Source organism: Arachnia propionica, assembly GCF_037055325.1.
Classification (GTDB): Bacteria; Actinomycetota; Actinomycetes; order Propionibacteriales; family Propionibacteriaceae; genus Arachnia.
In genome coordinates, this window is sequence record NZ_CP146373.1 from 57,672 (window position 1) to 115,342 (window position 57,671).

At 63.9% G+C, this 57,671-nt stretch carries 50 protein-coding genes (2 of these 50 cut by a window edge); 39 read left to right on the plus strand and 11 right to left on the minus strand.

Going from position 1 to position 57,671, the window contains the following annotated elements; genetic code table 11:
• The 7 genes from V7R84_RS00255 to V7R84_RS00285 all read left to right on the plus strand — a co-directional run.
• A protein-coding gene (locus V7R84_RS00255) for a site-specific tyrosine recombinase XerD (protein WP_338570824.1) crosses the window boundary here: on the plus strand, positions 1-519 show its 3' portion. It extends 393 nt beyond the left edge of the window; only the last 519 of its 912 coding nucleotides appear in the window; its start codon lies beyond the left edge, outside the window; the stop codon is at positions 517-519.
• Between the two features lie 130 nt (positions 520-649).
• Positions 650-1,558 (plus strand): ParA family protein, encoded by a 909-nt coding sequence (locus tag V7R84_RS00260; RefSeq protein WP_412728095.1) that lies wholly within the window; start codon positions 650-652, stop codon positions 1,556-1,558.
• A complete protein-coding gene (locus V7R84_RS00265) occupies positions 1,555-1,926 on the plus strand; it encodes a hypothetical protein (RefSeq protein ID WP_338570827.1) in 372 nt (123 codons plus the stop codon). Before V7R84_RS00260 ends, V7R84_RS00265 begins: the two co-directional genes overlap by 4 nt.
• Entirely contained in the window at positions 1,923-2,747 is an 825-nt protein-coding gene (locus V7R84_RS00270; protein WP_338570828.1) for a segregation and condensation protein A, read from the plus strand. The genes V7R84_RS00265 and V7R84_RS00270 overlap by 4 nt, the downstream gene beginning before the upstream one ends.
• The gene (gene scpB, locus V7R84_RS00275; protein ID WP_338570830.1) at positions 2,744-3,307 is read left to right on the plus strand and encodes an SMC-Scp complex subunit ScpB; all 564 of its coding nucleotides are present in this window, start codon (positions 2,744-2,746) and stop codon (positions 3,305-3,307) included. Before V7R84_RS00270 ends, scpB begins: the two co-directional genes overlap by 4 nt.
• Positions 3,300-4,034 carry a pseudouridine synthase gene (locus tag V7R84_RS00280; RefSeq protein ID WP_338570833.1) on the plus strand — a complete coding sequence of 245 codons (735 nt, stop codon included), beginning with the start codon at positions 3,300-3,302 and terminating at the stop codon, positions 4,032-4,034. The genes scpB and V7R84_RS00280 overlap by 8 nt, the downstream gene beginning before the upstream one ends.
• A gap of 36 nt (positions 4,035-4,070) precedes the next feature.
• On the plus strand, positions 4,071-5,111 hold the full coding sequence (locus tag V7R84_RS00285; RefSeq protein WP_338570835.1) for an FKBP-type peptidyl-prolyl cis-trans isomerase: 1,041 nt from the start codon (positions 4,071-4,073) through the stop codon (positions 5,109-5,111).
• Here the strand turns inward: V7R84_RS00285 and gluQRS are convergent.
• Entirely contained in the window at positions 5,096-6,016 is a 921-nt protein-coding gene (gene gluQRS / locus V7R84_RS00290) for a tRNA glutamyl-Q(34) synthetase GluQRS (RefSeq protein ID WP_338570838.1), read from the minus strand. The two genes, V7R84_RS00285 and gluQRS, sit on opposite strands and share 16 nt — an antisense overlap.
• 65 nt (positions 6,017-6,081) lie before the next feature.
• Between gluQRS and V7R84_RS00295 the strand changes: the two genes are divergently transcribed.
• The 9 genes from V7R84_RS00295 to V7R84_RS00335 are packed head-to-tail and all read left to right on the plus strand — an operon-like array spanning position 6,082 to position 14,260.
• Entirely contained in the window at positions 6,082-7,008 is a 927-nt protein-coding gene (locus tag V7R84_RS00295) for a helix-turn-helix transcriptional regulator (protein WP_338570840.1), read from the plus strand.
• Positions 7,008-7,937, plus strand: a complete 930-nt coding sequence (locus tag V7R84_RS00300) for a WYL domain-containing protein (protein ID WP_338570842.1) — start codon at positions 7,008-7,010, stop codon at positions 7,935-7,937. Before V7R84_RS00295 ends, V7R84_RS00300 begins: the two co-directional genes overlap by 1 nt.
• Before the next feature lie 37 nt (positions 7,938-7,974).
• A complete protein-coding gene (locus V7R84_RS00305) occupies positions 7,975-8,160 on the plus strand; it encodes a hypothetical protein (RefSeq protein ID WP_338570844.1) in 186 nt (61 codons plus the stop codon).
• A gap of 60 nt (positions 8,161-8,220) precedes the next feature.
• Positions 8,221-8,526, plus strand: a complete 306-nt coding sequence (locus tag V7R84_RS15375) for a twin-arginine translocase TatA/TatE family subunit (protein WP_412728069.1) — start codon at positions 8,221-8,223, stop codon at positions 8,524-8,526.
• A 6-nt stretch (positions 8,527-8,532) separates the two neighbouring features.
• Positions 8,533-9,408, plus strand: coding sequence for a twin-arginine translocase subunit TatC (gene tatC / locus V7R84_RS00315; protein ID WP_338570847.1), 876 nt, complete (start codon positions 8,533-8,535; stop codon positions 9,406-9,408).
• Positions 9,405-10,319, plus strand: a complete 915-nt coding sequence (locus V7R84_RS00320) for a diacylglycerol/lipid kinase family protein (protein WP_338570848.1) — start codon at positions 9,405-9,407, stop codon at positions 10,317-10,319. Before tatC ends, V7R84_RS00320 begins: the two co-directional genes overlap by 4 nt.
• Before the next feature lie 22 nt (positions 10,320-10,341).
• The gene (locus V7R84_RS00325) at positions 10,342-13,086 is read left to right on the plus strand and encodes a DEAD/DEAH box helicase (RefSeq protein ID WP_338570850.1); all 2,745 of its coding nucleotides are present in this window, start codon (positions 10,342-10,344) and stop codon (positions 13,084-13,086) included.
• Positions 13,086-13,853: an imidazole glycerol phosphate synthase subunit HisF gene (hisF, locus tag V7R84_RS00330; RefSeq protein ID WP_338570851.1), complete on the plus strand. Its 768-nt coding sequence runs from the start codon at positions 13,086-13,088 to the stop codon at positions 13,851-13,853. Before V7R84_RS00325 ends, hisF begins: the two co-directional genes overlap by 1 nt.
• A gap of 5 nt (positions 13,854-13,858) precedes the next feature.
• Entirely contained in the window at positions 13,859-14,260 is a 402-nt protein-coding gene (locus V7R84_RS00335; RefSeq protein WP_338570854.1) for an HIT family protein, read from the plus strand.
• A 46-nt stretch (positions 14,261-14,306) separates the two neighbouring features.
• Here V7R84_RS00335 and lexA read toward each other — a convergent pair whose 3' ends face one another.
• Complete coding sequence (lexA, locus tag V7R84_RS00340; protein WP_338570856.1) at positions 14,307-15,107, minus strand: transcriptional repressor LexA; 801 nt, start codon at positions 15,105-15,107, stop codon at positions 14,307-14,309.
• Positions 15,108-15,833: 726 nt separating this feature from the next.
• Here lexA and nrdR point away from each other — a divergent pair.
• The 6 genes from nrdR (at position 15,834) to V7R84_RS00370 (ending at position 23,949) form a co-directional block, all read left to right on the plus strand.
• Positions 15,834-16,370 carry a transcriptional regulator NrdR gene (gene nrdR, locus V7R84_RS00345; RefSeq protein ID WP_338570859.1) on the plus strand — a complete coding sequence of 179 codons (537 nt, stop codon included), beginning with the start codon at positions 15,834-15,836 and terminating at the stop codon, positions 16,368-16,370.
• A 37-nt stretch (positions 16,371-16,407) separates the two neighbouring features.
• Entirely contained in the window at positions 16,408-19,257 is a 2,850-nt protein-coding gene (locus tag V7R84_RS00350; protein ID WP_338570862.1) for a vitamin B12-dependent ribonucleotide reductase, read from the plus strand.
• A 1,276-nt stretch (positions 19,258-20,533) separates the two neighbouring features.
• Positions 20,534-20,845 (plus strand): hypothetical protein, encoded by a 312-nt coding sequence (locus V7R84_RS00355; RefSeq protein ID WP_338570863.1) that lies wholly within the window; start codon positions 20,534-20,536, stop codon positions 20,843-20,845.
• Positions 20,842-21,252 (plus strand): hypothetical protein, encoded by a 411-nt coding sequence (locus V7R84_RS00360; RefSeq protein WP_338570864.1) that lies wholly within the window; start codon positions 20,842-20,844, stop codon positions 21,250-21,252. The genes V7R84_RS00355 and V7R84_RS00360 overlap by 4 nt, the downstream gene beginning before the upstream one ends.
• Entirely contained in the window at positions 21,200-22,534 is a 1,335-nt protein-coding gene (locus V7R84_RS00365; RefSeq protein ID WP_338570865.1) for a nucleotide disphospho-sugar-binding domain-containing protein, read from the plus strand. Before V7R84_RS00360 ends, V7R84_RS00365 begins: the two co-directional genes overlap by 53 nt.
• A gap of 59 nt (positions 22,535-22,593) precedes the next feature.
• On the plus strand, positions 22,594-23,949 hold the full coding sequence (locus tag V7R84_RS00370) for a threonine/serine exporter family protein (RefSeq protein ID WP_338570867.1): 1,356 nt from the start codon (positions 22,594-22,596) through the stop codon (positions 23,947-23,949).
• 294 nt (positions 23,950-24,243) lie between these two features.
• Here V7R84_RS00370 and V7R84_RS00375 read toward each other — a convergent pair whose 3' ends face one another.
• Positions 24,244-25,038, minus strand: coding sequence for a class I SAM-dependent methyltransferase (locus tag V7R84_RS00375; protein WP_338570868.1), 795 nt, complete (start codon positions 25,036-25,038; stop codon positions 24,244-24,246).
• 20 nt (positions 25,039-25,058) lie between these two features.
• Between V7R84_RS00375 and V7R84_RS00380 the strand changes: the two genes are divergently transcribed.
• A complete protein-coding gene (locus V7R84_RS00380; RefSeq protein ID WP_338570871.1) occupies positions 25,059-25,292 on the plus strand; it encodes a hypothetical protein in 234 nt (77 codons plus the stop codon).
• A 487-nt stretch (positions 25,293-25,779) separates the two neighbouring features.
• Here V7R84_RS00380 and V7R84_RS00385 read toward each other — a convergent pair whose 3' ends face one another.
• Positions 25,780-26,295 (minus strand): shikimate kinase, encoded by a 516-nt coding sequence (locus V7R84_RS00385; protein WP_338570872.1) that lies wholly within the window; start codon positions 26,293-26,295, stop codon positions 25,780-25,782.
• Positions 26,296-26,517: 222 nt separating this feature from the next.
• Positions 26,518-27,282 carry a type I 3-dehydroquinate dehydratase gene (aroD, locus tag V7R84_RS00390; RefSeq protein ID WP_338570874.1) on the minus strand — a complete coding sequence of 255 codons (765 nt, stop codon included), beginning with the start codon at positions 27,280-27,282 and terminating at the stop codon, positions 26,518-26,520.
• Positions 27,283-27,583: 301 nt separating this feature from the next.
• Here aroD and nrfH point away from each other — a divergent pair, with 301 nt between their 5' ends.
• The 8 genes from nrfH (at position 27,584) to ilvD (ending at position 36,273) form a co-directional block, all read left to right on the plus strand.
• Entirely contained in the window at positions 27,584-28,081 is a 498-nt protein-coding gene (gene nrfH, locus V7R84_RS00395) for a cytochrome c nitrite reductase small subunit (protein WP_338570877.1), read from the plus strand.
• A gap of 6 nt (positions 28,082-28,087) precedes the next feature.
• Positions 28,088-29,611, plus strand: a complete 1,524-nt coding sequence (locus tag V7R84_RS00400; protein WP_338570879.1) for an ammonia-forming cytochrome c nitrite reductase subunit c552 — start codon at positions 28,088-28,090, stop codon at positions 29,609-29,611.
• A gap of 32 nt (positions 29,612-29,643) precedes the next feature.
• Positions 29,644-30,486 carry a tetratricopeptide repeat protein gene (locus V7R84_RS00405; protein WP_338570881.1) on the plus strand — a complete coding sequence of 281 codons (843 nt, stop codon included), beginning with the start codon at positions 29,644-29,646 and terminating at the stop codon, positions 30,484-30,486.
• Positions 30,487-30,492: 6 nt separating this feature from the next.
• Positions 30,493-31,188 (plus strand): cytochrome c biogenesis CcdA family protein, encoded by a 696-nt coding sequence (locus tag V7R84_RS00410; protein ID WP_338570884.1) that lies wholly within the window; start codon positions 30,493-30,495, stop codon positions 31,186-31,188.
• Positions 31,189-31,197: 9 nt separating this feature from the next.
• On the plus strand, positions 31,198-32,655 hold the full coding sequence (locus V7R84_RS00415; protein WP_338570887.1) for a cytochrome c biogenesis protein ResB: 1,458 nt from the start codon (positions 31,198-31,200) through the stop codon (positions 32,653-32,655).
• Positions 32,652-33,557: a c-type cytochrome biogenesis protein CcsB gene (gene ccsB, locus V7R84_RS00420; RefSeq protein ID WP_338570889.1), complete on the plus strand. Its 906-nt coding sequence runs from the start codon at positions 32,652-32,654 to the stop codon at positions 33,555-33,557. Before V7R84_RS00415 ends, ccsB begins: the two co-directional genes overlap by 4 nt.
• Positions 33,544-34,227, plus strand: coding sequence for a TlpA disulfide reductase family protein (locus V7R84_RS00425; protein WP_338570892.1), 684 nt, complete (start codon positions 33,544-33,546; stop codon positions 34,225-34,227). The genes ccsB and V7R84_RS00425 overlap by 14 nt, the downstream gene beginning before the upstream one ends.
• Before the next feature lie 201 nt (positions 34,228-34,428).
• Positions 34,429-36,273 (plus strand): dihydroxy-acid dehydratase, encoded by a 1,845-nt coding sequence (gene ilvD, locus V7R84_RS00430; protein ID WP_338570895.1) that lies wholly within the window; start codon positions 34,429-34,431, stop codon positions 36,271-36,273.
• On the opposite strand, the gene V7R84_RS00435 is transcribed toward ilvD, so the two are convergent.
• Positions 36,216-36,731 (minus strand): DedA family protein, encoded by a 516-nt coding sequence (locus tag V7R84_RS00435; protein WP_338570896.1) that lies wholly within the window; start codon positions 36,729-36,731, stop codon positions 36,216-36,218. The two genes, ilvD and V7R84_RS00435, sit on opposite strands and share 58 nt — an antisense overlap.
• 186 nt (positions 36,732-36,917) lie before the next feature.
• Between V7R84_RS00435 and V7R84_RS00440 the strand changes: the two genes are divergently transcribed.
• From V7R84_RS00440 to V7R84_RS00460, 5 genes are read left to right on the plus strand one after another with little or no spacing between them, the layout of a single operon-like run.
• On the plus strand, positions 36,918-37,778 hold the full coding sequence (locus V7R84_RS00440) for a T3SS (YopN, CesT) and YbjN peptide-binding chaperone 1 (protein WP_338570898.1): 861 nt from the start codon (positions 36,918-36,920) through the stop codon (positions 37,776-37,778).
• A 27-nt stretch (positions 37,779-37,805) separates the two neighbouring features.
• Positions 37,806-38,204: a pyridoxamine 5'-phosphate oxidase family protein gene (locus V7R84_RS00445; RefSeq protein WP_338570899.1), complete on the plus strand. Its 399-nt coding sequence runs from the start codon at positions 37,806-37,808 to the stop codon at positions 38,202-38,204.
• A gap of 11 nt (positions 38,205-38,215) precedes the next feature.
• A complete protein-coding gene (locus V7R84_RS00450) occupies positions 38,216-39,088 on the plus strand; it encodes a universal stress protein (protein ID WP_338570900.1) in 873 nt (290 codons plus the stop codon).
• Entirely contained in the window at positions 39,085-42,882 is a 3,798-nt protein-coding gene (hrpA, locus tag V7R84_RS00455; RefSeq protein WP_338570902.1) for an ATP-dependent RNA helicase HrpA, read from the plus strand. Before V7R84_RS00450 ends, hrpA begins: the two co-directional genes overlap by 4 nt.
• A 10-nt stretch (positions 42,883-42,892) precedes the next feature.
• Positions 42,893-43,732 (plus strand): acyl-CoA thioesterase, encoded by an 840-nt coding sequence (locus V7R84_RS00460; RefSeq protein WP_338570905.1) that lies wholly within the window; start codon positions 42,893-42,895, stop codon positions 43,730-43,732.
• Between the two features lie 19 nt (positions 43,733-43,751).
• On the opposite strand, the gene V7R84_RS00465 is transcribed toward V7R84_RS00460, so the two are convergent.
• A complete protein-coding gene (locus V7R84_RS00465) occupies positions 43,752-44,681 on the minus strand; it encodes an RNA polymerase sigma factor RpoD/SigA (RefSeq protein ID WP_338570906.1) in 930 nt (309 codons plus the stop codon).
• Between the two features lie 236 nt (positions 44,682-44,917).
• On the opposite strand from V7R84_RS00465, the gene V7R84_RS00470 reads away from it, so the two are divergent.
• Positions 44,918-46,393: an RNA polymerase sigma factor gene (locus tag V7R84_RS00470; protein WP_338573751.1), complete on the plus strand. Its 1,476-nt coding sequence runs from the start codon at positions 44,918-44,920 to the stop codon at positions 46,391-46,393.
• 42 nt (positions 46,394-46,435) lie between these two features.
• Positions 46,436-47,368, plus strand: coding sequence for a hypothetical protein (locus V7R84_RS00475; RefSeq protein ID WP_338570907.1), 933 nt, complete (start codon positions 46,436-46,438; stop codon positions 47,366-47,368).
• Between the two features lie 4 nt (positions 47,369-47,372).
• On the opposite strand, the gene V7R84_RS00480 is transcribed toward V7R84_RS00475, so the two are convergent.
• From V7R84_RS00480 to V7R84_RS00495, 4 genes are read right to left on the minus strand one after another with little or no spacing between them, the layout of a single operon-like run.
• Complete coding sequence (locus V7R84_RS00480) at positions 47,373-48,572, minus strand: amino acid aminotransferase (protein ID WP_338570908.1); 1,200 nt, start codon at positions 48,570-48,572, stop codon at positions 47,373-47,375.
• Between the two features lie 33 nt (positions 48,573-48,605).
• Positions 48,606-50,360 (minus strand): exodeoxyribonuclease V subunit alpha, encoded by a 1,755-nt coding sequence (gene recD / locus V7R84_RS00485; protein WP_338570910.1) that lies wholly within the window; start codon positions 50,358-50,360, stop codon positions 48,606-48,608.
• Positions 50,357-53,518, minus strand: coding sequence for a UvrD-helicase domain-containing protein (locus tag V7R84_RS00490; RefSeq protein ID WP_338570912.1), 3,162 nt, complete (start codon positions 53,516-53,518; stop codon positions 50,357-50,359). The genes recD and V7R84_RS00490 overlap by 4 nt, the downstream gene beginning before the upstream one ends.
• On the minus strand, positions 53,515-56,406 hold the full coding sequence (locus tag V7R84_RS00495) for an exodeoxyribonuclease V subunit gamma (protein ID WP_338570913.1): 2,892 nt from the start codon (positions 56,404-56,406) through the stop codon (positions 53,515-53,517). The genes V7R84_RS00490 and V7R84_RS00495 overlap by 4 nt, the downstream gene beginning before the upstream one ends.
• 115 nt (positions 56,407-56,521) lie before the next feature.
• Between V7R84_RS00495 and V7R84_RS00500 the strand changes: the two genes are divergently transcribed.
• Positions 56,522-57,671, plus strand: partial view of an ATP-dependent DNA helicase UvrD2 gene (locus V7R84_RS00500; RefSeq protein ID WP_338570915.1) — the 5' portion only. 905 nt of this gene lie beyond the right edge of the window; only the first 1,150 of its 2,055 coding nucleotides appear in the window; it begins with the start codon at positions 56,522-56,524; its stop codon lies beyond the right edge, outside the window.

A 57,671-nucleotide genomic window follows, 5' to 3' on the forward strand; every position in this document is an offset into this window, starting at 1 on the left:
GGGTTGCGGGATGCCGCCCTGGTGGAGCTGCTCTACGGTACGGGTGCCCGGATTTCGGAGATCACGAGTCTCGACGTCGACGACGTCACCACGGTCATGGCTGACGAGGGAGCCGGGCTGAGGCTCAGAGGAAAGGGTGGAAAGGAACGGGTGGTTCCCCTCGGTAGTTTCGCCCGGGATGTCCTCGAGGCCTATCTGGTGCGATCTCGCCCCGGGCTCGCAGTTAAGGGCGACGGTGGCGGAGCGCTGCTGCTGAACACCCTTGGAAGGCGGCTGTCGCGCAACTCGGCATTCGCCATCGTCTCCAGGTGTGCCAAGCTCGCCGGGATTGAGATGGAAGTCTCACCCCACTCGCTGCGGCACAGCTATGCCACCCATCTTCTTGAAGGCGGCGCCGACGTGAGGGTGGTGCAGGAACTGCTCGGGCATGCGTCGGTGGCCACCACTCAGATCTACACCCTCGTCACCGTGGATCGTCTCCGTGAGGTCTACCTGGAGGCGCACCCGCGGGCGAGGTGAGAGAAAGGCCGGAGCCTGCTGTCGTGTGGGACCGGCACGGATGGTTGGTTCGTTAGTTTCGTGTGCCGACGCGACCTCTGAACACGAGCGCGACAGAAACGACCTCGTTAGGATGGACTTGTCGACATTTATAGGAGGCGAAGTGGCCGACAAACTGTTCAAGGTCCCCGACGCGCCCGCTGAGTCAACCCTTCCCGAGGAGCTCGGACCAACGGGGCGGCCCATGCCTGATCTTCCCGTGCCCATGCCCCCCGCACCTGGTAGGGACATGCACGCCACCATCATCTCGATGTGCAACCAGAAGGGTGGGGTCGGGAAAACCACCACCACCATCAACCTGGGGGCCGCACTGGTGGAACTCGGCCACGAGGTGCTGTTGGTTGACTTCGACCCGCAGGGGTCGCTGTCCGTGGGGCTCGGCGTCAATCCTCACACTTTGGAACGCAGCGTCTACAACCTTCTGCTTTCCCGCGAGTACACGCCGGATGAGGTGATCCAGCCCACCTCCGTCGAGGGAATGGACATCCTTCCCAGCAACATCGACTTGTCCGCCGCCGAGGTGCAGCTCGTCAGTGAGGTGGCGCGTGAGCAGACCCTCAGCCGGCTACTGGAACCGCTGCGCAGCAAGTATGACTTCATCCTTGTCGACTGCGCCCCCAGCCTGGGGCTGCTAACCATCAATGCCCTGACCGCCAGCGACTACGTCATCATGCCACTGGAGTGCGAGTTCTTTGCCCTGCGAGGCATAGCCTTGCTGACCGACACCATTTCCAAGGTCTCCGACAGGCTCAACCCGAACCTGAAAATCCTCGGCATCCTTGGAACCATGTACGACGGGCGGACCCTCCACTCCCGTGAAGTGCTGGAACGAGTCGTCCAGGCCTTTGGCAACGATGTCTTCCACACTGTTATTCGACGCACCGTGAAGTTCCCTGAGACCACCGTTGCAGGTGAACCCATCACCACCTACGCATCAGCGTCCAAGGGGGCCGACGCCTACCGGATGCTCGCCCGAGAGGTGTTGCGGAAGTGCCGGTGAACAAGAGAGCGAGCCTGCCCGGGGCGAGCGAGCTGTTCCGCCCCACCAAGGCCCCAGGACCGGTGACTCCGGCGACCCCAGCGCCACGCCAAGAACCAGAACGGCCTGAGAAACCTGCACAACAAGGGCAGCAGAAGTCATCTCGTCCCGTAGCCACGGGCCGGGTCAAACACGATCAGAAGATCACGGTCTACTTCTCCTCCGAGGAACTGTTCGCACTGGAGGACGCGACGCTGGAACTGAAACGTCGGCACGGCATCAACCTTGATCGGGGGCGTCTCGTTCGCACCGCTGTCGCCTTGGCGCTGCTTGATCTGGCCGAGAATGGAGCCGCCTCAGCGGTGGTCACGGAGCTCAACCGGACGTGAGCCGACGAGCTCGCACCCGAGCCGAGGAGAAACCACAGAGCACCCCGGGGTTTGAGGTGCACCTGGAGAACTTCGAGGGACCGTTTGACCTGCTGCTCCAGCTCATTTCCCGCCGCGAACTGGACGTCACCCAAGTGGCGCTGAGCCAGGTCACCGACGAGTTCATCGCCCATGTCCGCGCCGCCGGTGAAGTGTTGGGTCTGGAACAGACCAGCTCTTTCCTGGTGGTGGCCGCCACCCTCCTGGACTTGAAAGCCGCTCGACTGCTGCCAGGTGGTGAGGTGACCGACCCTGAGGATCTGGCAGCCTTGGAGGCCCGGGACCTGCTGTTCGCCCGGCTGCTCCAGTACCGGGCGTTCAAGCAGCTGGCTGCCTGGGTGGAGGAAGCCATGACCACGGCTGGCCGTCAACAGTGGCGTCCTGGCGGGTTGGAGGAGCGATTCCGCGGTGTTCTGGTCCAAGTCGAGTTGCCGATCGGCCCCGAGGAACTGGTGCAGCTGGCTGCCCGGGCATTGGCGCCGAAACCGGCACCGGTCGTGCAGCTCGCCCACCTGCACGGCAGCCGCGTCAGTGTCGTGGAGCAGACCGGGATCGTTGCAGAACTGCTGGCCGGGAAGGGACAGCTCACGTTCCGCTCCCTGGTCGCGGGGTGTGACCGGTTGACCACGGTGGTGCGATTTCTCGCGGTCCTCGAGCTGTTCCGCGCCGGACGGGTCAGTTTTGAACAAGCCGGTCCGCTCACGGAGCTCAGTATCCGCTGGTCAGGGGGAGAGACCACGGGAATCGTCGTGGACGAGTACGAGACCGAGGAGGAGATGTGAGCATCGCCCGCGCCGTCGAGGCACTTCTGCTCATGGCCACTGAACCCGTTCGGGCAACTGACCTTGCAACCCAGCTGGGAGTACCGGAACGCGAGGTGCTCGAAGAGCTGGAACAGTTGGAAGGGTTCTATCGGGACACTGAACGAGGTTTCGAGTTGTGCCGTGTCGCAGGAGGATGGCGTCTGGCCACCTCCCCGGATCTCGCTGAGGTGCTGGAGGCCGCGGTGGTTGCGGAAACCCGGGCCCGGCTCAGCCAGGCGGCCCTGGAAACCCTGGCGGTCATCGCCTACCTCCAGCCTGTGACCCGCGGTCGGGTTTCTGGAGTACGGGGTGTGAGTGTCGACGGCGTCGTCCGAACCCTGCTGGCCCACGGCCTGATCACCGAGGCAGGGGAGGAACCGAATGGGGCCATGACCTTCACCACCACTCCGTTGTTCCTGCAGAAACTGGGGCTCGACTCGCTGGACGAGCTACCGGACTTGGCGCCACTGCTGCCCGACGCCGTAGCCTTGGAAGCCGAACTTCGCGCAGCATCGGGAATCGAGGAGCAACATGACTGAGCCGGAAGGCATCCGCTTGCAGAAGGTGCTGGCGGCAGCCGGGGTGGCGTCGCGCCGGGCCAGCGAGATCCTGATCTCCGAGGGGCGCGTGGAGGTCAACGGCAAGGTGGTCTCCGAACAAGGGCGCCGAGTAGACCCGGACCGTGACACCATCCGGGTCGATGGGGCTCGCATCCCCCCGCCACGCAGACACCGCTATTTGGTGCTGAACAAGCCTCGCGGGGTGGTTTCCACCATGGATGACCCGGAGGGCAGGCGCACCTTGGTGGACTACCTACCTCGCAAATCAGAAAGGCTCTTCCACATCGGACGCCTCGACACCGACACCGAGGGCCTGATCCTGTTGACCAACGACGGTGAGTTTGCCCATCGCCTCTCCCACCCCAGTTTCGAGGTTCCGAAGACCTACGTGGCGGAGGTTGCTGGTGTCGTGGACCAGAGGACCATCCAACGCCTGGAGAAGGGCCGGCGGCTCGATGACGGTCCCGTCAAGCCTGACCGGGTCAAGCTGCTCTCGCGTGGTGAGTCGCGTTCTTTGTTGGCGATTACTCTTCACGAGGGTCGCAACCGTGTTGTCAGACGCATGATGGATTCTGTGGGGCATCCGGTGGATCGGTTGGCGCGCACCGGCATCGGGCCTGTCAGGCTTGGTCAGCTTGCGCTCGGGACTACCCGAGAGCTGACTCGTGAGGAGCTAGGTAGGCTACTTGACCTGGTCGGTATGTGATGGGGGCAGTGAACCCTCTGGGGTAACATCTGCTGGGTGCGTTTGAGTGAAGTGATGACCCGAGCGCGGATGGTCCTCGCGACCGCCGCGCTGTCCGCGCTGGCCCTGACAGCCTGCTCCGGCGATCCGACCACCAATCCCTCTGGGGGGAACACGGATGATGCGGCGACGACACCCGCCGCATCCCCGAACGATTCATCCTCGTCCCCGGACCCTCTTCCTACGGAAAGCCTCATTCCTTCTGAGAACCTCGATGCCATTACTGTCTCGGATGCTGATGTGCCCGAGGTCACGGTTCCAGCGCCGTGGGCCATCAGCAGTACCCAGACGAAGGTGTTGCGTGACAGTAGCAGCCCTCAGGTCGTGGGCGAGAAAGCCAGGGTCACCGTCAATTACGTCGGTGTCAATGGGCGCACCGGGGCTGTGTTCGACAGTTCCTTTCAGAGAGGGCAGGAGGCTGCCTTCTCGTTGGAGAAAGTAGTCACAGGGTTCAAGAACGGTCTCGCCGGGCAGAAGGTCGGCTCCAGGGTGTTGATCGGCATGACCGGGGCCGACGGCTACGCCCAGGGAAATCCCCAGGCAGGCATCCAGGCGGGTGATTCCCTGGTGTTTGTCGTCGACATCATCGCCTCCTCCTACGACGAGGCGCTGGGTGAGGCTGTGACCCCGGCTGAGGGGCTGCCTACGATGACCATGACCGACGGCAAACCTGAACTGACGTTTCCAGAGGCTGGGGTCAATGCCGACCAGCTGGTGGTGCAGCCACTCATCAAGGGTGCCGGCGCGGAAATCGCGGCCGACTCCACCATCAGTGTCAAGTTCCGGGTTTGGGGAGCGAAATCCGGGAAATTGATCCTGGACGGTTGGTCGGAGGCCCAGAGCAGCAAGCTCTCGGCCCTCATCAGCGGCTGGAAGACGGGCCTGCTGGGGCAGACCGCGGGATCGCGGGTGATGCTCGTCGTGCCCGCCGCGGACTCGTATCCCAACGGTGAGCCCAGCAAAGGGCTGGAGGCCGGTGAGGGTGTCGTCTACGTGATCGACATTCTGGATGTTCAAGCCCCTCAGAAAGAAAGTTGACGAAATCCGCGCCCTGTCCACGTGACGGGGGCGTGGAACTCATCGGGAAGGGGCCTCGGCATCACAGCCAGGGCCCCTTCCGGTGTCTCGTGCCGTCCGATTCCGAGCGAGGCCGTCAGATCGGCAACAACCTCGGAGAGCCGCCACCCCCGGGCGAGCAGATCATTCAAGGTGACCGCACCGTCGCGTTTCGCAAGGCGTTTCCCGTCGGAATTGGTGACCAGCCCGATGTGTGCGTAGCTCGGTGGTTGGCCACCCAGCAGGGTTGTGAGCCAGGCCTGGCGAGGTGCCGAACCGAGAAGATCGGCGCCCCGGGTGATTCGGGTCACCCCTTGATACAGGTCGTCGATCACGGTCGCGAAGTTGTACGCGGGCACTCCGTCGCCTCGGACCAGCACGAAATCGTCGACGACGCCGGTCACGGTGCCCGCGAAGAGATCGGTCACGGTGAACCGGGCACTCTCAGCGCGGATTCGAATCGCGGCCGGGCGCTGCTCCCTGCGCTGGTTCCTTTCCGCCGTGGAAAGCCGTGCGCAGGTTCCCGGATACGGGCGATGACCGTCACCGTGCGGGGCGGATGCGGCCTGCACGATCTCCTTGCGCGTACAGAAACACTCGTAGGTGCGGTCCCGCAAACGGCCAAGGGCGTCGCGGTAGGCGTCCAATCGCTCGGACTGGGTCACTACCTCGCCGTCCCAGATCATCCCCAGCCTCCGGAGGTCGGCCAGCTGTCGGGAGGCGGCTCCACCAGCCGCCCTCACCCGGGCTGCATCGAGGTCCTCAACGCGCAGCAGCCACCGCCCTTCTGCTCGCCGAGTGAGCAGCCAACCGGCAAGTGCTGTACGCAGATTCCCCAGATGCAGATCGGACGTCGGGGAGGGTGCGTAACGGTCAACGATTGGCATACCTCCATTGTTGCGGGGCGAACTCCCCGGTACCCTCTAACCCACCAGGTCACCAGGGAGATGAGATGTCGGCAAGCAAATCGGAGCGGTTGCTGAACCTGCTGATCATGCTGCTCAGCACGCGAGACTGGGTGGGTCGGGAGCGAATCCGGCAGGTCATCGAGGGGTATCGCGGATTGGACGACCGGAACTTCGACCGCACCTTCGAACGGGACAAGGCCGAGCTGCGAAACATTGGGGTCCCGGTGGAAACAGGAAACCACGGTCCCGATGGGGGCGACCCCGGTTACCGGGTGGATCGTTCCGCATTCGAACTGCCACCGGTTTCCTTCACCGCGGACGAATTGGCAGCCCTGGGGGCTGCCGCTCGCGTGTGGCAGGACAGCGTTGCGGCCGACGACACCCGCGTGGCACTCGCAACATTGCGGGCGGCAGGTGCCGATCCGGACGCCGCCCGGCTGCTGACCCTGCAGCCGCAGCTCACCTCGGTCGACGGGCTCGACGTGTGGTGGGGGGCGCTGCGGGACCGCCGCGAGGTGCGTTTTGGGTACCGCGGCGAGCCCCGAAGACTTCAGCCGTGGCGGATCGTGCAGCGCCGTGGACACTGGTACGTGATCGGGTTCGACCTCGACCGTGCGGAAAGACGCCACTTCAAACTTTCGCGACTCACGGCACCGCCGAGGGCGGTGGGGGAAAGCGCGTCCTACGAACCGCCGGAGGATGTGATCGCCGAGTTCACGCCGTCGGAGCCGGACCCGATTGCGCGGGTGGCTCTGCGTCACGGACACGGGCACGACCTGGCTCGCAACGGCCGGCCGGCCACGCCGTTGGCTGGTGACCCGGAAGGATTCGAGGTCTACGAACTGCCGCTGACGCCGGTGCTCGTTGGTGAGATCTGCGCTCTGGGTGCGGATGCCATCGCCCTGGCGCCAGACGAGCTGGTGGATGACGTGGTGGCCCGGCTCAGAGCAGTTGCAGGGAGGTCTGCCTGATGAGATCGACAGATCAGGTGCGGCGTCTCATCCAGTTGGTGCCGTACCTCACCCAGCACCCGGGAGTGACGGTGACCGAAGTCGCCCATGACTTTCAGACAACTCCGGCGGTGATTCTGCGGGACCTGGAGGTGATCCAGTTTTGTGGGATGCCCGGAGGATTGACTGATGATCTCTTCGACGTCGACATCGAGGGGGTCCGGGCCGATGGGGAGATCTACCTGTACAACTCCGATGTACTTGCCCGTCCCATGACCCTGACTGCCGGCCAGGCGGCAAGCCTCATGGTTGCCTTGGGTGCCCTCGTTGAGCTCGGATCCGATGCGGCTGCCAGCGCCAGGGCAAAACTCAGCGAGGCCTGCGGACAGGCAGAAACCGGGATTGAAGTCACCCTGACCGCTGGGGATGAGGAGACCCGCCGCGTCCTGACCCGGGCTTGTGAGGATCGTCGCGTGGTGCGGATCGAGCACGAGGGAACCGGGGGACGGGCTGTCGTGGAGGTGGAACCCGCCCGCCTGAGGGTGGTGGACGGCACCACCTATCTCGACGCGTGGTCCCGGCTTCGGGACGCCTGGCGCAGTTTTCGTATGGACCGGATCCGTGCTGTCGTGATGTGTGATGAGACAGCTCCGCCGCGCGAAGGTCTGGAGGAGGCCACGGGTTCCTGGTTCGCGGACTCCGAACGCAGAGTGGAGCTCTCCCTCCGTCCCGGCGCCGCCTGGGTTGCTGAGTACTACCCGACCCATTCGGTTGAGGCAGACGTGACCGGCCTGAAGGTGGTGCTTCCCGTCGGCAGCCGTGATTGGCTGGTCTCGTTGCTGCTGCGGCTCGGGGAGGACGTCGTGATCGTCAGCGACGGTGAGGCCGTTACAGAGGCCGCGGCGCGAGCCCGAGAGGCCTTGTGTGCCTATGAATCTTCGACAACCTGACTGAACCTGGACGTGGTGTCGGGTACGATCTCGTGGTGTGATCTGGGCAATCGTTCTTGGCTGCTTGGCGGCGGTCGGAGTGGTGGTCCTGGTGGTGATGGCCATCGGGACACGAAACAAAATCGACGACGTTCTGGTGGAGATGCGCATGCTGGAGGAACGTCGCGATGAGCTGAAGGAGCTCACAGCAGGCATTCGGCTGCCCCACAGACATCACGAGTAAGCTTCACAGAAACGAACGAATCCGGAATGAGGTAACTGCACTATGCCAAGCATCGGGCCCATGGAACTGTTGATCATCCTGGGCATTGCCCTGCTACTGTTCGGCGGTTCACGCCTGGCAGGGCTCGGCAAGGGAGTCGGGCGCTCCATCCGGGAGTTCAAGGAGGAGGTCAGGTCCGCCGACTCCAAGGAAGAGGACAAGAGCTCCGAACCCGAAGTGGTCGAGGCGGAGATCGTCGATGACAAGGCCGCAGAACTCGAACGCCGCCAGCGCGAGTTGGAGGCCCGCGAGCAGGCCCTCAAGGAGGCCGAGTTGAAAGCCCGGGAGGCGGCGCTCAACGCCCGCGAAGCCGAGACCGGGAACTGATCCACGTTGAGTTCCGACGCCAGCAGCGCTGAGGCGAAACCGCGTCGGTCCAGCTGGTTCCGCCCACCCAAGAAGGAGTCCCCGGACGGCAGCATGTCGCTGGGTGACCATCTCCGTGAGATCCGATACCGCGTCACGGTCTCGGTGCTGGCGCTGGTCCTGGCTGCCGTCGGGTGTGCCTTCTTCTACCAGCCGCTGGTGCTGTTCATCATGGAGCCCTACAGCGTCGCCAGGAAAGACGTGGAGGCAGCAAATCCTGAAGCGAACCTCCAGCTCGCCAACACCGGGGTGACGGGACCTTTCACCCTCGGTGTGGTGATCCTGATTGTCTGCGGTCTGATCATCACCATCCCGGTGTGGCTCTACCAGATCTGGGCCTTCGTGGCACCCGGCCTGCTCGCCAAGGAGAAGAAGTACGTGCTGTACTTCATGGGCGCTGGAATTCCGCTGTTCCTGGCGGGCTGTGCCATGGGCTACTGGGTCTGGCCCAAGGGCATCGCGGTCATGCTGAGTTTCACTCCATCGAATCTCGGGATCATGAACTACCAGGACATGGCTGAGTTCGTGACCCTGGAGCTGAAGATCATTCTTATTTTCGGGGTATCCTTCCTGCTGCCCGTGATCGTGGTCGCCCTCAATCTGTTCAACGTGGTGCGCGGACACCAACTCAAGAAATGGCGCAAGGGCGTGTTCTTCGGGTCCTTCGTCCTGGCCGCGGTTGCCACACCATCCACCGATCCGTTCACCATGCTCTGCATGGCGATCCCCATGACCCTGTTGTTCTACCTCTCCGAACTGATCTGCCGTGGCCTCGACAAGCGCAAGGGGGTCGTCGCCGCAAAGGAGAAAGAATTCAACATAGACGTGGATGACGGCAAGTGAACCAGCTGGCGAAACCGTCCCTGCTGACCCTGGTTGTCAATGAACGCTCAGGCGGGGGGCGCGCGGGCCGTATTCTTCCGAAAGTGGCACGCAGGCTTCGTGAGCAGGTCCCCACCGCAGAACTGCACATCGTTTCCTCCAGCTCGTGGACTGAGGCCGAGAAACTGACCCGCACCGCGGCTTTGGAGGCCCGCCCCGGTGATGCTCTGCTGGTGATGGGTGGAGACGGCATGGCCCATCTCGGGCTCAACGCAGCGGCGGGCACCGAGGCGACTCTCGGGCTGATCCCAGCGGGAACCGGAAATGACTTCGCGCGCGGCATCGGTGTGCCCCGCACCATTGACGAGGCCGTCGAGGTGATCGTCGCGGGCCGGACCCGCACAGTCGACCTGGCACACATATCCAACAGCACCTTTCCCCAACGCTATGTCGGAGCGGTGGTCTCCACCGGCTACGACGCCCGGGTGAACCGCTCCACCAACCACATCAGGCTCCGGCTGGGGGCTCTCAGTTACGGCTACATAGCCATGCGGGAGCTGGCCTCCTTCTCCCCGCTGCACTACGACATGATCATCGACGGGGTGCGACGTCGTCAGGAAGCGATGTTGGTCGCGGTGTCCAACACGGGAGTCTTCGGTGGCGGCATGCACATCGCTCCCGATGCCGATCCTGCTGATGGCCTGCTCGACGTCACAGTGGTCGGTCCGGTTTCGCGAACCACCCTGCTCAGGTTGTTGCCGTCCATGTATTCCGGGGCCTTCGTCAAACATCCGTGTGTGGAACAGTTCCGGGTACGCAGCATCGAGCTCGCCGGTGAGGGACTGTTCGTGATGGGCGATGGTGAGGAGCTGGGGGAGGTCCCAGTGCGTGTCGAGTGCGTACCGGAAGCGCTCAAGGTCTTTATCGCCTGAGAAGCCCTGCTACGTTGGGGCGGTGACCGATCAGGTACAGCGTTTCGCCGCGCTCTACTCTTTTCCGCTCGATGACTACCAGATTGCTGGCTGCGAGGCCTTGGCCTCGGGATCGGGCGTGCTGGTTGCTGCGCCCACCGGGGCCGGCAAGACGGTGGTGGGCGAGTTTGCCGTATGGCTGGCCCTAGAAACCGGTACGCGATGTTTCTACACAACCCCGATCAAGGCACTGAGCAACCAGAAGTATCACGATCTCGTGGAACGACACGGCGCAGACAGGGTGGGGCTGTTGACGGGCGATTCCTCGGTCAATGGTGATGCTCCTGTGGTGGTGATGACCACTGAGGTGCTGCGCAACATGATTTACGCTTCCTCGACAGGGCTGAACAACCTGGGGCACGTCGTCATGGATGAGGTGCACTACCTGGCCGACCGGTTCCGCGGCGCTGTATGGGAGGAGGTCATCCTCGGGCTGGCCTCCCGGGTGCAGATCACGGCGCTGTCGGCGACCGTCAGCAATGTGGAGGATTTCGGCGACTGGTTGCGCACCGTGCGGGGAAGTTTCGAGGTGGTGGTCTCCGAGAGGCGCCCCGTCCCCCTCTATCAGCACGTGGTGGTGGGAATGAAACTGGTGGACCTGTTCGAAGGAGTTGCCCCGACTGCCAGGGAACTGCCCAGTGAGCGTGTCGCGAAGGTGAACCGGGAGCTGCTGAAGATCTCCCGCGCCGAGGCCACCCGGGTACGAGACGATTCCCGACGACCCCGCGGGCGTTCCGGCCGGGGAAAGAGACCCCGCGGTTCTGGTTCCTTCGGCGGTGACGTTCATCCGCGTTTCGCGGGGCGTCGCACATCGCGAGCCGAGGTGGCGCGGGTCCTGGAGAGGGTTCGGCTACTGCCCGCGATCTGGTTCATCTTCAGCCGTGCCGGGTGCGATGCCGCCGTTGAGCAGCTGCTCACCGCCGGGGTGAACCTGACCACCCGCGACGAGGCCGCCCTGCTCGGGGAGATCGCTGACCGACACGTCAGCGGATTGTCGGTCACTGACCTGGAGGCGCTCGGATATGAGGATTTTCGGAGCGCTCTCTGCGCGGGTATCGCCGCCCACCATGCTGGGCAGTTGCCCACCTTCAAAGCGATCGTGGAAGAGGGATTCACCAGCGGGGCCTGCAAACTGGTCTTCGCTACAGAAACCCTGGCGCTCGGCATCAACATGCCTGCCCGGACCGTTGTGCTGGAGAAGCTGGTCAAGTACAACGGCGAAGCCGTGGTGGACATCACCCCAGGGGAGTACACCCAGCTCACCGGGCGGGCAGGCAGACGTGGCATCGATGTCGAAGGACACGCTGTCGTGCAATGGCAGCCCGGCATGGATCCACGAGCTGTCGCGGGCCTGGCCTCGAGACGCACCTACCCGCTGCGCTCCTCCTTCGCGCCGAGCTACAACATGGCCGTCAACCTGACCGCTTCGATGGGACGGGAGCGGGCCCGCGAGGTGCTGAACCAGTCGTTCGCGCAGTTCACCATCGACAAGACCGTGGTCAAGGCCAGCCGCACGGACCGTGAGCGGCGTCGTGAGATCGCCGCCAGCCGCGCCGAGGCCGAGTGCCACCTGGGGGATTTCATGGAATACGCGGCCCTGCGGGAGGAGATCTCCCAGCTGGAGGGCACCTCCGCGGCCGCCCGCAGGGCTCGGCGCGCCTATGACATTGCCGAGGCCATCTCGAAACTCATGCCTGGGGACGTGATCTGGGTGCCGAGACAGGGCTGGTGCGTGGTCTTGGCCATCGGTCAGAAGCAGAGCCGCGACGGTGTGCCGTGGGTGCAGGTCATCGCAACCGATCACACTGTGCTGCGGCTGCGACCCCACGACCTGCCCGGTGCGCCTGCCCCCGTGGCCCGGGTGAGGGTGCCCCGGCGTTTCTCCGTGCAGGACCGCAAGGCGCGCCGGGAGCTCCTGGCCATGCTGTCGGCAAAACTGGAATCCGTCGATCCCGAAACCCCCGCATTCGAGCCGACCCCGACCGACGAGGAACAGGCGAAGCGGATCGCGGACCTGAGACGCCGGATGAAGAAACACCCCTGCCATGGCTGCGAGGAACGTGAGCTGCACGCCATAGCAGCTGCACGTGCTATCCGCCTCGAGCGGGAGGCCACACGCCGAGATGCCGAACTGACGGGACGTGCGAACTCCTTGGCCGTGCAGTTTGACCGGGTCTGCGGGGTACTCTCTGACCTCGGCTACCTGCATGGGGATGAACTGAGCGACGCGGGGCGGATGCTGCGCCGTATCTACAACGAACTGGACCTCGTTGCCGCCGAATGCATCCGTCGCGATGTGTTCGTTGACCTGGACGGGCCACAACTGGCAGCTGTGTTGTCGTCGCTGCTCTACGAGTCGCGTCCGGGGCGTGACCAGCGGCACCCACGGATGCCGGACGCCGCCAGCGAGGCGGCGCAGTCCGCGCTGCGGACGGTGTGGCGTGAGGTCGGGGCGTTGGAACGCAACCATCGTCGCGACCGAGGACGTGAACCTGACATCGGTTTTGCCGAGGCGGCATGGCGCTGGGCCAGCGGTCAGGAACTCGCGAAGGTGCTGCGCATCAGCGGTTTGCCCGCCGGTGATTTCGTGCGCTGGGTGCGGCAGGTCATCGACCTGGCCGGCCAGATCGCGACGGCCGTTGGACCCGGGGACTTGCGTCGCACCTGCCGGGAGGCGATCACCGCGATGCGTCGAGGAGTCGTCGAGACCGATCTGGAGGAGGACTAATGGGAGTCGCGCTACGCGTGATCCCCTGCCTGGATGTTCACGACGGGCGGGTGGTCAAGGGAATCAATTTCCGTGACCTCAAGGACGCCGGGGATCCGGTGGAGCTGGCCGCTCGCTACGGTGCGGAGGGAGCCGACGAGTTGACCTTCCTGGACATCTCGGCATCCGCGCAGGGCCGGGAAACCACTCGGGAGATGGTGACCCGGTGCGCGGAGACCGTGTTCATCCCCCTTACCGTGGGGGGCGGGGTGCGGTCGGTGGCCGACGTGGATGCGCTGCTGCGCTGTGGGGCCGACAAAGCAGGCATCAACACCGGGGCGCTTGCTGATCCGGGGGCGATCGATGAGATCGCGGCGCGTTTTGGAAACCAGGTGCTGGTGCTGTCCCTGGATGTCAGGCGGGCCGGTTGGGCACCCTCCGGGTTTGAGGTCACCACCCACGGCGGACGCAGGCCAGCGGGCAGGGATGCCATCGAATGGGTGAAGGAGGCTGTCGACCGTGGGGTCGGAGAAGTGTTGCTCAACTCCATGGATGCTGACGGCACCACCAACGGTTTCGACATTGAGATGATCCGTGCGGTTCGCGAGGTCGTGGACGTTCCACTGATCGCATCCGGCGGGGCGGGAACCGCACTCCACTTTGCCGACGCTGCCCGCGCCGGCGCGGACGCAGTGCTGGCGGCGAGTGTCTTCCACTACGGCAGGCTCACTATTGTTGAGGTCAAGCAGGAGCTGGCCCGAGCCGGCTTCGAGGTACGAGGAGTCTGAAGACCATGAGCGATTGCCTGTTCTGCCGGATCATCGAGGGCGAGATTCCCTCGAAGTTCGTCTACCAGGACGACAACGCCGTCGCGTTCCTGGACATCAACCCGTGGCAGCAGGGACACACCCTGGTGATTCCGCGCCGTCATGTGGCCGATGCCTTGGAGGATCCGACGGCGCTGGCAGAGATCACTCCCGCCATCGGGGCGGTCGGCAACCTGTTGAAGGAGAAGCTGGGTGCCAGCGCCTGCAACATTCTCAGCAACGCCGGCGCCGACTCTGGGCAGGAGATCTTCCACCTTCATGTCCACGTCCTTCCCCGCTACGCTGACAACCCGGGCATCTCCAACATGCGCGGACCGATCAGCGACGACCTGGACCATGTGCACTCCCGCCTCACCGTGGATCGGTAACGGATCTGTGCGGCGCTCTGGCCATTAGCCCGGTAACCAACCGGTTTCACACCCGCCGCATGACCGCCACCACCTTGCCCATGATGCGGGCACCGGTGCCATCGATGGGGGAGTAGGCGGCGTTGTGGGGCATCAGCCACGCTTTACCACCCCTGCGGCTCAGGGTCTTCACAGTGGCTTCGTCGTCGAGCAGCGCGGCGACGATGTCGCCGTTGTCGGCACTGGCCTGCTGCCGCACCACCACCCAGTCCCCGTCGCAGATGGCGGCGTCGATCATGGAATCCCCGCGCACCTCCAGCATGAAAAATGTGCCATTTCCGACCAGCTGCTTAGGCAGGGAGAAGACGTCTTCCACCTGCTCCTGGGCGAGTATGGGCCCGCCCGCCGCGATCCTGCCCAACAAGGGCGTCTCGACGGCCTCAGGATGTGAGGAATGGGTCTGCTCGGGGTCGGGCAGATCCGGTGCTGGTGATTCAGGGGCGAGGGTCTCCGGCAGGGTCACGACCATGGCCCGTGGTCGGTTCGGGTCACGACGGATGAACCCGGCCTTCTCCAGCACCTTCAGCTGGTAGGCCACTGAGGACGTCGAGGCGAGACCGGCACGTTGGGCCAGCTCACGCATGCTCGGGGGATACCCATTGGCCTCCACCGCGTCCCGGATGAGTTTCAGTAGCAGCTGTTGGCGGGGAGTGAGGTCGCTGGTCTCAGCAGAGGAGGAGAGCTCGGAAATGCGTGCCACGTCGGCGGCTGCCTGTGCCTTGCTGGGACGCCCAGAACGCGAAGTCTTGCGTGTGGGAAGCCGGATGATCGTGGCCTCCGCGGTTTCCTCGTGGGTCTCGTCTGCCATGACGTCATCTTACCCCAGAATGCGAACATCTGTTCGAGGATTGTCGATAGGGCGAAAATGTCAGTGCCGGGGTGTTGACTTTTCGTGGAATGCGACAGGAATCGAAAATGTGTTTGAAACAGCATGCGGGCTCATGTACTGTTTCGAACATAAGTTCGACACATTGCGGATGGTGGCTGTTGTGGCAACAGGAGGAAACATGAGCATCGAAGTCGTCGAGGTGACCGCTGTCTCTGGCTCCCGCGGGAGGGGTTGCTTGGTCGGTCCTGCCGGTCGTCCCGTGCAGCCTGTACCTCGTGTCCGTGCATCCCAGGGCTTGACCGTGTGCGGTTCCGCCAGGGGGGTCTCCTGTGTTGTTGTTCGTCCTGGCTTCCGTTTCGCGCAAGGCCTCAAATCGGCGGCTTTCGCTGCGCTGGTAGTGCTCTCCTTTATCGTCGCAGCGCCGGGAATCGCATCTCTCAACCAGCCTGAACCAGCCTCGAGGCCTACCGCAGGGGATCCTGCCTGGGCGCATGTCGCGGGTCGTTGAGAGGTCTCTGGTGAGTTTTGCGACACGCGTGGCGTGACATTTGACGATGCGGAGACGTCGGCATAGAGTCCACATCTAGTAGTTGCGACCCTGCTTTATCTCAACACGTTGTATTTGTTGGGTGTTGAAGGGGGATCTGGGGGAGCAGCGTTGCAAGCCGCACCCCGGGGGACGGGGCTACGTGAAAGGACTCTGCCGTGTTCTGTCCGTTCTGCCGCCACGCAGACACCAAGGTGTCTGACTCGCGTGCGACGGACGACGGCCTGGCCATCCGCCGCCGCCGGGTGTGCTGCTCCTGCCAGCGGAAGTTCACTACCGTGGAGCAGATCCAGCTCTACGTCCTGAAACGCTCTGGGGTGGTGGAGGCGTTCAGTCGGGAGAAGGTGATCCGGGGAGTCGCCAAAGCCTGCCAGAACCGCCCGGTCACCGCGGCTCAGCTGGCTGCTCTCGGGCAACGCGTGGAGGAAGACCTGCGCTCTATCGGGCAGGCCGAGCTGACCAGTGAGGACATTGGCATCGCGATCCTCAGGCCCCTGGCGGAGCTCGACCCCGTGGCCTACCTGAGGTTCGCCTCGGTCTACAAGAATTTCGACTCCGTTGATGATTTCCTTGACGAGGTCGACTCCATGAAACGCCGCCAGCCGACCGGGGACGCGCTGCTACCCGAACCCATCAGGGGGGCTCGGCGCAGACGTCGTCGCGAGAGCGACTCCCAGGAACCCCTCATCGGCTGACCCGATCAATCTCCGCCATTCTCGTAGTGAGGAAGACATGACCACCACTGTGACCAAATCCGTCAAACGCCAGGGACGCCCTGGTGAACAGCCTGTCCTCGGGGTGGGCCTCACCGTCGAGCGGATGTTCTCCACCGAGGGCGTGCATCCCTACGACGAGGTCTCCTGGCAGTTGCGCGATGTGGTCCAGACCAACTGGAAAACCGGTGAAGTGGTCTTTGAGCAGCGCGGTGTGGAGTTCCCTGACTTCTGGAGCGTGAATGCCTCCACCATCGTGACGAACAAGTACTTCCGGGGGGCGCTTGGTACTCCGCGGCGCGAATCCAGTCTCAAGACCCTCATAGATCGCGTCGTCGGGCAGTACGTCAAGGCCGGGAGGGACAACGGCTACTTCGCCACCGACCAGGACGCCAAGATCTTCGGGGAGGAGCTGACCTGGCTGCTGCTGCATCAGTACTTCTCCTTCAACTCGCCGGTGTGGTTCAACGTCGGCACCCCTTCACCGCAGCAGGTTTCCGCCTGTTTCATCCTCAGTGTCGATGACTCCATGGAGTCCATCCTCACGTGGTACAAGGAGGAGGGATTCATCTTCAAGGGTGGTTCCGGGGCCGGCCTGAACCTCTCCCGCATCCGGTCCTCCAAGGAGCTGCTCAGCTCGGGTGGCACCGCATCCGGGCCCGTGTCCTTCATGCGCGGCGCCGACGCCTCGGCCGGAACCATCAAGTCCGGCGGCGCCACTCGGCGCGCCGCGAAGATGGTCGTCCTGGACGTCGATCACCCGGACATCGAGGAGTTCATCGAGACCAAGGCCCGTGAGGAGAACAAGATCCGGGCGCTGCGCGACGCCGGTTTCGACATGGACCTCGGTGGCAGGGACATCACTTCCGTGCAGTACCAGAACGCCAACAATTCGGTGCGGGTCACCGACGAGTTCATGTCTGCCGTTGAGGCGGGAACCGAGTTTGGGCTGCGTGCTCGCACCACCGGCGAGGTCGTCGAGAGGGTCGACGCCCGGGACCTGTTCCACAAGATTGCCAAGGCGGCCTGGGAATGCGCTGACCCCGGTGTCCAGTACCACGACACCATCAACGCCTGGCACACCAACCCGGAATCCGGGCCCATCACCGCGTCCAATCCGTGCTCCGAATACATGAGTTTGGACAACAGCTCCTGCAATCTGGCTAGTCTCAACCTGCTCAAATTCCTGGGTGAGGACGGTGTCTTCGATGCGGAGACCTTCGTGCGCGCCGTCGAGCTGGTCATCACGGCGATGGACATCTCCATCTGCTTCGCGGATTTCCCGACCGAACCAATCGGTGAGACCACCCGCAACTTCCGGCAACTCGGGATCGGGTACGCCAACCTCGGGGCGCTGCTGATGGCCATGGGCAAGGGCTACGACACTGACGGGGGACGTTCCACCGCGGCCGCTATCACCTCCATCATGACCGCCGCCTCCTACCGTCGCTCCGCGGAGCTGGCCGGGATCGTCGGGCCCTACGACGGCTACGCCCGCAACGCCGAAGCCCACAAGAAGGTGATGCGCAAGCATCGCGCCGCCAACGAATCCGCGTCCGTGATGCCAGCCGACACGGATCTCCACGCGGTGGCCACCCGGGAATGGGAACAGGTGGTCGCGATCGGCGAGGAGAACGGCTACCGCAACGCCCAGGCCTCCGTGCTCGCCCCCACCGGAACCATTGGTTTCATGATGGATTGCGACACCACCGGCGTCGAACCCGACTTCTCCCTGGTGAAGTTCAAGAAACTCGTCGGCGGCGGTTCCATGCAGATCGTCAACCAGACCATCCCGCGGGCGCTCACCAAACTCGGCTACGAGGAAGACCAGATCCGTAAGATCGTCGACTTCATCTCTGAGAACGGGCACGTGATCGGCGCTCCTGGTCTTGCCAGGGAGCACTACGAGGTCTTCGACACCGCCATGGGGCAGCGGGCCATCGCCCCGATGGGACACGTCCGGATGATGGCCGCGGTGCAGCCTTTCCTGTCCGGGGCCATCTCGAAGACCGTGAACCTGCCGGAGTCCGCCACTGTCGAGGACATCGCGGACGTTTACCAGCAGGGATGGAAGCTGGGTCTCAAGGCGCTCGCCGTCTACCGGGACAACTGCAAGGTCGGTCAGCCGCTCTCCGACGGCAAGAAGGCCGAGGACAAGGAGAACGTCAAAGTCGTCGAGAAAGTTGTGGAGAAGGTCGTCTACCGGCCCAAGAGGGAACGCCTGCCGAAGTCGAGGCAGGGGCGCACCACGAGCTTCTCCGTCAGTGGGGCCGAGGGGTACATGACCTCCGGTGCGTATGAGGACGGACGGCTCGGTGAGGTGTTCCTGAAACTTGGCAAGCAGGGCTCCACCCTCGCCGGTGTGATGGACGCCTTCTCCATCGCGGTGTCCATCGGCCTGCAGTATGGGGTGCCGCTCGAGAGTTTCGTGCAGAAGTTCACCAACCTGAAGTTCGAGCCTGCGGGCATGACCGACGACCCGGACATCCGCATTGCGCAGTCGTTCATGGACTACATCTTCCGCCGTCTTGCGCTGGACTACCTTTCCTTCGACGACCGCGCTGATTTGGGGATCTACACTGCCGCCGAGCGCGCCCGCTACGTCGAGACTGGTTCCTACCTCTCTGAGGAGGAAGAAGCCGAGATGCCTGAGGCGGAGAGCTTGCGCAACGACGCCTACGACGACTTCAACGTCGACGGTGCCCGGCAGCCCTCCCTGATTGACGCCCACACCACGGCTGAGCTGATGGAGTCGATGACCGGGCGGGCGGTGGACGCCCCGTTGTGCATGACCTGCGGTACCAAGATGCGCCCCAGTGGATCCTGTTACGTCTGTGAGGGCTGCGGTTCCACCAGCGGCTGCAGCTGACCCGACGGTGAGCGGTGGGTGCGGGCGCTGCCCCTACCCCACGAAGCTCTGATCCTCCCGGAGTGAGGGTAGGCGTGTACGGAATCAGGTTGATCTGCAACACGCCTTTGGTGTGAATACGTAAAACTCCGAGAATGAGTCTCAATTCATGCGTGAAGTGTTACGTGCTTCGCCGTTTGCTCCCGCATCGCGGTCCGGGCGGCCGGCTTCACCAAGGCGGCGCATTCGACTTTCTGCCTCTGATCGCTGGGGCTGCAACGGGCCATGGGTCTCCTGTGCGTGAAGGTATGTATTGCAGTGTCCGGGTGGGTTGGGTGCCTCGAGTCGGTGATTACGTGGTGTACGGCATGAGCAGTCGTGCTGGCCTCCTGCGCCGTGTCAACGAGCCCGTTTGACGCCAAAAGCCCTGCGAAAGTGTTTCGGTGATTCTCGTTGATGACTCGACGCAGTTCCCTCAGTACCTGATCGGTTGCGGTTTCGGCGGTGAGTTCTGCGATCAATGCATGCCAAGCTGTTTCCTTCATGATCTCCTCGGCCAGGAGTGCATCCAGGAACTGTTGGGGCCGGATGAATGAACGAGCGCCTTCTGCACGCGGTTGACGTAGTTTGCTATCCGCTCCGTGGGTAGTTCCGGAATGAGGTCCTGTTCGGGGGGCGAGGTGCCCTTCACGAACCCCGCCAAGTGGATGATTGTCTCAAGTTTGGCGGCGCGGTAGCCGACCTCTAGGAAGCGTCAGGAGACGGCTCGCAGGATCGCTGAGTACACGTCTCTGCGTCGGGCGCACACGTTGCCTGGGTGATTTCTGTGGGAGATGGTCCGGCATGGAAGAGCACATGCCCCGACGACCTACGGTCTATACCGGCGATCCTGAGTGTTCTCCGATACGGATACATTATTGTATTCAATACGTCAGGTATTGAAACTCCGGTTGGAGGAGCGTTGCAAGGACTCGCGAGAATCGACATCACCAGCACGTCCTGCCATCCTTCTATGCGCGCCAGCTCCGGAAGCGTGTAATGAGACCCGGAGGTGCGGACGTGCCGTGCTGGTCGACGACAGCAGCGCGGCACATGATGGATCGCAACGGAATCCATCTCAGCGTGCGGTCGGTTTCGGACCCCGGTGTCCGGCTCGGAAGAGATGCCCTTGCGCGATGCATTGTCAGGAACCTCAATGAATACGTCGCGTCCATAGTGGATGAGCGACTCGACAGGTTTGGATTCTTCGTGACGTTGACCCTCCTGGACGTCGAGAGCGTGTTCGAGGAGATCCAGTATGCCTGCGACCAACTGCACGCCGATGGGGTGGTGCTGCTGGCGAATGCCGCAGGAAAGTGCTTGGGGGACCCATTATCTTGCATCGTTGCTCACAGAACTCGACCGCCGTGTCATCACGGTGTTCGCCCATCCGGGAACACTTTCCCCAGAACCGGTGCAACGCGTGCCGACGTTCTCGCTGGACTATCTGCTGGAGACGTCCATGACGGCAGTGGACCTGATTCTCTTCGGTGCATTGGAGCACTTCCCGAGGATTGCCCATGGTGGGGGATTCGCGCCTTATCCGTCTACCGAGCCCTCCTGGCGATGATCGCCTGGGAACCCGCTCAACGAAAACTGCTGACAGCGCTGTGTCAGGGGTACGGCAAACAGAAGAACATCGAGGCGTTCCGGAGGTTCTACTGGGGCATGGCCCTCATTGTCTCCCCGGCGGATCTGCCCCGCCTGTTCGACGTGGCCGATCCGGGGAGCATCACGTTCGGGACCGACTGGCCGTTCACCCTCCATCCCGTGGTGAAATTCATCGCCCGAGAACTGGGCCACTATCCGATGCCCGGATGGCTACGGGAAGCAACAAACCACGGGAACGCCCTGCGGCTGTTTCCCGAATCTGTGCGTTGGCCGATCAGCAGGGTTGGTACGAGAAAAAGCCAAGGAGAAGAACATGCAGGAACCGGTGAGGGTGACAGTCGTCGTGCCGACCTTCAACGCGGGTGACACCACCAGAGGAGTTGAGATCGCACGGGCGATCCAGCGGGTCGCCGACCAGCGGGGTCGGGAAGTAGAGGTCTCCTTCCTCCACCCGGAGACCCGGCAGAGTTTCGTGAAGCAGATCGCTGAGGCCGGATACGAGACCCGGTCCACAGGTCTTGCCCTGTCGCAAGAGGAGGTCGACACCATCATGCGTGCCGACCATGACGGAACCGAGTTCCTGACTGACCAACGGCGCTCCGGGGACGTGATCGACGCCATCACTGACGATCTGCGCCAATATCGGCCAGACCTCATGGTCTACGGATTCATCCCCCACGCCGGGATTGCGGCGCAGTTGATGGGCATCCCCTCTGTGGTTTACAGTCCGTGCCCTGTATATCGCCCATGGCTGGAACAGTACTTCCTCCTGGACGTGCCGGACGACCTGAGGCTGCGCATCGTGGATCGGCTTCCCAAGCGGCTGCGCACATGGATGGCCAGACGGTTGTCGTCGCTGGCGATGCGTTCCGGTTTCTTCAGGCAGCCCGTCCTGGCCCGGGCGGCACGGGAACGCGGCTGGGACAATCCTCAGACCGACATGTTCGGGATGCTCGACGCGGACATCCAGCTGGTCAACGACCTGCCCATTTACTACGAGGGTCAAGATGTCGGGCCACGCACCCGGATCGCGGGACCGTTGTTCAGCACGCCGGTCGACGTTCCGGTACCACCGGAGATCGTGCATCGTTTCGCGGGTGAAGGTGCCCCGAAGGTCTTTGTGGCCATGGGCAGCAGCGGCGAGAAGGAATACCTGCTGACAGCCATCGAAGCGGTAGCCGGTGTGAACTGCCGGGCGGTGGTGGTATGCCCGCCGCATGTCGTCTCGCTCGATGAGGCCCGACTTCGCCTCGGTGAGATCGACCACGTCCTGCTGACCGATCGGTTCGTGCCCGCACCCGCAGTCAACTCACTGGCGGATGTTGCGATCATTCACGGCGGGCAGGGCACCGTCCAAACCGCGGTGTACGCCGGTACGCCGGTGCTGGGGATCGGCATGCAGTGGGAGCAGTGCTCCAACCTGGACCGGCTCGTCCAACGCGGATCGGCGATCCGCATCCCGAGGAAAAACTGGCAGGTGAACCGGGTGCGTGAATCACTGGAGCGGCTGATTGCCGATCCGGCCCATGCAGTCGCGGCCCGGGAGCTCCAGGAGGAGTTGGCCAGTACCGACGGCTACCAGATGACGGGGGATCTGATCTGGGACCTGCTATCCGAGACCTCCCGCGGGGATGAGCCGGACATGTGATCCCGTGGGCTGTGAGCTGAACCGCCCGGACGGATGGAAGACGCGTAGAATCACCGCCCGTGAATCAACCAGACCCCGAGTGCTACGGCGATCAGGAGTTCGAGGACTCCCTGGAACCCAGGCATCTGATCCTTCGGACTGACGCCGTGGCCCGGGCAGGGGGAATGATGCTCGGCGCCGGCACCAGTTCGCTCCGGGTTCGGCAGCTCATGCGGCGTTCCGCCAAGGCCCTCGGGCTGGGACACATCGCGTCGTCGATCACGTTCACGTCGCTGGCCATGACGGTGGAACGTCGCGGGGTGTTCCGTACCAAGGTGGTCGAGGTTCCCAAACCGGGGGTTAATGCTCACCGGATCGCGATGCTGCAGAAACTCAGCAATGAGATGCCGGAACGGATTACTGCGACGGAGCTTGACCGCCAGCTGGACCGGATTGACCACGCGGATCCGCTGTATCCGGCATGGTTGAGAGGAATCATGGTCGCTCTGGCTTGCGCCGCCGTCGCGGTGCTCGCCGGCGGTGGCTGGCGCGAGATTGGGACTGTGCTGCCCGCCTCTGCGCTGGCGTATCTGCTGTTCCGGCGGCTCGGGCGCTGGCAGATCAACCACTTGGCGGTGGTGATGGTCTCCGCCTTCACCGCCTCGGCACTGTATTTACTGGGAACCGGGACGCTGGACCGGCTGTTCGGGGAACCAAGTCCGCGCATGGCCGCGGGGTTCATTTGTGCCTCCATCTTTCTGATCCCCGGTTTCCCACTCGTGACCGCGGGCCTGGAACTGACCCGGCTGGACCTCACAGCGGGGTTGCCCCGGGCCGCCTACGCTTCCATGATCCTGCTGGCCATCACCATCGGGGTATGGATCGTGGCTAATCTCGGCGGGGTCACCGCGGAGACCGCACCGCCGCTCAGCGGGGAGCTGTGGCAGGTGTGGGCCATTCGGGTGGTGGCCAGTTTTATCGCGGTCGTGGGGTGGGCCATGATGCTGAACTCGCCCCTACGCACCGCGTTGGCCTCCGGTGTGGTCGCGGTTGCGGGCAATGCCGTCAGGCTGGAGCTCATCGACCTTGGGGTCGCGGAACACGTGGCGACGTTCGTCGGCTGTTTTATCATCGGCCTCGGCTGCGCCTTGCTGGGAAGGCTCTTCGGACTTGAGAAGATCATCATGACCGTGCCGACCCTCCTGGTTTCCATACCCGGTGCTTTCGCCCTGCGGAGCCTGCTCCACCTCGACCAGAATCACACGGACCTGGCCGTCACGCAGGGCATGACGGCACTTCTCGGAGTGATCGCCATGGTTGGTGGCCTCTCAGCAGCCCGGATGCTCACCGACCCGGAATGGACCTTCACCCGTGATGACCCGCCGCACCTGAGAGAGGTGGTTCCCGGGCTGCGACGCCGGAAACGGAGGTCTTGACCCTTGTTGCGAAAAGCCATGCGGGTTTCCGCGCGTCACCATGAACCCGCACATGCCGTGGGGTGTGTGGGAACACATTGCTGACTGGCTCGATGCTGATCAGGTGTGGCTCCCTGTCCCGGTCCGCGGCACCGGGAGGTTCTCGGTCGGCTTCTGACCAATGGGGACCTCCGGGGGCAACCTGGTAACTGATGTCCACCTGGCTGCGCTTGCCGTTGAGCACGGCACGAGCATCTGGTTTTTCGACAGCGATTTTGCCCGTTTCCCCAGTCTCGCCCTGATCAGTCGTGGGCATCACTGACGCCGACCCGTACCTACCACCAGCGAGGCATTGAGTTGTTCTCCCGAGAGTTGCTCCGCCAGAAGCACGTGGACGCGTTCACGGGAAACTGCATCCAGGTCGGCCAGCATCGACCGGAAGGCCGACCCTTCGATCAGCAGGCGGAGAGCCACGGCATCGAGCGGGACCCTGAGCTCAATCGTCGTGACCTCGGCGGACAGGCCCAGCGTGCCTATCCGGGTGTGCATGGTCTCGGGACGGGTCAGGTCTTCACTGAAGCGGGCACGGCCTTCGTGCGGCGGAGGTAGGGCGCCTCCCAACTTCCTCAGAATGCCCGCCAGAATGGTTCCCACGGCGGGGAGGTCCAGTGAATCCGGGGAGGAGAGCCAATGAGCGATCACAAGCTTCCCGCCTGGACGGAGAAGGTTCGTCAGATGATTCGCTCCGGCAGCAGGATCGGGTAGGAAGGGTAAACCGAGGATGCAGAACACCTGGTCGTAGGGGCCACCCTTCCATGTGGTGATGTCGGCGGTGCACGGGACAACCTGAGCAGCAGGTCGCAACTCCGCGAGGCGGTTTCGTAGCTCTCTGATCAGAGGCCCGGACAGGTCAACGGCATCCACGCGTCCCGCGGAGTCGATGAATTCGGCAATTGGCAGTGTCGCGGATCCGATGCCGCAGCAGGCATCCAGCACGTATTCCCCGTTGCCAGGAGGTGAGGCTTTGACGACGGCCAGACCGACCCGGTCCCACAGCAGGGGAGCAAGAGCGGTGAAATCCCGGGCGGCAGCATCAAACATACTGTCCATGCCGACCATCATGCCCCTCAATGACCGTCCCGGCCCTGCTGGTCATGGTGCCCGGTTCGTCGGCGCTGCGCATCCTCCTGTACTTCGACTCCGGGGACGTCAGCTGCGCCGTCGCGCAGGGGATCGTGACGATGCTCGGAGTGGTGGGTCTGTCGGCTGCTCGCATGCTGACCGATCCGGAGTGGATCTTCACCCGAGACGATCCACCTGCGATCCGGGTGCCCGTCCCCAGGATCCGTAGGAGGGGGGACTGACCAGGGTTCCGTCCGTCGGGAGTGGCGCCGGCCAGGAGAAACAGCCCAGCAGGCGCGCCAGGGTAGTGGCGTGGACGATTCCTATGCCGACCGCCTCCCCGTGCTCCAACCGGAGCGACGTTCGACGGCGCACCCGTAGCTGAGCAGTTCGCGACCCACCCGCGTGTCCTCAGAACGGGACCCGTGCAGGTCCTTGCCCGCGATGAAGGTCGTGACCCAGTTGGATCGCGCCCATCACCTTGGCCAGTTTCTGGCTCTCTGGGGTCAACATTCGCTGCGTCCGGGGTTCCAACAGGTGAAGGGTCCGTGGAATCGGTCACGACACCGTGCACGATTAACTCGGCAATGCCGCCCAACAGCGGCTCCGGCCCGGACCCGTGAGGTGATTCAGCCGCAGAGTGTCGCCGCCGACCCCAGAAGGCACCCATGACATCTCCAACCGGACCTCGTAATGGTTGTCCGCGGTGACCGGGATCACCTCACCTGTTCAGTGTCCTGGTTCGAACGAGGCGACGTGGGCGGCGATCGCATCGACCACCGATTCCACCGAGGCGTGGTCGGTGTCCACGGTGAGGCTCGCCAGTCGCGCATATGTTGGGGCGCGTTCGGAGAGCATCGTCCGCAAGCGGATCACGGCGTCCTGCCCTGCCAGAAGTGGACGGCCCTCGTCATGTCCGATCCTCAGGGCAGAGCTTTCGGGTTTCACCCGCAGCCAGATGACGGGATGGCCGTCGAGGGCGTCCGCGATCGCCCGGGTCATCGGGGCTCCTCCCCCGAGACTGAGAACCCCCGGTGCATCCAGGAGCTCGATCGTGATCTCACGCTCCAACGCCCGGAAGTACGGTTCCCCGTTGGTGTTGAAGATCTCTCGGATGGTTCGCCCTTCTCGCTGCTCCAGGACGAGGTCGACATCAAGATGCGGTAGGCCTAGTCGTTCCGCGAGGAGTGGGCCGATCGTCGATTTTCCGGAACCCGACAACCCGATCAGGGCGATTGCGTTCAAGGCAACCGTCCGATCGTGGGGAGATCGCGATCCGATTGGTTTTTCACGGCAGGAGCCTAGTGCATCACCCTTAACCGATTCCGGCGTGCACACAGGTGAGAGATGATTATGTGCTCACGCGTCGCGTGGTCAGGAGTTTGCACCGCCAGCGGGATCTCGGAACGGTTGGGTCAGTACTGTTCGATGTTTCTGAAACGGACGTGGGTCTCAAAGGCGTGCCTTTCAGGTAAGGTGTGCGTCGAGGAGCTCCAAGATCGGTCGCAGCTCTTCCACGGGGATCTGGCCGGGAGCGGAAGGGCGATCCACCATCGCGAACGTGGCGCACGACCCCGTCACCCGAGGGGACAAACGGGTAATCAACCCCAGACCGCCCATGGATATGGTCAACACGGGGGTTGATGGGTGCTGGCTGGTCATGGTCCAAGTGGCTTCCATCAGCTGGAGTACATCACCCATGTTCTGGGGCATGACCGCGGCTTTTGCGACGGCGCATCCCCGTTCCTGTATCTCCACCAGATGCCGGACCAGCTCCTCGACCGGTGGGGTGGCCGTGAAGTCGTGGAAGCTGCCTATCACTGGTACCCCGGCGTTCTTCGCGGCTGCGATGATGGCGTCACCGACTGATCGCTCGAAGCGATGCTCGACGTCGACCGCATCCACCAGGCCGGATGTGATGGCAGCGATGTTGAGGTCGTGGTACTCGTCGGGGGTGATGGGTTTGTTCCCGTTTTCGTGGTGGCTGCGGAAGGTGAAGAGGACGGGCCGGTCTCGGGCGGCGGTGCGTATCCGGGCAGCAGCCTCGAGGACGGCAGAGGGGGAGGGGGCGGCGTCGAGGAAATCCACGCGCCACTCGATGATGTCGGGTTTCACCCCTGCAAGTGTGGTGGTTTGGGCCACGAGTTCCTCGGATGTGCTGGCGGTGACGGGCACGATGACCTTCGTCCTCCCCTCACCCAGGGTGACGCCTCGCAGCTGAACCGGTGACATGGTGACCTCCTCGGGCCTCAGGGTAACTGAGAGGGAGCGTCGGCCTCATGCCTGGGGATCGCACCCCGTGCTGCCCGGCGGGATGGTGAACGGAATGGCGCCACCCGGTCCCGCGCTCATCGCCCCACAGTGACAGTAATAACGATATGGTTTTCTGCTCTTTTTGTATGAGGAATGTCTGCGTCCTCGAGAGGTGTTTTCTAGGTTTCTCAAAGTTTTTGTGTTAGCGTGTCTCTAAACCAGACGGGCCCATCACCGCGTGGCGTGGTGGGAGCGGTACCGGGGACAAGAAGAGGCACTCATGAAGCGTTTCATCCTTGCGAGGTGGCGAGACTTCACCCGTGTCTTCACGGGCTGGACGGGTGTGGCCTTGGCTGCCCTGCTCGGCGCGATCCTGGGCGTCGGGGGCTTCACCGTCTATTACTCCGGGGCCGCCGATTATCTTGGCGACGACCCCTCCAGCTGTGCGAACTGTCACGCCATGAACGAGCAGTACGAGGGCTGGTTGAAGGGGTCTCATCATGACGTGGCAACCTGTAATTCTTGTCACGCCCCCCACGACAACATTGTTTACAAATACATCAACAAGGCTGACAATGGTTTCTGGCACGCGCTGAAGTTCACGTTCCAGAATTACCCAGAGAACATCAAAATTCGCGAACACAACCGCGAGATCGTCGAGGCCGCCTGCATCGACTGCCACGGTGACTACGTCGATCAAGCCAAGAACAGTTCCGAGCACAAGGGTCAGCGGATGTCCTGTCTCCGCTGCCACGATGGCGTCGGGCACAAGAGGTGAGGAGAGATGAGCCCCACGACTGAGAACAACGACAAGCCCACCAGGACCGAGGCCGCCGATCGCACATCCTCGTCTGACGATGTGGGGAAGAAAAAAGCCACCACATGGACGGGTCCGCGTAAGAGGTGGGTTCCCGTCGTGGTCCTGCTTTTCGTGGCGGTGGCCGCCGCCGGGCTCACGTGGCTGCTCACCAATATCTTCCAGCACAAGGAGGAGGCCAAGCATCCGTTCACCAAGGTCGTCGAACTGGATGACTCAACGTATGATCCGGCTGTGTGGGGACAGAATTTCCCCACACAGTACGAGCAGTACAAGAAGACCTCCGAGGACACCGACGGTGATTTCGTCAAGGTCGATCCCACAGCGGACGACCCGCGCGAATACCACACCCTGTCCCGTATCGAGATGGAACCCCGGGCCCAGCTCATGTGGCGTGGCTATGCGTTCTCGGTGGATTACACCGAGCCGCGTGGACACGAATGGGTCTTGGAAGACCAGAAGCACACCCAACGCACCAAGCCGCAGTTCAAGCAGCCCGGTACCTGCCTCAACTGTCACGCCTCGATGCCAGAGGTCTACGACAAGCTCGGCAATGGTGACCGGATGGCTGGTTTCCACACCATGAACTCCATGTCCTATGAGGAGGCCGTTCAGCACGCCTCATCGACCATCGCCTGCATTGACTGCCATGACCCGAAGACCATGGAGCTGCGGATCACCCGCCCAGCCTTCATGGAGGGGATCAAGAAGGTCAAGGCGCTAGAGGGAATCACCGATTACGACGTCAACCGCGACGCCACCAACCAGGAGATGCGAACGTACGTCTGTGCGCAGTGTCACGTCGAGTACCATTTCGCGGGCGAGGGTAAGACCCTGACCTTCCCATGGGACAAGGGCCTGACAGCCTACGACGCCATGGCCCACTACGACGAGATCGGCTGGACCGACTACAAGCACGCGGAGAGCGGTGCTCCCATCCTCAAGGCTCAGCACCCCGATTTCGAGACTTGGTCCCAGGGGATTCACGCCGCCAACGGCGTCACCTGCGCCGACTGCCACATGGCATATCAGCGCAACGGCGCCGGGAAGGTGAGCAACCACCAGATCATGAGCCCGATGGCAAGCGATGAGAGCATCAATGCGTCGTGCCTGACCTGCCACCATTCCACCGAGGCCGAGATGCGTCAGCGCGTCGATAACATCCAGACGACGTGGCAGAATTCGCTCAATGTGAGTTTCACTGCTCTGGAGGCACTCATTAACGACATCAAAGCGGCAGATGCCAATGGCACGGCTACCGAAGAACAGCTGACGCTCGCCCGTGACTACCAGCGCAAGGCGCAGTTTGTCGTCGATTACTCGTTCTCCGAGAACGGACGCGGGTTCCACGCCCCGCAGTACTCGGTGTCCATGCTTAACCAGGCCACCGACTGGGCACGTTCCGGACAGCTCGCCCTGCGCGGGGTCTCGGTGGACAACGGCAAGCCTTCGGCCATCCCGGAAAAGCATTCGCCCGAGAAGAAGAACTGACGACCATATACAGAAGGGATTGATCCGGGGCGATGAAGATCAAGGGTAGGGCTTTCACGAGAGAAGACCTCGAATCCTTCCTCGCCACCGCCCCGGACCAGCTCAAGGACTGGGCGCAACAGCAGCTCGCACAGTTCGACGAGACCAGCGAAGAAAGTCCGGAGGACGAAAACGAGGACGGTGCGGACCTGGCTGATCTTCTGCCGGAGGATGAGGACGATGCCGAGGCGGATACCCCCAAGGTCTCGGCTCTAGAACGCCGGGCGGGGGTCTCGCGCCTCAACTTGGTGCTCGTGACCCTCTTGGCAGCTGCTCTGGTCGTCATCATCCAGATGGCTGGGCGCTCCCAGCCTGAAACGACTACTGCGATGCCGAGCAACCACCCGTCTGTCGACGCTTCCGCCTTGGCAGAAATGGATCAGGCCCAGAAACTCGACAAGGAGCGCGAGGCCGAACTCAAGACCCAGATCGAGGCCGACCCGGGCAATGTCGAGGCCCGATTGAAGCTGGGCACCCTCTACTACAACGCCGCCTTGTACCCGGAGGTGATTCCCCAGCTGCAGTACATCCTCGACCATGACCCCGACAACCTGGACGCGCTCCTCGGTATCGGGGCGGCGGAGTACAAGACCAACCAGTATGACGCTGCCGAGAAACACTGGCTGCGCATCACCGAACTCGCACCACAACGCGTGGAGCCCTGGTACAGCCTCGGTTTCCTGTACATGGCACGCACACCGGCCGACCCAGTGCGGGCCCGGGAGGCCTGGAACAAGGTGATTGAGATCGATCCGGACTCGAGCATGGCACAGGAGGTCACCCAGCATCTCAACGCTTTGGCCACCCCCACTGCGGCACCGAGTACCGAGGGTTGAGAGAGCATGGAGCTGACGATTCCGGTGGCCCTTCTCGCTGGGCTCGTCTCCTTCGCCTCCCCGTGTTTCCTGCCCATCGTGCCGGTCTTTGTCGGGCAACTCGTCGGTTCCGGGCCCGGGCGGGTGAATCGACGCGTAGCACTCGGGAATTCGCTTGCATTCGTCGCCGGGTTCTCCGTTGTTTTCATTGCCCTGTGGGCGTCGCTGGGTTTGCTGGGTCGGTCTTTGGGCCCCTACGCAGTCCATCTCCGGATCCTCGGGGGAGCGGTGCTGGTGTTCATGGGGCTGCACGTCGCCGGGATCCTGCGGCTTCCCGTGTTCGACAGGCTGGTGAGAGGTCGGCTGCTCGGTGAAGGTGGAAACACCTCTGTGTGGCGTGCGGGGCTCATGGGGGTAGTTTTCGGTGCCGGATGGACGCCCTGCATCGGTCCGGTGCTCAGCGGCATCCTCACCTTGGCCACAGTCAGCTCTACCGTGTGGTCGGGAATGCTTCTCATGACCGCATACTGTTTGGGACTCGGACTGCCCATCGTCGCGGTCGCCATCGGGTCGGCCGAGGTCACGCGACGTTTCGGGTGGTTCGTCAGGCACCATGTGGCGGTGTCTTTGGCGACCGGAGGGCTCTTGGTGGTGGTCGGTTTCCTCATGATCACCAATCTGTTCGCATCGCTGGCCGGGCTGATCCCCGCGTTTGGAATCTAGAGGTGACCGATGAGTGATGAAACACCCCGTAGAACGGGAACCACTGACGGACTGGACGAGGCTCTCGACCTCTCACCCGGTCGTTTTCTGCACGCAATCTACGCGTTGTTTCATAACAAAGCTTTCGGGCTCATCCTGATTCTGCTGACCGGTTTGTTGTCGCTCATCGGAGCGCTGCTGCCGCAGAAGCCATCGAGCATCGCGGGTGATCCGGAACGGCAGGCTGCCTGGCTCGACAGGGTGCGCGACAGCGTCGGCGGCTGGACGTCGATCCTTGACGCTCTTGGGTTTTTCTCGATGTTCTCCTCCATCCCCTTCCTCGTCGTGATGGGGCTGCTGGCCCTTTCGATCATCGCCTGTACCACACACCGGATTCCCGTTATCTGGAAAGCAGCCCGTCATCCCCATGTTCGCGTCAAGGCCAGGTTCTTTGATGTAGCAGGGCTTCGCACCCGATTCATCACATCGCAGGAACCCGATGAGGCGTTGGAAATGATCGTCGCCGATGCCCGCCGCCACGGTTTGCGGGTCATCCACGACGACGCGGGGACGGGACGGGGCGTGTACCTGGACCGCAATGCCTGGATGCCGTTCGGCACCGTGCTGGCACACACGGCGTTCGTCGTCATCATGGCAGGGTTTGTTGTTTCATCGTTGACCGGGTTCCGTGATGAAAGGTTCGCCCTGACCATCGGATATCCCCGCGAGGTCGGGCACGGCACCACTCTGGTTGCCGAGGCCACGGGCTTCCGCGATACCTACTACGACAACGGGGGGCCAAAGGATTACGTCGCCGACCTGGTGCTGCGTGACGGCGACAAAACGGTGGCGCAGCAGGAGGTCAGGGTCAATAGCCCGCTCAGCCACGCTGGACTCATGTTCCACCAGGCCTACTTCGGGGTTGCGGCGGTGATGCGTGTGACGGACGCGTCCGGGGCGACGGTCTTCGAGGGTGGGGTTCCGTTGGAATGGACCACGCAGGACAAGATCTTCAACTACGGGCATGTCACCCTGCCGGATCAAACCATGATGTACGTGATCAGCCCAGCCTCTGGGCAGGTAGGGAGGGGAATCGCTCCCGGCCAGGTGAGGGTTGAGCTGCGCCGGGGTGAGAAGACCGCTCCGCTGGCCTCGACCGTGATCGACATGGGGACCGCGACCCCCGTCGGGGACTACTCAGTTACCTTCCAACGTGAGCAGCAGTTCACAGGAATGATCCTGAGAAGTGATCCCGGGACGGGAATTGTGTGGGCTGGGTTCGCCCTGCTGGTCGCCGGCACCTGTATGACGATGTTTTTCCGCCACCAGCGCCTGTGGGTGCGGGTGAGCGGGACCGATGAGGGAACCTTGATACAGATGGCCTCCCCGGATCGGCGTGATTCCGGGTTCACGCGTTTCGTAACGGATATGGTCGAACGCGTCAACACTCAACTGGCCAGCGCCACGAAGAAGGGAGATCAGCGATGATCGAATATTCCCAGGCCCTGCTGCTCATATCAACGACCCTCGTGGTCATTTCCACCATCGCCTACCTCGGAGCTGTCCTCGCGGCGAGGATGACGAGAGCCGCGGCAACCACCTCGGCAGACGGAGTGGTCGTCGGCGAGGGAAGCAGGGAGGTCAAGGTCACGGGAGGCTCCCGGCGCACGCCGCTGCGACGTTTCACGGTGGCGTGGTGGGCGGCCAAGTCCACCCAGCTGGCCCTGCTGCTGATGACTGGCGTGTTGATCACCCGGACGATCGCGACAGGGCATGCGCCTTTCTCGAATCACTACGAGTTCGCAATCGCCTTCACTTGGGGCATGCTTCTGGCGCAGGTTTACTTTGAGTGGCGCTACCGGATCCGGACCATGTCGGTGATCACCCTGCCGGTGATCCTGGCTATGCTCATCTACGCCTCCACCATGTCCTACAAGCCGAATCCTCTGATGCCCGCATTGCAGAACTCGCCGCTGCTCACGTTGCACGTGTTCACTGCATCGCTCGGCTACGGGGCTGCTCTGGTTTCCTTCGCAGCTGCCGTGATGTACCTGCTGGCGCCATACGTGAAGTGGAAGGGCTGGCCGAGCCGGGAATCCCTCGATGAGCTGGGCTACAAGGCCACCGTGGTGACTTTCCCGATGCTCACCCTCATGCTCATTCTTGGATCCATCTGGGGCAATGTCGCGTGGGGGCGGTACTGGGGCTGGGATCCGAAGGAAACGGCGGCCCTGGTCACCTGGTTGATCTACGGGGCCTATCTACATGCCCGGGTCACCAGGAGCTGGCGCGGCAAGAAATCGGCATGGTTGCTGGTGCTGGCCTTCGCAGCTGTGGTGTTCACCTATCTCGGCAACCTGTTCTTCGGAGGTCTGCATGCCTACGCCTGATGATGACGAGGTGACCGAGTTCCTGGAGACCGATGAGCCCGCTCCGGAACCGGACCGCACATCCAAGGAGGAGCCGGCCTGGCGGGCGCGACTGCGGTCTTCGAGTTTCGGCCAGACTGCGGTGGTTCTGGTGACGGCTTTTGCCATTGCGATTGCCGCCTGGTTGGTGGTGAAACCGGGTGACCAGGACTCAACCCGGGCCGAAAGCGAGGCCATGTCCCACGTGGATGTTGAGGGCGTGCAGCAACCCCCCGCCGTGGGGGCCAACGCTCCGGGCTTCACCGCGACGGACATCGACGGGACGCCGGTTTCGCTGGAGGAACTGCGCGGCACACCGGTGTGGCTTGTGTTCATGGCCACCTGGTGCACGGGTTGCCGTACGGAGATCCCGGATATTCAGGGCGTCATGGCATCCCAAGGTGGCGCGGTCAGGATCGTTGTGGTCTATGTCGGCGAGAGTCCGAGCACGGTGAGCGACTACTCGAAACGCGTCGGAAATGACTTCCCCCAGGTCGCAGACCAGGACCAGCAGATCTCCGCGGCCTACGGAATCATGGGGGTGCCGTCGCACTATTTCATCGATGCCAAGGGCGTGGTGCAACAACGCCACGTCGGGGTTTTGAGCCTCGATGCGATGAACCAGGCCATCCACAATGCGATGTCCTCCTAGAGCCAATCATGCATGCCGGGGCGCCAGGGCCTCCGGCGGTGCACTCCGGAGCCGCCGCACTGCTGATGGCGGCGTGCCACTCGGGTCTGCAGGTATGGTCGAGCGAGCCGGGCGCTCGTCACTGTCCATGAAACACGCGGTTCAATGGCCCTTTCCTTGGAACCTCCTAGACTGGGCGGGTTCGACGCATGAAGGAGAGACATGCCCGCGCTTCGTTCCCGCACATCCACTCACGGCCGAAACATGGCCGGCGCCCGCGCGCTCTGGCGCGCCACGGGCATTACTGACTCCGATTTCGGCAAACCCATCATCGCGGTCGCGAACTCCTTTACCCAGTTCGTGCCTGGTCACGTCCACCTGCGCGACACGGGAAAGCTTGTCTCGGAGTCCATCAGGCAGGCAGGTGCCATCGGTCGCGAGTTCAACACCATCGCAGTCGACGACGGCATAGCAATGGGACACGGCGGGATGCTGTACTCACTGCCAAGCCGCGAGCTGATCGCTGACGCAGTGGAGTACATGGTCAATGCCCACTGCGCCGACGCATTGGTGTGCATCTCCAACTGCGACAAGATCACCCCAGGGATGCTGCTGGCAGCCCTTCGACTCAACATTCCCGCCGTGTTCGTCTCTGGTGGCCCCATGGAGGCGGGCAAAGCCATCATCCGCGATGGCCAGGCGGTCGCGTCCCTCGATCTCGTCAACGCGATGACTGCGGCTGTCGACCCGAATGTCAGTGATGAGGAGCTGGGGCGTATCGAGGCCAGTGCCTGTCCGACCTGTGGTTCATGCTCCGGGATGTTCACCGCGAACTCCATGAACTGCCTGCTGGAGGCGATCGGGCTCGCCCAGCCGGGCAACGGCTCCACCCTGGCCACTGCCGCGGCCCGTCGAGATCTGTTCGTCAACGCCGGGCGGCTCGTTGTTGACCTGTGCCGCCGCTGGTATGACGAGGACGACGCCTCCGTCCTGCCCCTGTCAATCGCCACGAAATCGGCGTTCAGCAATGCCATGCGCCTGGACGTTGCGATGGGGGGATCCACCAACACCGTTCTGCATCTGCTGGCCGCAGCCCAGGAGGCCGGGGTGGATTTCGACCAGGATGACATCGATGCCATTTCCCGCGTCACCCCCTGCCTATCCAAGGTTGCGCCCAACTCGGAGCGTTACTTCATGGAGGACGTTCACCGCGCGGGTGGCATCCCCGCCATTCTCGGGGAGTTGCGTCGCGGAGGAAAACTCGACGAGGACGTTCACGCGATTCACTCGCCATCGCTGGAGAGCTGGCTGGCGGACTGGGACATTCGTGGCGGCAGCGCGACTGAGGAGGCCATCGAGCTTTTCCATGCTGCTCCGGGTGGGGTACGTACCACCGTGCCGTTCAGCTCTACCAACCGGTGGGAATCCCTCGATCTGGACTCTGCCAACGGCTGCATCCGCTCCGTGGAGCATCCCTACACCGTCGACGGTGGCTTGGCAGTGTTGAAGGGCAACCTCGCACCGGACGGTGCCATCGTCAAGACCGCAGGGGTGCCCGAGCACCAGTGGGAGTTCACCGGTACTGCCTTCGTCACCGAATCCCAGGAGGAAGCGGTCGAATCCATCCTTGGCAGGAAGGTCACGGAGGGCGATGTCGTGATCGTCCGCTACGAGGGGCCCAAGGGCGGTCCGGGGATGCAGGAGATGCTCTACCCGACCTCCTACCTGAAAGGGCTGGGGCTGGGGCCGAAGTGTGCGCTGATCACCGACGGTCGATTCTCCGGTGGTTCCTCCGGGCTGTCGATCGGACACGTCTCTCCAGAGGCGGCATCCGGGGGACCGATTGCGCTGGTACGCACCGGCGATGAGATCACCATCTCCATTCCCAACCGGTCGATCGTGTTGAACGTGCCCGACGAGGAGCTGGCTGCCCGTCGTGCCGAGCTGGAGGCTGGCAACGGCTACCGTCCCGCAACACGGCAACGGCAGGTCTCGACTGCGCTGAGGATCTACGGCTCCTTGGCACAGTCGGCTGACAAGGGTGCGTCCCGGCGCTTCGACGGTTGACCACCGCGACCGAACAGGAAGAAGCTAGCCACCGCAGCGGCCATCACGATGAGCCCCGCGATCGTCATCGCAGGGCTGTGGTTCCACGCCATGGATAGGAGAACAAGGCTGATCATTCCGCCCGTGCCCCAGATGAATGCCCAGACGGTACAGCCGGCGACCACGGCTGGCAGGTAGCGGCGCATTGGCATCCGGGCCACGCCTGCTGCCAGGTTGACCGTGGTTTGCAGACCAATGACCAGGAAGCTCAAGGTGACTGCGGGTGGGCCCCAACGGTGCAGCCAGGAGCTTCCCGCCCGGTAGGGGCGGGTTTCCAGCACCTTTCGCCAACGGGTATGGCTCGTACCCGCGACGATTCCGCGACCGATCCAGTAGGTACCGTTGGAGCGCACCATGACGATGCAGAACAGGGTCAGGATCGTCAGCCCGTAGGGCAGGTTCCAGTCCTGTGGATGCATCGGGTCCTCTCAGGTTAGGGGAGGACCCAGCTTAGGGCAACCTAAAACACAATGGCCAGAGGTCGTTTTCTTCTCCCGCCCCATTGCAGGAGCTTGTCTGCGATCCGGACCTCGGGAATCACCAGTTCGCCTGTTAACGCGATCTCTGAGTGCGGTTTGCTAGGTTGATTCCCGGAGGTGGGCTGCATGGCTGATATTGAAGATTTTGATCTGGACAGGACCACCAAGCAGGCATGGGACGATTTCACCGAAAGACTTGCTGATGTCCTGTCCGTGATGGATGCCAGCGCTGATCTGACCATTTCTGCAGTCAATGGTGCAGAGACCGATGAATCACCGCCCGCTGTGCGTTTCTCGGCCGTCGAACCGGGAGTGATTGAGGCTGTTCTGGTCGGTGTCGACTCTCCTCGACTCGCAGAACTCGGGTGGACTTCCTCACCCAACGGGGTCACGGTCCGCAGAGATCAAGAGGAGGCCATCGAACTGGCGAATCTCACCACCACCACCATGACCCAGGTGGTCGGCGTGCTGCACCCCATCTTCCTGGAACCCGATCAGCTGGCGGAGCTGCTGACCGCCCGGGAGAGCAACCCGGCTCAACCCAAGCCTGGAGCCTACGGTGTGGTGCTTCCCAGCAGCCAGGCCCAGCTCGACGCCATCGTCGACGCGGAGCTGGAGAAAATGTTCGGGCACCCGGCGCTGCGCAATGCAGCAGGTGAGGTTGCCATCAGAGTCGGTTCCACCATGGTTTTCTGCCGTTCGACCCCGGACTTCAAAGAACTGGTGCTGTTCGCGGCTCTCGTGCACGACGTCAGTGGACGTTCCCGGGCCTGCGAGGTGCTCAACGACCTGAATGTGGAATCCCGCTACTGCCGTTTCGCCCTGCACCGGGACCGGGTCTTCGTGCAGGTCTCGGTACCGGCCCGTCCATTCGTTCCCCAGCACCTGAGAGAGGCCCTCGAATCCATTTCTCAGGTTGCTGACGGCATCGATGACGACCTGGCACACAAACTTGGTGGACGCACCACCTTCCCGACCGCAGGCTGACCAGGTGTGGGCCACTAGAGTTCTCCCATGACCGAGGTCACGTATTTCGAGCGGCTGGACGTCCCCGAGTGTCTGCACCTTCTCAGGACCGGGGGTGTCGGGCGCGTGGCCTGGCAGGATGATGCTGAAGGCCTTACCGTGCTCCCCGTCAACTATCGGGTCATCGGTGACTCGGTGGTTTTCCGCACCAGCGCAGCATCGACGTTGGCACGCCTAGCGAAACCCACGAGGGTGGCGTTTCAGGTGGATGAAATCGACCATGCCACTGCGGTCGGATGGTCGGTGCTGGTCCGTGGAATGAGCGACATCTGTGAGGTGCGCGATGTCGGCAGCTTCCTGCCGCGAGATCCAGCCATCGGCGTGGCGGTGAGGATCGAAGAAGTGACGGGCCGGGTGATGTCCGGCAATCCAGTTCCCCAGAGTTGAGGAGGAAAACAATGGAGGACCGCAAACTTGTTGTTGTGGGTGTCGACGGCAGTGAGGACGGTTTGAGGGCCGTCAAGTACGGCGCCAGCTTCGCCGCGGAGACCAATGGGGAAGTGCTGCTGGTCCACGCCGTGGACGACGCAATGTTGGCAGGAGCCTGGGGAGTGGTCTACGACCCCGAGGTACTGCAGAATGCTGGAGCCAACGCAAACGAGGCCGCAGCCACAAAGGCCCGTGAAATCGGCCTCCCGGGCGATCGCATTCGCACCGAGGTGGTGCTCGGCTCGCCGGGTGGGGTGCTCGGACGACTCAGCGAGGTGGCGGACCTCATCGTCGTGGGTCGGCGCTCCGTTTCGGGGCTGGAACGCATGTTTGTCGGTTCCACCAGCGTCTCTGTGGTTGCCAGTTCACGGTGTCCGGTGCTGGTGATCTCCGCCGCGGCCCATCCGCAGGACGTTGGAAACAAGAAATTGATCGGGGTTGGACTCAACACCAGCCGGGTGAACCACTCCACCCTGGCTGCGGCCTTCGAGCAGGCCCAGCTGCTCGGTGCCCGGCTCGAGATCGTCCACGCACTACAACCCCCCATCGGACTGTTCGGTCCGAAACTTGGGCCCGCCGACCTGGAGGAGCTGATCCGCTTCACCCGGGGCGGAATCGAGGCGATGGCCTCGGAACAGGCCAAAACCTTCCCCGATGTGCCCTACGAGGTGGTCGTGGTGGCGGCCACCCCGATCAACGAGTTCGTGACCCGCTCCGAGAACTACGACCTCTTGGTTCTCGGTGCCGGTGAGGAGGCCATCCCGGGATTCGGGTTGGGTGGCTTGTTGCGTGGTCTGATGGCCCACTCGCTATGTCCGCTGTACATCACCCACGGTAAGTGAATCCGCAGCCGCGGCTCGCCTTCGATCCGGCGCTGCCGATCTCCGCAGAGGCACCGAGAATCGCATCCCTCATCCGCGACCACCAGGTGGTCGTGGTCGCAGGTGAAACCGGGTCGGGCAAGACCACCCAGCTCCCGAAGATCTGCCTGTTGGCGGGCAGGGAGCGGATCGCCCACACCCAGCCGAGGCGGATTGCGGCCCGCACAGTCGCGCACCGGATTGCCGAGGAGTGCGGAACAGAAATGGGGGAGTTCGTCGGCTACCAGGTGCGCTTCACCCGCCGAGTGAGCCGTGCCACCCGCATCAAGGTGATGACCGACGGCGTGCTGCTCAGTGAGCTGGCCCACGACCGCGACCTGGAACGCTACGACACGATCATCATTGATGAGGCCCACGAACGCAGTCTCAATATCGACTTCCTGCTCGGCTATCTCAAACAGCTTCTGGAACGTCGCTCGGAACTCAGGGTGATCGTCACCTCCGCCACCATCGACACCGCCCGGTTTGCCGCTCACTTCAACGACGCACCGATCGTGGAGGTTTCCGGGCGTACCTATCCCGTGGAGATCCGTTACCAGCCCGTCGGTGAGGACGACGACGAGGTGGACGCCGTCGCATCCGCTGTCAGGGAGCTGGCGACCACCACATCCTCGGGGGACGTGCTGGTCTTTCTGTCCGGGGAACGGGAGATTCGCGATGCTGCGGACGCCGTGAATGCCTTGAAACTTCCAGGTTTGGAAACACTGCCCCTGTACGCGAGGCTGGCCGCGGTCGACCAACAAAAAGTGTTTCAGGCTCACCCCGGCAGGCGGGTGGTGCTGGCAACCAACGTTGCCGAGACCTCAATCACGGTCCCCGGTATCCGGTTCGTGATCGACGCCGGCGTGGCGCGCATCTCCCGTTATTCGGCGCGCACCAAGGTGCAACGGTTGCCGATTGAACCGGTATCGCAGGCCAGTGCCAATCAGCGGGCGGGCCGCTGCGGCCGGCTCGGCCCGGGGGTCGCGATCCGGCTCTACAGTGAGGAGGACTTCACCTCCCGTCCCGAGTTCACCGAACCGGAGATCCTGCGCACCAACCTGGCCACTGTCATCCTCCAGATGGCTCAGGCCGGACTCGGTGAGATCGAGAGTTTTCCGTTCGTGGAGGCCCCGGTCGCCTCCCAGATCAGCGACGGACTTCGAGTGCTGCAGGAACTGGGCGCGATCAAGTCGCGTCGCCGCCACGAACGGGTGCGGCTCACCCGCACGGGACGCCTCCTGGCGCGGATGCCCGTCGACCCCCGGCTCGGTCGAATGCTCATCGAGGGATCTCGCAGGGGGGCGCTTCGCCAGGTGCAGGTGATTGTTGCCGGGCTGACGGTGCCAGACGTGCGGGAACGCCCAGCCGAGTACCAACAGGCTGCCGATGAGCTGCACCGGCGTTTCACGCAACCGCCTGCCGGTGAAACCGGCTCTCCCACGAACGGAGAGCCCAGACGTCACACCGTCCACACCGGCACCCGGCCCGTCGAACAGGGTAGGAGATCCCTGGTAGGTGGTGATTTCGAGGCCCTGCTGAACGTCTGGAACTACCTTCGGGGGCGTCGCCGGGAACTATCTGGAAGCGCGTTCCGCAAGCTGTGCCGGGCCGAGTTCCTGCATTTCGTGCGGTTCCGGGAATGGGAAGATCTCGTTTCTCAGCTGCGTGACGTGTGCCGGGAACTGGACCTGCCCGGTGAGGGGGACGCGACGATGGACGTCGTCCTGGAGTGTCTGCTCACCGGGTTGCTGTCCAACATCGGGCTGGCCATGCCGCCACCCCCGAAAATACAGGGCAGGCGCCGTCCCCTGACTGAGTATCAGGGCGCGCGGGGTGCCCGGTTCGCCATCGCGCCCGGGTCGGCGTGCTCACGGTCCACACCTCCGCTGGTGGTGGCCTACGAACTGGTTGAGACCTCTCGGTTGTGGGCGCGCACCGTCGGCCCGGTGACCGCGGCACAGATCGAACGTGCCGCAGGAGAATTGGTGACCCGCACCCTCTCCGAGCCGACGTTCTCACCCCGCAGCGCCACCGTTATCGCCAACGAAACCGTCAGCCTGTTCGGGGTGCCGATCATTTCCGGGCGTCGCACGAACTACGCTGTCAGCCATCCCGAGCAGGCTCGGGAGATCTTCATCCGCACCGGTCTGGTGGAACGGGAATGGGAGACCCGTAACCCGGTGGTAATGGCAAACCGATTCGCTTACGACGAGGCCGAAAGGCTCACTGATCGGATGCGCCGACCTGAGCTGCTGATCTCTGACCAGACCCTCTACGACTTCTACGCCGCCCGGCTACCCGCCGAGGTGGTCTCCGGGGCCACCTTCGACAAGTACGTGAAATCCTTGGGCGATGACTCCGCACTGCGGTTGACGCCTGCGGATTGCATGACCGACCCCGGGGCGCTCAGCGTCACCGACTTCCCCGACCGGTGGCAGGTTTCGGGACTGGAGTTGCCCGTCAGCTACGTCTACGAACCCGGGGCGGGCCACGACGGGGTGACGATCGAGGTACGGCTGGAGCAACTCGGGGTCCTGGAACCCGAACCCTTCACCTGGCAGGTTCCGGGGCTGCGCGAGGACCTCGCGACCGCCCTGATCCGCGGCCTGCCCAAGAGGGTCCGCACCTCTTTCGTGCCCGCCCCCGATTTCGCCCGTCGCGCCGTGGCGTGGCTCCGGGAACGGGGAACGGGTGACGAGGTCGCCTTCCCCGAGGCGCTGGGAAGGGCGCTCAACGCTCTCACCGGGGAGCGGGTGGACCCCGGCGACTGGCGTCCTGAGGCCGTGGATTCCCACCTACGACCGACCTTCGTCGTGGTCGAGGGACGCAAGGAGCTGGGTCGAGGCGAAGATCTGGTGGCTTTGAAGACCCAGCTCAGCGCGAAGGTGGCCGCACGCCTGACACGCTCCGCGGGGCGGATCGCGACGACGGGCCGTATTGCTTGGGATTTTGGGAAGCTGCCCCTGACCCAGCGCCTCGGCAAAGGAGTTGAGGGCTATCCCTGCCTCGTGGATGAGGGGGGCAGCGTCGGAGTGCAGGTGGTGGACTCGGCCGCGAAGGCGGAACGCCTCCATGCCGCGGGGCTTCGGCGTCTACTCACGCTGGTGAATCCGTCGCCGATCCGCTGGGTGGTCTCCCACCTCGGGAATTCCGAGAAACTGGCCCTCGGAGCGAGCCAGTACGATTCGGTTCCGGAACTGCTCCAGGACGCCTGGCTGAAAGCGTCCGACAGGTTGTTGCGGGCGATCAAGGATCCAGTGCAGGTCCGCGACGAGCGGGATTTCCAGTGCGTTGCGGACATGGTGCGTGCCGACTGCCCCACAACCATGGCCACAGTCGTCAGCACCGCGGCGAGGGCCTTGGCTGCCCAGGCAATGGTGGAACGAAGGCTTGCTGCGCTGCCGGAAAATGATGAGGTGCGCTCGGACATCACCGAGCAGCTGGCCAACCTCACCTTCAAACGGTTCATCTCCGCCACCCCAGATCCGTGGTTCGACCGCATCCCGGTGTGGATCGAGGCCTGCGATACCCGGCTCATGTCCCGTGGCAGGAATCCTGGCAGGGATGAGAGGAACCGCGCCGAGATCATGGAATTGGAGGCCCGCTACGGACAGCTGTGCGATGCCCAGCCCTCCGGTCCGTTGTCCACGGAGGTGGAGGAGATCGCGTTCCTGTTGGAGGAGCTCCGGGTGAGCCTGTTCGCGCAGGGGACACGCACCCTGGTGCCTGTCTCGGCGAAACGGATTTCTCAGGCCATGGGAAGGATCGGGTGATAATGGACTAGTGCCAGCAACCACAGATGACCTGATGCAGCTCTTCGACCTCGTTGAGGTCGGCAAGGACAGGTTCCGAGGCCCGCAACCGGACACCCAGTGGCAGCGGCTGTTCGGCGGACAGGTGATGGCGCAGAGCCTCGTAGCGGCGATGCGAACCGTCCCAAGGAACCGAGTGGTGCATTCGCTGCATGGGTATTTCCTGCGGCCCGGTAGTCGGGAGGCGCCGCTGCGGTTCGGGGTGGAACACGTCCGGGACGGTCGCACCTTCTCGGCGCGCCGGGTGGTCACCCGCCAGTACGACGACGTGATTTTCGACCTGAACGTCTCATTCCAAGAACCGGAGGAGGGACTCAGCCATTCGGCGGTCCAGCCGGAATCGGTCGCCTCGCCCGAGGGATCGTCACCACTGGGAAAGGTGTTGGAGGAACGTTTCGGTGCCCCTATCCGGATGCTGTCGGAGTGGGATGCCCTCGATGTGCGGCTGGCCTCCACCCCTGTGCCGAGCCAGAATGGGGGAGTGATGCGAGCCTGGGTGCGCACCCAGGATGCCCTGCCGGATGATCCGTGCCTGCACGCTGCCGTTCTGGCCTACCTGACGGATCTACTGTTGCTCAGCGTCTCCACCGTGCAGCACGAGGTGGAGTTCCTATCACCGAACCTGCAGACGGCCTCCATCGATCACGCGATGTGGTTCCATCGTCCGGCCCGCTGCGACCAATGGCTGCTCTACGACATGGTCTCGCCGTCGGCCTCCGGGGCGCGGGGATTTTGTCAGGGCAGGTTGTTTCAGGACGGGAAGCTGGTGGCCTCCTGCGCCCAAGAAGGGCTGATCCGGCTCCTTGGGTGAGCCGGATCAGGGATGGCTATCAAGCAGCGGCCTGGTATTCGCGCATCTTGGCCAGCGCAAGGCGCTCGATCTGACGGACCCTCTCGGCAGTGATGCCCCAGTGCTGCCCGATGTCGGCCAGCTTGGCCTGGCGTCCATCGAGGAGGCCGTAGCGGCGTCGCACCACGTCTGCGGAGCGGTCGTCGAGAGTGGAGAGCATCCCATCGAGGCGGGCTCGCTCCTCCGCGTCGAGCACCACCTCATCCGGGCCGGGTGCGGTTTCGCGGGCGATCAGATCGCCGAGCGCGGTATCGCCGTCGGCCTCGACAGGCGCGTCGAGGGAGACGTGGTCGCGGGCGTAGCGGATCAGGTCGACGACCTTCTCCTCGGCGAGGTTCAGTTCATCGGCGATCTCGCCGACCTCGGGTTCGCGACCCAGGGCCCGCTCCAGGTTGCGGCGTACCGCGGAGACCTGGTTGACCTGTTCGGCAACGTGCACGGGCAGGCGCACGATGCGACCTTGCTGGGCGATGCCACGGGAGATGGCCTGCCGCACCCACCACGTGGCGTAGGTGGAGAACTTGAATCCCTTGGTGTAGTCGAACTTCTCCACGGCGCGGATCAAGCCGGTGTTGCCCTCCTGCACCAGGTCGAGCAGCGGCATCTGAGCGCGACCGTACTTGCGGGCCACGGAGACCACCAGACGCAGGTTCGCCTTGATGAATTGCTGCATGGCCTGATCGCCGAGTTCGATGAGCTGTTCCAGCTCGTCGCGGGTGGCGTCGGTCGAGGTGGTCTCATTGCCGTCGAGGATCTCGCGAGCGAACAACCCGGCCTCGATGGCGTGGGCAAGTTGTACCTCTTCCTCGGCGCTCAGCAGAGGGGTCTTGGCTATCGCGTCCAGGTAGAGGCCCACAGCATCCTTACCATCGATACCGTCGGTGCTACGGGTTCGCGTAGTCGTGATCATTGGGTCCGCCTTTCTGACGTCTACACCCAATCAAACGCGCCTACTGGGCTAAAGGTTCCCGAAATCGTGACCCAATCGTTATCTCAGGGGTGCATCAGACCTTGGTATGACGTTGCGGGATGGGCGGCTGAACCGCGTGGGGGAAATCCCTGGGGGATCGTGTTTGAGTGTTCGCGATGCTCGTGGAAAGATGGTTTTCGACACCCCTTGACCGCAACGGGGTGATCTGTGCCCAGATGCGAGGAGAAACCGCTGTGACCTCTGGTTCGAGCTCCGAACAGGCTCCGAAGAGCACCCGTAGTCGCGCGAGAAAGACCGCCACTGCAACCGTGGAGAAGGAGACCAAGTCCGCCGCAAAGCGTACCCAGTCCCAAACCACGAGGGCGGCGAAGTCCGAGGCCAAGGAGAAGGCCACCGGAACCAAGACGCCGAAGACCGTGGTCAAGCCGGCCACCGCAAAGAAGACCAGGAGCGCAGCCAAGACCACCGCAAAGCCCACGAAAACTGGGACGACCAAACCTGCACGTTCCAGCGCCAAGAAGAAAGCCGCCGTCGAGGACGTTGAACCAACGATTGCGCAACTCACCTCAGGTGAGATCGAGGTCGAGGTGCAGCGAGACGGTGATGACGTCGTGCTGAAGGTCGGAGGCAAGAAGCGTTCCCTCGACGAGGTGGACGACTCCCAGTTCGTGGAGGAGAGGGAGGCCACCCTCGAGAAGGAACTCGTCGAGGAAGAGGGGTTTTCCCTCTCGGATCAGGACGATGCCGACGAGCCGGAGCAGCAGGTCGTCTCGGCCGGTGCCACCGCCGACCCCGTCAAGGACTACCTGAAACAGATTGGCAAGGTGGCCCTCCTCAACGCCGTTCAGGAGGTGGAGCTGGCCAAAAGGATCGAGGCCGGGCTTTTCGCCGAGGAACGGATCGCGGACGTTGAGAACCCAATCGTTCCAGACGATCTCGAGGATTTCGAGTGGATCGCGAACGACGGGCGCAACGCCAAGAACCATCTTCTCGAGGCCAACCTGCGGCTTGTCGTCTCCCTGGCGAAACGCTACACGGGTCGCGGCATGCTGTTCCTTGATCTGATCCAGGAGGGCAACTTGGGTCTGATCCGTGCCGTCGAGAAGTTCGACTACACCAAGGGATACAAGTTCTCCACCTACGCCACGTGGTGGATCAAGCAGGCCATCACCCGGGCCATGGCCGATCAGGCTCGCACCATCCGTATCCCCGTCCACATGGTCGAGGTGATCAACAAGCTTGCACGTGTTCAACGGCAGATGTTGCAGGATCTCGGTCGGGAACCAACGCCGGAGGAGCTGGCGAAAGAGCTCGACATGACCCCTGAGAAGGTTGTGGAGGTGCAGAAGTACGGTCGTGAGCCCATTTCCCTGCACACCCCGCTCGGTGAGGATGGCGACTCCGAGTTTGGCGACCTCATTGAGGACTCCGAGGCAGTGGTACCTGCCGACGCGGTGAACTTCACCCTGTTGCAGGAGCAGCTCAACGACGTCCTTGACACCCTCTCTGAGCGGGAAGCGGGTGTGGTCTCAATGCGTTTCGGGCTCACCGACGGGCAGCCGAAAACCCTCGATGAAATCGGCAAGGTCTATGGGGTGACCAGGGAACGCATTCGCCAGATCGAGTCGAAAACCATGAGCAAGCTGCGGCATCCGTCACGCTCCCAGGTGCTTCGCGACTACCTCGACTGAGCAGCGGTCGCCTGCACGCGGGGGCATGTTGAAGGAGAGAACTTGCGAGACAATCCACGTTCCTTCGAGGACGACACCCCGACCGTTGAGCTGCCTGCCATTACGACGCCGCTGCCCCCGGTGCGGCCATCCCCGGCGCAGGCGCCGCCAACGCAGATGCAGCCACGGGTGGGGTCGTGGGCCACCCCGACCGAGGTCGATGCCATGGCCATTCCCGTTTCTGAAGGACGAGCCTCGCGACCCTTGGTCGAATCGGACAAGGAACGCCGTCGACGCGAGATGAATGAGTACCGGCTGGCGGTCTGGGAAAGAAGGTTCGTGGCCTGCGTGCGGTGGCTGTACTCGCGGGTCAGGGCAGCGGTCTACATCACGGCTGTCGCTGTGCTGCCAGGATTGCTGTTCCCACCCATCAAGGGATACCTCAACTGGGTCATGGTCGCGAACCTGGTCCTGGTGGGTTTCGTTGCGGTCTCCCTCGTGGCGGGCGAGGTGACCAGTCAGAGACCGCAGTGGTCCTGCATGCTCGGTGCTCTCTTTCGGATGCTGCTGGTGGGTGGGTTTGCCATTGCCTGTGTTCACGTCAGCGAGGCCGATCCGTGGAAGGAGACGTTCGCCTCGCTGCTGGGCTTCGCCAAGCCCGTCTGGTTGCAGATCCAGGCCTGGTTGGACTACGCATCCCTCGACCACGCTGTTTTCATGTGGCTTGGCGTGCTGCTGGCTCATCGAAGCCTTGGAATCCTGGCTGAAGGGGGACGCATCCATCTGGAGGGCATGTCACGCTTCGGAGCCAGGCCGGGCTGGAGTCTGAAGGACTACTACATCGGACCGGATCCGCGCACACAACAGGGCTGGGTGGATGCCCCCGTCATCTTCGCCTACCGCCGGGCGAAGCTCCGCTTCTACCTGGGACGTTTCTGGGTGCTGCTCAACAGCCTCTACATCATTGTCCTGATGTTCCTGATCGCCTCGGCGTGACAGGTCACTGAGCCCGGACCGCGGCAATGGCCTTCGCGACGGTTTCCAGGTTGCCGTCGTTGAGGGCGGCCACGCACATCCTGCCCTTCTCGGTGCCATAGATTGCGTGGTCGCGGCGCAACGCGAGCATCTGCTCCCGGGTCAACCCCGAGTAGCTGAACATGCCGGCCTGCTGGGCGATGAAATCCATATCCTCGACGCCTTCGAAGCGCAGCGCTTCGACGAGGCGGGTGCGCATCTGTTTGATGCGGTTGCGCATCCGGTCGAGTTCCTGTTCCCATGAGGCCCGCTGAGTGGGGTCGCCGAGTACGTCGGCCACGATTGCCGCGCCATGGGTGGAAGGATTCGAGTAGTTGGTGCGGATGCAGATTTTCACCTGCGACAGCACACGGGTGGCCTCCTCAGCGTCCCGGCAGGTGATGTGCAGGGCGCCGATGCGTTCGCCGTAGAGCCCGAATGATTTTGAGAACGAGGTCGAAACGAACACCGGCAGCCCGGCTGCCACGAAACGGGAGATCACGGTGCCGTCCTCGGCAACCCCGGCTCCGAAACCTTGGTATGCCATGTCCAGGAACGGGATCAAGCCGTGATCAGCGACCACTCGCATCACCCGGCCCCACTGCTCGGGACTCAGGTCGTAGCCTGTCGGGTTGTGGCAGCAGGCGTGCAGCACCACGATGGTGCCTGGTCGCGCCGCCTCGAGGTCCTCGATCATGCCGTCAAAATTGATGCTTCTGGTGTCGGCGTCGTAGTAACGGTACGCGCCGACGGTGAAACCAGCGCGAGTGAAGATCGCCCGGTGGTTCTCCCACGACGGATCCGAGATCAGGACGGGGGCGCCAGGGTTCAGCGTTGCGAGGAAATCGGCGCCAACTTTCAACGCGCCGGTGCCACCGAGGCTCTGTGCCGTGACGATACGGCCCTGCGCGACGGCGGGCGAATCAGCGCCGAAGACCAGCTCTCGCACCAGGCGAACGTAGTCCGGGAGGCCATCGATGCCGAGATAGGCGTGTGGTTTCGCGGCTGCAGCCAGCCGGTTCTCGGCGGCGTGGACGCAATTCATCAGCGGCAAGTGCCCGTTCTCATCGAGGTAGACGCCGATCCCGAGGTTCACCTTGGATGTGCGCTCATCCGCTTTGAATGCCTCGGTCAATCCCAGGATCGGATCAGCAGGAGCCAAGCGGACGTGCTCGAAAACGGACATGTGTGGGCCTCATTTCTGTTCAACAGCCCAAGACTAGCGTTTTGGCTTTCCCAGGGTTGCGGTCTTCACCAAACCGCTTGCCCGCCTGGCCCGGGTCCCAACGGCCTTCCGTAGCGCGTCCGGGGAGCCGTAGAGCCGAACCATCGACTCGGCACGGGTGACGGCTGTGTACAGCAGCTCCCGAGTCAGCAGTGGCGAACCGGGAGGGGGCAGGATTACGCTGACTCGCTCGAACTGGCTTCCCTGAGACTTGTGGATGGTCATGGCGTGCAGTTCCTGTGTTGCCTCCAGCAGCAGCGGGTTTAGCATCTCTGCATGCCCGCCCCGGTCCACGGCAGCCAGTAGCCGTCCCTCGCTCTCGACGATCACCGCTACATCGCCGTTGCTGACCAGATCCGAGTTGCGGGTGACGATCAGCGGCTGCCCCGGGTACGGGCCGACCTCGGGTGCGTAGCCGGGCAGCGTCGCGGCCAGGTGTCTGCGCACCTCCTGCTGCCAGTGCCCGGTGCCAAAGGGACCCTCCCGGTGCGCGCACAGCAACCGGTGTCGCTCCAGGGCACGTATGGCCTGGTTGCTGTCACCTGCCAGCGCAGCGGCCAGTGCATCGCGGGCGACAGCCCCGATGTCGGCGGCCAATGCGGACAGGTCGGCCAGTGACTCGGTGCCGGTGTATGTGGTGAGGGAGCATGTCTTTGATCGTTCCAGCAACGCTAGGCAGCCGTCCGCGTCGCCGTCGCGGATGCTGTCGGCCAGTCGGGCCACGTCGTCGAGGTTGCGGTGGCTTCCGCCGAGCTGCACCACGGCGGGCCCGCCCGGGGATGTGACCAGGTCCGGAGCGGCGGAGATGTCGGCGAGTACTGCCCCCGCCTCCACGGAGGCCAGCTGGTTCGGGTCGCCGATGAGGATCAGCCGGGTGGAGTCGGACACCGCATCCAGTAGCCATGACATCAACGTGATCGACACCATCGATGTCTCGTCCACGATCACTACATCGAAGGGCAGTGGGTTCAGTGCGTCGTGGGTGCGTTCCGCGCGACCCGGGACAACGCCGACGATCCTGTGCAGTGTGCCGGTGGTCAGGGCGACCCGTTCCGGGCGCCGCAACCTGCTTCGCACTGCGGTCTCCAGACGGGTGGCGGCCTTCCCGGTGGGGGCGGTCAGGGCGACGGTGACCGCCCCTCGGGAGGTCAGTGTGTCGATGATCCGGGAGACCACCGTCGTCTTGCCGGAACCGGGACCGCCCGTTATGACGCTGGTGCGGGCCCGGGTGGCTGCTTGGACCGCGGTGTCCTGGGTGGGGTCGGGCACCATGCCAGGCTCGGGGGCACGAGGTTGAGGGGAGGGCAGATCCGGCAGCGCACTGCGGTGCCTGAGGTGAGCTGCCAAGGCCCGTTCCTCTGCGAAGAACCGGTCCAGGTACAGCAAACCGTCGGCCAAGCGGAACGGTCGCGGTCCGCCCTCCGGGCCTGCCACCGCCGGTGAGGCTGACACAGCCGCAGCCCACGCATGCGGTTCCGGCCAGGGCAGCTCGATGGGCGCCATCGCCGATCCGTCGTCGGCCTCGCCCGGAACGATCAGCTCGGGCGCGGACACCAGGTCCAGACACACCGAACCCAGGCGCAGTTCCCGCACAGTCAGAGCGAAAGCCAGCAGCACCCGGTCGTCGCTCTCCCCGCAGTACGCAGCCATCCGGCGGGCCAGATGGAAATCGGCCACGTGAATCATCCCGGCCTCGGCGAATGTTCTCAGCAGTCCCGTGGCCGCCACGGGAATCTCCGGCCCTCTCACTGCCCACCTCCCAGCAGATCGGAGACCTCCACCACCAGCTCAGTTGGTGGAAACCACTCGAAAACCCCGCAGCGGCCACCCGCGACCACCGGGGTCTCGGGTCCGGCCATGCCCCGCACGAACAGGTAACCCACCCCACCCAGGTGCTTATCAGGAGAGTAGTTGGGCAGTCGCCAGGCCAGGAAACGGTGCAGCGCGGCGCAGTACAGCAGTGCCTGCAGCGGATAGTGGGCCTGCATCATCGCCTCCGCCATCGCGTCCGGATGGTAGTGCTCGACGGACAGCTCCTGATCCGGCAGCACGGGGAGCCGGTTCGTCTTGTAGTCCACCACCACGAAACCTCCCCCGGGCAGTTTCAGCACCACGTCGATCGAACCGGTCAAGAACCCCTTCAGCGACGTGCGGGCGGCATCAGTGGCGAGCAGTCGGGCCGGGTAGGGTGCCAGCGGATCGGAGGCGGGCAGATGCCTGGACATTGCTGCTGCCAGGTCCGCGACCACACGGGCCGGGCCGCGATCCCCCAGGGGCAGGTCGAAGTCCAGCTCCGCCAGCCGCTCGGCGACGGGCAGATCGGCCAGGGTGCCGTCCCACAACCCCCCCAGCGGGGTCGTGACCACCAGGCTGAGGGCGTCGGCGAGCCGCTGCGCCTGTTCCCGGTCCAACCCAAAAGCAGGGGCTCGTGCGGTCGTCACCTGCTGCACGTGTCCTGAGTCGGTCCAGTCTGCCTGCTCCAGGACCTCGTGGACGAGGGTTCCGAAACGGGCCCCGGCGGGTAGGTCGTTCATGGGGGAGGCAGTGGCGGAGCCGTTGGCTTCCTCGGGAGGCAGGTCGAGTTCCTCCGGCTCGTCTGGTGCGTTCTCGTGGAGGTGCACGGTCAACCCGGAATAGGAGGTGCGGCGCCACTCCTGATCGATGTCACGGGTGAAACGGGCGATCCGGAGGCCTTCGGATCCTGGCTCGGGGGTGGGAACAGAAGATGTGGGGGAGGCCTCCCAGAAAGGAGCGGTGACCGGCGACAGATGCACCAGGCCAGGATCGAAACCGAAGGCGGGGGGCAGCGTGGGGTATTCGGGACGAAGCTGCTGGACCGAACGGTCGCGGCACAGCAGCGCCGTCAACGGTCCCGAGAAGGCCCTGCGGTCCATCACGTGCCAGGCGATCGCCAGGTGCTTGGCACGGGTGAGACCCACGTAGAGCAGACGGAGCTCCTCGTCGCGTGCTTGTTGCCGGGCGATGGAGGACAGCTCGTCTCGACTGCCGGGGCGGGTGCCGACGTGTAACACTCGCCGACCGGTCGCATCCAGATAGGGGAAGGCGCCGCGCAGGTTCACCTCCGTGACGCTCACCTGCGGCAGCAGCACGATCGGGAACTCCAGGCCCTTCGCCGAGTGCATGGTGCACACCCGCACCGCTTCCTGGTCAGAGGCCAGCCGGGTGGCCGGTTCATCGCCCGGGGCGGCAGCCCGGGCAACCAGCCAGGCGCGGAGCCCGTCGAGATCGGTGGTATCTGAGTCGAGCAGCAACTCACCGATCTGGGTCAGGTCGGCCAGATGGCGTTCCCCATCCCCGAACCGTGCCAGGTGGGGGCCGAGACCTGCCAGCAGTTCACTGACCAGCGAGGCCACCCCGCCGGTTGCGAAGCACCGGGACAGATCATAGATCCGTTGGGCCGCGGGAGTTTCGTCGCGCCCGGCCAGCAGATCGGTGGCGGGTAGACCGAGCAGCTCCCCCAGGGCGGCCTGAAGAAGGTGGGCACGGGTCGGTTGGGCGACGGCGGCGAGAACTGCCAGCCAGTCGGCCACAGCCGGTGAATCGAGGGCGGAGCCGGGACCATGCCAGGTGGCGGGAAGTCCTGCTGCACGTAGATCGGAGACCAGGGACAGGCCCCGGCCACGGGTTCGGGTGAGGATCGCGATGTCCCGGGGACCGATGGGCCGTTCCTCTTTGCTGCTGCGGAACCGTGCCCCGGCCAACAGCGTGCGCACGTGCGCCACAACGTCGTTCGTCACGGTGCGTTCCGGGTTCTCGGTGGCCCCGGGGCCGTGCCCCCGTAGCCAGATGCGGGCCGCGGGGGCTGCGTCGAGAACCAAGATCTCCTCATCCGGGGAGCGGGCGGAGCGCACGGGGGTGACACGGATGTCTGAATAACCCAGGCAGAGGTCACCGAACAGGTTCGTCACTCCGGCTACTACTCCGGGTTCGCTCCGGTGGTTGGTCTCCAGAGTGGCGCGGTGTCGGACCGCCTGCCGGGCCTCCAGGTAGGAACCGAGATCCGCACTGCGAAAACCGTAGATTGACTGCTTGGGATCGCCGATCAGAGTGATCATCGCGTCCGCGTCCACGAAGGTGCGTCGCAGGATGGCCCACTGGTCCGGGTCGGTGTCCTGGAACTCGTCGACCAGCACCACGGGAAAGCGTCGTCGAAGCTCCGCGCGCACCTGCTCGGCGACCGGAGAATCAGTGACCAGGAACCGTAGCCTGCCCGGTAGGTCGTCGAAACTGACCAGCCCCAGTGCGCGGCGACGCGCCGCGAAACGAGCCCGCACCCGCTCCTGAAAACTCAGCAGCTCGTGATTCGCCGAGGCGAAGGGGAGCCGCGACGGCGCCGCTGTGGTGGCGACCAGAAGTGCGCGGCGCGCGTCCAGTGGCGGGTCGGGGTGATGAAGATAACTGGCCAGGTATTCGTCTGTGGTGCACTCACGCACCAGAGAGAAGACGTCCGCGCTCACCTCGTCGGCACCGTCCCAGTCACCCAATACGCCCAGGCTCTCCAGCTGTCCCTGGCAGAACGAATGGATGGTGGTGATCGTTGCGGTTCCGAAGTTGTCCAGAGCCATCTGGAGTCGTGCCCTGTGGCGCGGGGCGTGGCGGTCCGCTCCGAGCAGTCGCGAGACTGGATCCACGGGTTCGGGACCGCCTGCCAGCAGATCCTCCAGGTCTTTCGCCACGGAAGCGATCCGGGAGTGGACGCGACCCCGCAACTCCGAGGCGGCCGCGTTGCTGAAGGTGATGAGCAACAATTCTCCGATCTTCACCCCTGCTTCGGCGATGTAGCGGGCAGCGAGTCCTGCTATGGTCCAGGTCTTGCCTGTCCCGGCGCTGGCTTCCAGCAGCATCGGACCATCAGGCAGGGGATCGGTGATCTCGAACGGAATCACTGTGCGGCCTCCAGGAGGGGGGAGTGCAGGGCCAACGCCCAGCCTCCAAAGGCGCCGAAGCGCTCGGGACCCACCGGGTCGCCTTCCTGGGGAGGATCGGCAAACAGCTCTGAAGCAGGGCCGGTGTAGAAATGCTCCCAGTGTGCCGGACGCCAAGCCCAGGGGGAGTTCCAGCTGCTGGTGGGAAGGTCCCAATCGGCGGCGTTAAATGTTCGTTCCCGTGCAGATTCTGCTAGCGCTCGGGCTGGTTCCGCGGGAACCGGGATGAGCCGGGAACGTCCCAGGCGGGCGCCTCGCACCAGAACCTCCAGGCGTGCGACGGCCTCCTGCGGTGGGGTGAGTGTCACCGATCCTGGGAAGTGTTCGCCGTAGTGACGTCGAAGGTGATGGATGCGGGCCCGTGTCCTGATCCCGGAAGCTGCCAGGGCCAGCAGCTGCACCCATGGCTCGAACAGAGGACGGGGAAGGTCGCTGGGGGAGATGACCACTAGCTCATCGCCGCGCAGTCGGACCATTCCTGTCAGCTGCAAGCCGGAGCATTCCAGGTTGATGGGGACGTCTCGGACCGGGCGGTCCCATTCCGGGCGGGCCTGCTGCCAGAGCTGTCGAATTAGTTTGACGTCCGCGTCGAGAACTGCACCTCCCAAGGGGCCGGTCGGCAGCAGCTCCCTGCGAGCCTCGGCATGGATCGCCGCGTCGGGGGGCTGTCCGCCGCAGGCCGCCGCCAGCAGCCGGGAACGAATCCCCCAGGCGTCCAACCCGCCTACCCCGAGGGGCAGGTCGTCACTGATCTCGGGGGTGAAATTTCCCCGGATTCCCGCCCGCTCGCGCAGGAAAGCGGCTGCAGGGTCGCGCAGGAACCGCGCCACCTCGTCCAGAGACATGGGAGCAGTGTCGTCGCCGGTGGGTAGACGAAGGGCAGCGCGCCGACGCTCCACGCTTGCCGGCGTGGTTGTGGTTGGTCTGGCTCGCAGGCGACGAGCCATATCCAGAGCCGCGGCATCGAAACTCGGTGCGGGGCCCGTGAAGTTCTTCTCCGAATGTGCCGTCAAGGGGGGTTCCTGCAGCTCAGGCGTGACCCCTAGCTTGCGCCACAACCAGGTGAGGGTGGTCGGGTGCTCCAGGACAGCATCGGTGGTTTCGGAACGGTGTTGATGCACCACCACCAGATGCCGGGCGGCCCGGGCATGATCCAGCAGATCCTCCAGACGCTCCTGCCCGGGATCCGGCAGGACTCCGGGGATCGCGTCGGGAACGGGATCGAGTCCGCCGTCCTCGAAACCGAGCAGCACGACCACGGGGAAACCCACGCCCTTGAGCTCCCCGGGAGCAACGACGGTGAGATTGCCGTTGCCCGTCACCATGCGCGATGTGGGTTCGGCGGCCAACTGCTCCAGCAAGCGGGTGAAGTCGGAGGCCGTTACCCTGACGGGGCTGCTGGCCCCTTCCTCCGCCAGCTGGGCCAGGCGGAAGATGGCCTCTTGGAGCAGAGAATCTTCTCCGGGAGGCAGATCGATGAGCTCGTCGAGCAATCTTCGGGCCCGGGCGACCCATTCCGGAATGGTGGTGGATTCGGCTGTGGCCGCGTAACGTCGCAGCCGGGTGAAGACCTCCGTGAGCGAACCGACCAGCTCCAGCTCCGATGTACTGACGGCATCCACGCCGGAGATGGGCAGCGCGGTGCTCCCGGGCGCCAGAGCAAGCCCGGCCAGCAGCCGGTCCAGGCCCCGGGCCCAGGTGTTCTGTGCGATCCCGGAGAGCCCCTGGTCCGCACGGTGTTGGGCGTCGAGGCCCCAACGAATCCCGGCCGCATCGATCAGCCGGGCCAGTTCGTCGCGTTCCGGTAGCTGCCAGCGGTACGAGATCGGCGCGAGGTCCAGCAGGTCCAGTAGGGAACTGGCGGTGGCGCGGGAATCCCGCAGTCTGGTGGCCTCGGCCAGGGTGCGCAGCACGGGGTTGGGGGTGCGGGCCTCGGGAGGGGGCTGGAACCGCAGGCGCCGGCCCGGGTGGGAACTGCCCTCGAGCGGCGTGAAGGCCAGGCTGAGGGCAGGCCACCACGCCGCGGGGTCCGGGACGACCACTAGGACGTCGCGTGGTTCCAGGGTGGGTTCCTCTTGCAGTAATCGGCACAGTTCCTCGCGCAGCACCTCGGCCTGTCGCAGGGGGTCATGGGAACCCACCCAGGTGATTCTCTCTGGCGCCGCGGTGTTCTCCAATTCCAGGACAGGGACGTCCTGGATCTGTCCGATGGCATCCAGCAACAGGTGTGTCGCCGCAGGCAGATCGGGGCAGTGAAATATGGCTGTGGCTGGTCCGGGTTTCTCTGTCAGGGCGGCGCGCAGTCGCGTCAGCTCCTCGACCGGATCCCATTCGAGTATTTCGGTGACACGGGCCGTCAGCTCCGGTTGCCAGCGCAGGTGCATGGGCAGTTCCCCGGCTGCTTTCTCCGGGTCGGTGAGCCAGCGGGCGAGTAGTTCTGAGTGGTGTTCCGAGTAACGGTGCAACAGGACTGCCAGGCGTTGAGAGGTGCCGCGCAGCCTGCCCGGTCCCGTCCGGAGGTGCTCCGCCACCACGGGATGCGATTCCTGGAAATCCAGGTCCTGGAGGACCTCCCGGATTCCCAGTTCCAACGCCAGGCCTCGCCACGGGGACGATTCTCCATCGTTTAGTTCCGCTTGCAGCTGTGCTACCCAGCGGTCGACTGGAAGCAGATCCACTCCAGCGAGGATGCCGATCCGGGCCGCCAGAGCCTGTCCCACCAGGCGTGCGGTGGCAGCCGAGGATGTGATGATCCGCACCTGTTCCAATGGCCCGGGACGCAGTTCGTCCAGCCATGCTGCCAGGGCGTCGACCAGCTTCTCCCAATGCTTGGCCGATCTCCTGTTCACTGCGATGATCCTCTCCTTCCCTGCGACCGATCACATTAGTGCGCCTCACCGACAAAACCTTGAGGGTGGGACACCGGTCGGGTTTTTGCGGGCGTTGCCTGTTTGAATGGTTCTCGTGACTGATCCGATCCTCGACGCCCTTGACCCCGAGCAGCGGTTGGTGGCGACGCTGCTGGAGCAGCCGCTGGTGGTGTTGGCGGGAGCAGGGACGGGGAAGACGCGGGCGATCACGCATCGGGTTGCCCACGCCGTCCGGGAGGGCCGCTACGTCCCGACTGCGACCCTTGCGGTCACCTTCACCACGCGGGCGGCAGGGGAGCTGAAGTCGCGGTTGGCGGGGCTCGGGGTACGCAGGGTCTCGGCCCGGACCATCCATGCAGCTGCTCTCAGCCAGTGCCGCTACTTCTGGCCTACGGCCTATGGTTCCGATTTCCCGGTGTTGTTGGACAACCCTTTTCCGTTGGTGGGGCGGGCCGCAAATCGAGTGCTCGGCAATGCCGACACGAACTTGGTGCGAGATCTGATAGGAGAGATTGGCTGGGCCAAGTCCAGCAATGTCCCTCCCAGCCGCTACGCCCAACTCGCCCGTGGCCGTACGGTTGCTGGGGTGGAGCCCGAACGTGTGGCCCACGTGATGGAGGCTTACGAGAAGCACAAGACCAGTTCCGGGGTGGTGGATTTCAACGACATCCTCCTGTGCACAGCCGCGCTGCTGGTGGAACACCCCGCCGTAGCCGAACGGATCCGTGACGCCTATCGGCACTTCGTGGTGGACGAGTACCAAGACGTCTCCGCGATTCAGCACCGCCTGGTCTCGCTGTGGGTGGATGGTCGCCCAGACATCTGCGTGGTCGGTGATCCCCAGCAGGCCATCCACGGTTTCGCCGGCGCCCGGGCCGATTGCCTGACCGGTTTCGCCTCCGAATATCCTGGGGCCCGGCAGGTGAGGCTGGTCCGTAACTACCGCTCCAGTCCGGGCATCGTCCAGCTCGCGAACCGTGTAGTGCGTCGCCGCCCCAGTGCAGGGGACCTGCAATCCACACGTCCTGAAGGGCCACCCCCCGAGTTCCACGCCGACGGCACGGAGGAGGATGAGGCTCGGGCCGTGGCCGCCTGGCTGGGGGAGCGACATGCTGAGGGCACCCCGTGGAGTGAGTGCGCGGTGCTCTACCGCATCAACGCACAGTCACCCGTTTTCGAATCCGTTCTGGACTCCGCGCGGATTCCTTACCAGGTCAAAGGCACCGACCGTTTCTGGGAACGTC

Coding starts and splice junctions, on each gene's coding strand:
- lexA (WP_338570856.1), bottom strand. CDS start 15,107: ATGGCAGACGAGACCCACGAGGAAACCGCGGAGGCCACGATCATCCGG.
- V7R84_RS00435 (WP_338570896.1), bottom strand. CDS start 36,731: ATGCATCCACAGGACTGGAACCTGCCCTACGGGCTGACGATCCTGACC.
- V7R84_RS00410 (WP_338570884.1), top strand. CDS start 30,493: ATGGAGCTGACGATTCCGGTGGCCCTTCTCGCTGGGCTCGTCTCCTTC.
- gluQRS (WP_338570838.1), bottom strand. CDS start 6,016: ATGCCAATCGTTGACCGTTACGCACCCTCCCCGACGTCCGATCTGCAT.
- V7R84_RS00350 (WP_338570862.1), top strand. CDS start 16,408: ATGACCACCACTGTGACCAAATCCGTCAAACGCCAGGGACGCCCTGGT.
- V7R84_RS00450 (WP_338570900.1), top strand. CDS start 38,216: ATGGAGGACCGCAAACTTGTTGTTGTGGGTGTCGACGGCAGTGAGGAC.
- V7R84_RS00400 (WP_338570879.1), top strand. CDS start 28,088: ATGAGCCCCACGACTGAGAACAACGACAAGCCCACCAGGACCGAGGCC.
- ilvD (WP_338570895.1), top strand. CDS start 34,429: ATGCCCGCGCTTCGTTCCCGCACATCCACTCACGGCCGAAACATGGCC.
- V7R84_RS00355 (WP_338570863.1), top strand. CDS start 20,534: ATGCCTGCGACCAACTGCACGCCGATGGGGTGGTGCTGCTGGCGAATG.
- V7R84_RS00375 (WP_338570868.1), bottom strand. CDS start 25,038: ATGGACAGTATGTTTGATGCTGCCGCCCGGGATTTCACCGCTCTTGCT.
- V7R84_RS00380 (WP_338570871.1), top strand. CDS start 25,059: ATGACCGTCCCGGCCCTGCTGGTCATGGTGCCCGGTTCGTCGGCGCTG.
- V7R84_RS00415 (WP_338570887.1), top strand. CDS start 31,198: ATGAGTGATGAAACACCCCGTAGAACGGGAACCACTGACGGACTGGAC.
- V7R84_RS00280 (WP_338570833.1), top strand. CDS start 3,300: ATGACTGAGCCGGAAGGCATCCGCTTGCAGAAGGTGCTGGCGGCAGCC.
- nrfH (WP_338570877.1), top strand. CDS start 27,584: ATGAAGCGTTTCATCCTTGCGAGGTGGCGAGACTTCACCCGTGTCTTC.
- V7R84_RS00295 (WP_338570840.1), top strand. CDS start 6,082: ATGTCGGCAAGCAAATCGGAGCGGTTGCTGAACCTGCTGATCATGCTG.
- V7R84_RS00465 (WP_338570906.1), bottom strand. CDS start 44,681: ATGATCACGACTACGCGAACCCGTAGCACCGACGGTATCGATGGTAAG.
- V7R84_RS15375 (WP_412728069.1), top strand. CDS start 8,221: ATGGAACTGTTGATCATCCTGGGCATTGCCCTGCTACTGTTCGGCGGT.
- hisF (WP_338570851.1), top strand. CDS start 13,086: ATGGGAGTCGCGCTACGCGTGATCCCCTGCCTGGATGTTCACGACGGG.
- V7R84_RS00360 (WP_338570864.1), top strand. CDS start 20,842: ATGATCGCCTGGGAACCCGCTCAACGAAAACTGCTGACAGCGCTGTGT.
- V7R84_RS00425 (WP_338570892.1), top strand. CDS start 33,544: ATGCCTACGCCTGATGATGACGAGGTGACCGAGTTCCTGGAGACCGAT.
- V7R84_RS00405 (WP_338570881.1), top strand. CDS start 29,644: ATGAAGATCAAGGGTAGGGCTTTCACGAGAGAAGACCTCGAATCCTTC.
- V7R84_RS00470 (WP_338573751.1), top strand. CDS start 44,918: ATGCGAGGAGAAACCGCTGTGACCTCTGGTTCGAGCTCCGAACAGGCT.
- V7R84_RS00440 (WP_338570898.1), top strand. CDS start 36,918: ATGGCTGATATTGAAGATTTTGATCTGGACAGGACCACCAAGCAGGCA.
- V7R84_RS00335 (WP_338570854.1), top strand. CDS start 13,859: ATGAGCGATTGCCTGTTCTGCCGGATCATCGAGGGCGAGATTCCCTCG.
- V7R84_RS00480 (WP_338570908.1), bottom strand. CDS start 48,572: ATGTCCGTTTTCGAGCACGTCCGCTTGGCTCCTGCTGATCCGATCCTG.
- V7R84_RS00365 (WP_338570865.1), top strand. CDS start 21,200: ATGCAGGAACCGGTGAGGGTGACAGTCGTCGTGCCGACCTTCAACGCG.
- V7R84_RS00300 (WP_338570842.1), top strand. CDS start 7,008: ATGAGATCGACAGATCAGGTGCGGCGTCTCATCCAGTTGGTGCCGTAC.
- ccsB (WP_338570889.1), top strand. CDS start 32,652: ATGATCGAATATTCCCAGGCCCTGCTGCTCATATCAACGACCCTCGTG.
- aroD (WP_338570874.1), bottom strand. CDS start 27,282: ATGTCACCGGTTCAGCTGCGAGGCGTCACCCTGGGTGAGGGGAGGACG.
- V7R84_RS00445 (WP_338570899.1), top strand. CDS start 37,806: ATGACCGAGGTCACGTATTTCGAGCGGCTGGACGTCCCCGAGTGTCTG.